The organism is Rhizobium sp. A22-96 (assembly GCF_053521805.1).
In genome coordinates this window covers 55,527-112,308 of record NZ_JBNWDQ010000006.1, presented here as the reverse complement: position 1 = coordinate 112,308, position 56,782 = coordinate 55,527, and the positions used below count along the sequence as shown (strand labels likewise).

Annotated in this window: 53 protein-coding genes and 1 riboswitch (2 of these 54 only partly in view); of the genes, 31 read left to right on the top strand and 22 right to left on the bottom strand. The window is 58.6% G+C overall.

The features are described 5' to 3' along the window. A protein-coding gene (locus ACQZ6F_RS25260) for a 2-keto-4-pentenoate hydratase (RefSeq protein ID WP_449094497.1) crosses the window boundary here: on the bottom strand, positions 1–137 show its 5' end (the start). 634 nt of this gene lie to the left of the window's left edge; the window shows 137 of its 771 coding nt (coding positions 1–137); the start codon lies at positions 135–137; the stop codon falls past the left edge of the window. A gap of 902 nt (positions 138–1,039) precedes the next feature. Here ACQZ6F_RS25260 and ACQZ6F_RS25255 point away from each other — a divergent pair. The 4 genes from ACQZ6F_RS25255 (at position 1,040) to ACQZ6F_RS25240 (ending at position 6,138) form a co-directional block, all read left to right on the top strand. Next, positions 1,040–2,380, top strand: a complete 1,341-nt coding sequence (locus tag ACQZ6F_RS25255) for an MFS transporter (protein WP_449094796.1) — start codon at positions 1,040–1,042, stop codon at positions 2,378–2,380. 104 nt (positions 2,381–2,484) lie between these two features. Then, a complete protein-coding gene (locus ACQZ6F_RS25250; protein WP_449094496.1) occupies positions 2,485–4,374 on the top strand; it encodes a bifunctional sugar phosphate isomerase/epimerase/4-hydroxyphenylpyruvate dioxygenase family protein in 1,890 nt (629 codons plus the stop codon). Positions 4,375–4,457: 83 nt separating this feature from the next. Then, positions 4,458–5,129, top strand: coding sequence for a TetR/AcrR family transcriptional regulator (locus ACQZ6F_RS25245; RefSeq protein WP_449094495.1), 672 nt, complete (start codon positions 4,458–4,460; stop codon positions 5,127–5,129). A 139-nt stretch (positions 5,130–5,268) separates the two neighbouring features. Next, complete coding sequence (locus ACQZ6F_RS25240) at positions 5,269–6,138, top strand: shikimate dehydrogenase (protein WP_449094494.1); 870 nt, start codon at positions 5,269–5,271, stop codon at positions 6,136–6,138. Between the two features lie 150 nt (positions 6,139–6,288). Here the strand turns inward: ACQZ6F_RS25240 and ACQZ6F_RS25235 are convergent, their stop codons facing one another. The 5 genes from ACQZ6F_RS25235 to bioB are packed head-to-tail and all read right to left on the bottom strand — an operon-like array spanning position 6,289 to position 11,387. Then, positions 6,289–7,347: a beta-ketoacyl-ACP synthase III gene (locus ACQZ6F_RS25235; protein ID WP_449094493.1), complete on the bottom strand. Its 1,059-nt coding sequence runs from the start codon at positions 7,345–7,347 to the stop codon at positions 6,289–6,291. Next, on the bottom strand, positions 7,344–8,624 hold the full coding sequence (locus ACQZ6F_RS25230) for an adenosylmethionine--8-amino-7-oxononanoate transaminase (RefSeq protein ID WP_449094492.1): 1,281 nt from the start codon (positions 8,622–8,624) through the stop codon (positions 7,344–7,346). Before ACQZ6F_RS25230 ends, ACQZ6F_RS25235 begins: the two co-directional genes overlap by 4 nt. Continuing rightward, on the bottom strand, positions 8,621–9,259 hold the full coding sequence (bioD, locus tag ACQZ6F_RS25225; protein ID WP_449094491.1) for a dethiobiotin synthase: 639 nt from the start codon (positions 9,257–9,259) through the stop codon (positions 8,621–8,623). Before bioD ends, ACQZ6F_RS25230 begins: the two co-directional genes overlap by 4 nt. Continuing rightward, entirely contained in the window at positions 9,256–10,401 is a 1,146-nt protein-coding gene (locus tag ACQZ6F_RS25220; RefSeq protein ID WP_449094490.1) for an 8-amino-7-oxononanoate synthase, read from the bottom strand. The genes bioD and ACQZ6F_RS25220 overlap by 4 nt, the downstream gene beginning before the upstream one ends. After that, entirely contained in the window at positions 10,398–11,387 is a 990-nt protein-coding gene (bioB, locus tag ACQZ6F_RS25215) for a biotin synthase BioB (protein WP_449094489.1), read from the bottom strand. Before bioB ends, ACQZ6F_RS25220 begins: the two co-directional genes overlap by 4 nt. A gap of 144 nt (positions 11,388–11,531) precedes the next feature. Here bioB and ACQZ6F_RS25210 point away from each other — a divergent pair, with 144 nt between their 5' ends. Then, the gene (locus tag ACQZ6F_RS25210; protein WP_449094488.1) at positions 11,532–12,248 is read left to right on the top strand and encodes a GntR family transcriptional regulator; all 717 of its coding nucleotides are present in this window, start codon (positions 11,532–11,534) and stop codon (positions 12,246–12,248) included. 46 nt (positions 12,249–12,294) lie between these two features. On the opposite strand, the gene ACQZ6F_RS25205 is transcribed toward ACQZ6F_RS25210, so the two are convergent. Then, positions 12,295–13,695: an aminotransferase-like domain-containing protein gene (locus tag ACQZ6F_RS25205; RefSeq protein ID WP_449094487.1), complete on the bottom strand. Its 1,401-nt coding sequence runs from the start codon at positions 13,693–13,695 to the stop codon at positions 12,295–12,297. A 99-nt stretch (positions 13,696–13,794) separates the two neighbouring features. On the opposite strand from ACQZ6F_RS25205, the gene ACQZ6F_RS25200 reads away from it, so the two are divergent. Genes ACQZ6F_RS25200 through ACQZ6F_RS25190 form a run of 3 tightly spaced genes read left to right on the top strand, consistent with a single transcriptional unit; the run spans position 13,795 to position 16,286 of the window. After that, complete coding sequence (locus tag ACQZ6F_RS25200; protein WP_449094486.1) at positions 13,795–15,009, top strand: Tm-1-like ATP-binding domain-containing protein; 1,215 nt, start codon at positions 13,795–13,797, stop codon at positions 15,007–15,009. Further along, the gene (locus ACQZ6F_RS25195) at positions 15,006–15,839 is read left to right on the top strand and encodes a phosphoenolpyruvate hydrolase family protein (protein WP_449094485.1); all 834 of its coding nucleotides are present in this window, start codon (positions 15,006–15,008) and stop codon (positions 15,837–15,839) included. The genes ACQZ6F_RS25200 and ACQZ6F_RS25195 overlap by 4 nt, the downstream gene beginning before the upstream one ends. A 9-nt stretch (positions 15,840–15,848) precedes the next feature. Next, complete coding sequence (locus tag ACQZ6F_RS25190) at positions 15,849–16,286, top strand: SRPBCC family protein (RefSeq protein ID WP_449094484.1); 438 nt, start codon at positions 15,849–15,851, stop codon at positions 16,284–16,286. Positions 16,287–16,443: 157 nt separating this feature from the next. Here the strand turns inward: ACQZ6F_RS25190 and ACQZ6F_RS25185 are convergent, their stop codons facing one another. Further along, positions 16,444–17,682: an NAD(P)/FAD-dependent oxidoreductase gene (locus ACQZ6F_RS25185; protein ID WP_449094483.1), complete on the bottom strand. Its 1,239-nt coding sequence runs from the start codon at positions 17,680–17,682 to the stop codon at positions 16,444–16,446. Next, a complete protein-coding gene (locus ACQZ6F_RS25180; protein ID WP_449094482.1) occupies positions 17,679–17,996 on the bottom strand; it encodes a MocE family 2Fe-2S type ferredoxin in 318 nt (105 codons plus the stop codon). The genes ACQZ6F_RS25185 and ACQZ6F_RS25180 overlap by 4 nt, the downstream gene beginning before the upstream one ends. 137 nt (positions 17,997–18,133) lie before the next feature. On the opposite strand from ACQZ6F_RS25180, the gene ACQZ6F_RS25175 reads away from it, so the two are divergent. Beyond that, the gene (locus ACQZ6F_RS25175) at positions 18,134–19,171 is read left to right on the top strand and encodes a LacI family DNA-binding transcriptional regulator (protein WP_449094481.1); all 1,038 of its coding nucleotides are present in this window, start codon (positions 18,134–18,136) and stop codon (positions 19,169–19,171) included. A 45-nt stretch (positions 19,172–19,216) separates the two neighbouring features. Here ACQZ6F_RS25175 and ACQZ6F_RS25170 read toward each other — a convergent pair whose 3' ends face one another. From ACQZ6F_RS25170 to ACQZ6F_RS25135, 8 genes are all read right to left on the bottom strand, one after another. Further along, positions 19,217–20,251, bottom strand: a complete 1,035-nt coding sequence (locus tag ACQZ6F_RS25170; protein ID WP_449094480.1) for a sterol desaturase family protein — start codon at positions 20,249–20,251, stop codon at positions 19,217–19,219. 235 nt (positions 20,252–20,486) lie between these two features. After that, the gene (ribB, locus tag ACQZ6F_RS25165; RefSeq protein WP_449094479.1) at positions 20,487–21,131 is read right to left on the bottom strand and encodes a 3,4-dihydroxy-2-butanone-4-phosphate synthase; all 645 of its coding nucleotides are present in this window, start codon (positions 21,129–21,131) and stop codon (positions 20,487–20,489) included. Between the two features lie 114 nt (positions 21,132–21,245). Beyond that, positions 21,246–21,390: riboswitch (FMN riboswitch) on the bottom strand. A gap of 98 nt (positions 21,391–21,488) precedes the next feature. Continuing rightward, on the bottom strand, positions 21,489–22,271 hold the full coding sequence (locus ACQZ6F_RS25160) for a glucose 1-dehydrogenase (RefSeq protein ID WP_174074657.1): 783 nt from the start codon (positions 22,269–22,271) through the stop codon (positions 21,489–21,491). 46 nt (positions 22,272–22,317) lie between these two features. Beyond that, on the bottom strand, positions 22,318–23,055 hold the full coding sequence (gene tpiA / locus ACQZ6F_RS25155; RefSeq protein ID WP_449094478.1) for a triose-phosphate isomerase: 738 nt from the start codon (positions 23,053–23,055) through the stop codon (positions 22,318–22,320). A 4-nt stretch (positions 23,056–23,059) separates the two neighbouring features. Further along, positions 23,060–23,848, bottom strand: coding sequence for an SDR family oxidoreductase (locus ACQZ6F_RS25150; RefSeq protein ID WP_077467322.1), 789 nt, complete (start codon positions 23,846–23,848; stop codon positions 23,060–23,062). 124 nt (positions 23,849–23,972) lie between these two features. Beyond that, positions 23,973–25,451, bottom strand: coding sequence for a sugar ABC transporter ATP-binding protein (locus ACQZ6F_RS25145; RefSeq protein WP_449094477.1), 1,479 nt, complete (start codon positions 25,449–25,451; stop codon positions 23,973–23,975). Between the two features lie 27 nt (positions 25,452–25,478). After that, positions 25,479–26,408 (bottom strand): substrate-binding domain-containing protein, encoded by a 930-nt coding sequence (locus ACQZ6F_RS25140; RefSeq protein ID WP_449094476.1) that lies wholly within the window; start codon positions 26,406–26,408, stop codon positions 25,479–25,481. Positions 26,409–26,523: 115 nt separating this feature from the next. Further along, complete coding sequence (locus ACQZ6F_RS25135) at positions 26,524–27,507, bottom strand: ABC transporter permease (protein ID WP_174074653.1); 984 nt, start codon at positions 27,505–27,507, stop codon at positions 26,524–26,526. Positions 27,508–27,721: 214 nt separating this feature from the next. On the opposite strand from ACQZ6F_RS25135, the gene ACQZ6F_RS25130 reads away from it, so the two are divergent. From ACQZ6F_RS25130 to ACQZ6F_RS25115, 4 genes are all read left to right on the top strand, one after another. Then, positions 27,722–28,534: a transketolase gene (locus tag ACQZ6F_RS25130; RefSeq protein WP_449094475.1), complete on the top strand. Its 813-nt coding sequence runs from the start codon at positions 27,722–27,724 to the stop codon at positions 28,532–28,534. Beyond that, positions 28,531–29,487, top strand: coding sequence for a transketolase family protein (locus ACQZ6F_RS25125; protein WP_449094474.1), 957 nt, complete (start codon positions 28,531–28,533; stop codon positions 29,485–29,487). The genes ACQZ6F_RS25130 and ACQZ6F_RS25125 overlap by 4 nt, the downstream gene beginning before the upstream one ends. Positions 29,488–29,552: 65 nt before the next feature. Further along, complete coding sequence (locus tag ACQZ6F_RS25120; RefSeq protein WP_449094473.1) at positions 29,553–31,019, top strand: FGGY family carbohydrate kinase; 1,467 nt, start codon at positions 29,553–29,555, stop codon at positions 31,017–31,019. A 20-nt stretch (positions 31,020–31,039) separates the two neighbouring features. Next, complete coding sequence (locus ACQZ6F_RS25115; RefSeq protein WP_077467315.1) at positions 31,040–32,002, top strand: sugar-binding transcriptional regulator; 963 nt, start codon at positions 31,040–31,042, stop codon at positions 32,000–32,002. A 133-nt stretch (positions 32,003–32,135) separates the two neighbouring features. On the opposite strand, the gene ACQZ6F_RS25110 is transcribed toward ACQZ6F_RS25115, so the two are convergent. Continuing rightward, positions 32,136–33,287: an ROK family transcriptional regulator gene (locus ACQZ6F_RS25110; protein WP_449094472.1), complete on the bottom strand. Its 1,152-nt coding sequence runs from the start codon at positions 33,285–33,287 to the stop codon at positions 32,136–32,138. Between the two features lie 238 nt (positions 33,288–33,525). Here ACQZ6F_RS25110 and ACQZ6F_RS25105 point away from each other — a divergent pair, with 238 nt between their 5' ends. Together ACQZ6F_RS25105 and ACQZ6F_RS25100 are read left to right on the top strand one after the other, a co-directional pair. Further along, a complete protein-coding gene (locus tag ACQZ6F_RS25105; protein WP_449094471.1) occupies positions 33,526–34,548 on the top strand; it encodes an AraC family transcriptional regulator in 1,023 nt (340 codons plus the stop codon). A 62-nt stretch (positions 34,549–34,610) separates the two neighbouring features. Continuing rightward, positions 34,611–35,609, top strand: coding sequence for a helix-turn-helix transcriptional regulator (locus ACQZ6F_RS25100; RefSeq protein ID WP_449094470.1), 999 nt, complete (start codon positions 34,611–34,613; stop codon positions 35,607–35,609). An 88-nt stretch (positions 35,610–35,697) separates the two neighbouring features. On the opposite strand, the gene ACQZ6F_RS25095 is transcribed toward ACQZ6F_RS25100, so the two are convergent. The 3 genes from ACQZ6F_RS25095 to ACQZ6F_RS25085 form a co-directional block, all read right to left on the bottom strand. Then, complete coding sequence (locus ACQZ6F_RS25095) at positions 35,698–36,936, bottom strand: ABC transporter substrate-binding protein (RefSeq protein ID WP_449094795.1); 1,239 nt, start codon at positions 36,934–36,936, stop codon at positions 35,698–35,700. Positions 36,937–37,006: 70 nt separating this feature from the next. Beyond that, positions 37,007–39,100, bottom strand: coding sequence for a putative bifunctional diguanylate cyclase/phosphodiesterase (locus tag ACQZ6F_RS25090; RefSeq protein WP_449094469.1), 2,094 nt, complete (start codon positions 39,098–39,100; stop codon positions 37,007–37,009). A 60-nt stretch (positions 39,101–39,160) separates the two neighbouring features. Beyond that, positions 39,161–39,379, bottom strand: coding sequence for a hypothetical protein (locus ACQZ6F_RS25085; RefSeq protein ID WP_449094468.1), 219 nt, complete (start codon positions 39,377–39,379; stop codon positions 39,161–39,163). Between the two features lie 997 nt (positions 39,380–40,376). Between ACQZ6F_RS25085 and ACQZ6F_RS25080 the strand changes: the two genes are divergently transcribed. From ACQZ6F_RS25080 to yjfF, 7 genes are all read left to right on the top strand, one after another. Next, entirely contained in the window at positions 40,377–41,756 is a 1,380-nt protein-coding gene (locus ACQZ6F_RS25080; protein WP_449094467.1) for a TadE/TadG family type IV pilus assembly protein, read from the top strand. Next, positions 41,753–42,283 (top strand): TadE/TadG family type IV pilus assembly protein, encoded by a 531-nt coding sequence (locus tag ACQZ6F_RS25075; RefSeq protein ID WP_449094466.1) that lies wholly within the window; start codon positions 41,753–41,755, stop codon positions 42,281–42,283. Before ACQZ6F_RS25080 ends, ACQZ6F_RS25075 begins: the two co-directional genes overlap by 4 nt. Before the next feature lies 1 nt (position 42,284). After that, positions 42,285–42,869 carry a TadE/TadG family type IV pilus assembly protein gene (locus ACQZ6F_RS25070; RefSeq protein ID WP_449094465.1) on the top strand — a complete coding sequence of 195 codons (585 nt, stop codon included), beginning with the start codon at positions 42,285–42,287 and terminating at the stop codon, positions 42,867–42,869. Between the two features lie 195 nt (positions 42,870–43,064). Then, the gene (gene ytfQ, locus ACQZ6F_RS25065; protein WP_077467305.1) at positions 43,065–44,027 is read left to right on the top strand and encodes a galactofuranose ABC transporter, galactofuranose-binding protein YtfQ; all 963 of its coding nucleotides are present in this window, start codon (positions 43,065–43,067) and stop codon (positions 44,025–44,027) included. Positions 44,028–44,157: 130 nt separating this feature from the next. Then, on the top strand, positions 44,158–45,681 hold the full coding sequence (gene ytfR / locus ACQZ6F_RS25060; RefSeq protein WP_449094464.1) for a galactofuranose ABC transporter, ATP-binding protein YtfR: 1,524 nt from the start codon (positions 44,158–44,160) through the stop codon (positions 45,679–45,681). Continuing rightward, positions 45,678–46,706, top strand: a complete 1,029-nt coding sequence (locus tag ACQZ6F_RS25055; RefSeq protein WP_449094463.1) for an ABC transporter permease — start codon at positions 45,678–45,680, stop codon at positions 46,704–46,706. The genes ytfR and ACQZ6F_RS25055 overlap by 4 nt, the downstream gene beginning before the upstream one ends. Beyond that, positions 46,703–47,671 (top strand): galactofuranose ABC transporter, permease protein YjfF, encoded by a 969-nt coding sequence (gene yjfF / locus ACQZ6F_RS25050; RefSeq protein ID WP_449094462.1) that lies wholly within the window; start codon positions 46,703–46,705, stop codon positions 47,669–47,671. The genes ACQZ6F_RS25055 and yjfF overlap by 4 nt, the downstream gene beginning before the upstream one ends. Before the next feature lie 119 nt (positions 47,672–47,790). Here the strand turns inward: yjfF and ACQZ6F_RS25045 are convergent, their stop codons facing one another. Beyond that, on the bottom strand, positions 47,791–48,465 hold the full coding sequence (locus tag ACQZ6F_RS25045) for a GntR family transcriptional regulator (protein ID WP_077467301.1): 675 nt from the start codon (positions 48,463–48,465) through the stop codon (positions 47,791–47,793). A gap of 92 nt (positions 48,466–48,557) precedes the next feature. Here ACQZ6F_RS25045 and ACQZ6F_RS25040 point away from each other — a divergent pair, with 92 nt between their 5' ends. The 9 genes from ACQZ6F_RS25040 to ACQZ6F_RS25000 all read left to right on the top strand — a co-directional run. Continuing rightward, positions 48,558–49,358: a 2-keto-4-pentenoate hydratase gene (locus tag ACQZ6F_RS25040; RefSeq protein WP_449094461.1), complete on the top strand. Its 801-nt coding sequence runs from the start codon at positions 48,558–48,560 to the stop codon at positions 49,356–49,358. A gap of 66 nt (positions 49,359–49,424) precedes the next feature. Beyond that, positions 49,425–50,438 carry a TRAP transporter substrate-binding protein gene (locus ACQZ6F_RS25035; RefSeq protein WP_449094460.1) on the top strand — a complete coding sequence of 338 codons (1,014 nt, stop codon included), beginning with the start codon at positions 49,425–49,427 and terminating at the stop codon, positions 50,436–50,438. After that, positions 50,435–52,321 carry a TRAP transporter large permease gene (locus ACQZ6F_RS25030; protein ID WP_449094459.1) on the top strand — a complete coding sequence of 629 codons (1,887 nt, stop codon included), beginning with the start codon at positions 50,435–50,437 and terminating at the stop codon, positions 52,319–52,321. Before ACQZ6F_RS25035 ends, ACQZ6F_RS25030 begins: the two co-directional genes overlap by 4 nt. Before the next feature lie 115 nt (positions 52,322–52,436). Further along, a complete protein-coding gene (gene kduI, locus ACQZ6F_RS25025; RefSeq protein WP_449094458.1) occupies positions 52,437–53,273 on the top strand; it encodes a 5-dehydro-4-deoxy-D-glucuronate isomerase in 837 nt (278 codons plus the stop codon). Between the two features lie 4 nt (positions 53,274–53,277). Beyond that, positions 53,278–54,033, top strand: coding sequence for a 2-dehydro-3-deoxy-D-gluconate 5-dehydrogenase KduD (kduD, locus tag ACQZ6F_RS25020; RefSeq protein WP_449094457.1), 756 nt, complete (start codon positions 53,278–53,280; stop codon positions 54,031–54,033). A gap of 43 nt (positions 54,034–54,076) precedes the next feature. Next, the gene (locus ACQZ6F_RS25015) at positions 54,077–54,760 is read left to right on the top strand and encodes an amino acid ABC transporter permease (RefSeq protein ID WP_077467296.1); all 684 of its coding nucleotides are present in this window, start codon (positions 54,077–54,079) and stop codon (positions 54,758–54,760) included. 7 nt (positions 54,761–54,767) lie between these two features. Continuing rightward, positions 54,768–55,421 (top strand): amino acid ABC transporter permease, encoded by a 654-nt coding sequence (locus tag ACQZ6F_RS25010; RefSeq protein WP_068391350.1) that lies wholly within the window; start codon positions 54,768–54,770, stop codon positions 55,419–55,421. Further along, entirely contained in the window at positions 55,405–56,133 is a 729-nt protein-coding gene (locus tag ACQZ6F_RS25005) for an amino acid ABC transporter ATP-binding protein (protein ID WP_449094456.1), read from the top strand. The genes ACQZ6F_RS25010 and ACQZ6F_RS25005 overlap by 17 nt, the downstream gene beginning before the upstream one ends. Before the next feature lie 59 nt (positions 56,134–56,192). Next, positions 56,193–56,782 carry the 5' portion of a transporter substrate-binding domain-containing protein gene (locus ACQZ6F_RS25000; RefSeq protein WP_449094455.1) on the top strand. It continues 205 nt past the right edge of the window, so the window shows 590 of its 795 coding nt (coding positions 1–590); it begins with the start codon at positions 56,193–56,195; its stop codon lies off the right edge, out of view.

Here is a 56,782-nt window from a genome sequence, read left to right as displayed (position 1 = left end):
GCGTTTTGAGCAAAGGCCTGAATATCATAGGCCTCCTGCTCGGAGCCGATCAGGTCGAGAGGCAATTCGCAAAGCTCTTCATGCCGACGACTTTTGGCAAGGATCTCGGCCGTGGTGTCCTTGAGCTCGAAGTACATCACTGAAGCTCCATATATCTTCAACAGATTCCAGATGCCGTTGAGAATGGAGATCAGCGCATAGGTATTCCATGGGCCGGCCGGTGGCGTGAGATTAAAATGTCATAGTGGTCCGGGTGCCGGAGTCACGTCTCAAGACCCGGGCACGCGAGGCTCTATTCCCGCGGTGGCGTTCATCACATTGAGCCGCGTTTATGTTTTATCTCGCGACCCGATATGCCCGTGATTGCCCTTGGCGCTTATCCGCTCCGCGCAGTTTCACTGTCAGGTAGGCCTGCAACTCGCGGCTATGCGCAAGGGACAAAACTTTGAGCGCGTCATTCCCCATGCCGAGAGGTCCGGGTCCGGTCAGTGCCGTAGCTCTGTGTCATAGTCCCGGTGGATGTAAACCCGAAGTCAAATGAATAGCCACTCGGTTGGCTATGCCGCTTTATTTCAGCAAAACGCGGACAGGGCTTTGCCTGCGAACTTCGACAGTTGCATCCGTCACGGCTGCCCGCTGCGCCATCGCATGGATTCGTGAATGTGGGTGGCGAGCGTGTATCGATTTTGTCAGGCAGTGGTCCGATTGGGCATTCGCGATGACCCGCCAAAATATTTCCAATGCGTTGGAATATTTCGCCTTTCCTCATTCATAAGGGCTCCGCGGAAGTGGCGAAAGAATTCAAATCTAAGCGATCATCGTCGATGAAGGTCGTGCCATTTCCAACCATATGAGCGTGTCACTTTACAAAACGAACTAGTTCGTACATTATTTGTTGCGAGGAGTGACGTGCACCGCCACGGTGGTGCCGGTGACTGCCAAGACGATCAAGGATGCCGTGCGGGAGGGCGTGGGTGAAAGCCGGCGCTTGCGGGTGTGGCATGTCTTCGAAACTGACATGTTCTGGGGAGGAGCAATGATGAAAACACCAGTCGAACGTAAGACACCAAAGCGGGCCGCTCTGGCGAGCTGGATTGGAAGTGCTGTCGAATATTACGATTTCTTCGTGTATGGGACGGCTGCCGCGCTGATCTTTCCAAAGATATTCTTCTCGGCGGAAGATCCGCAGACGGCGGCAATCGCCTCGTTCGCCACCTTTGGCGTTGCTTACATCATGCGCCCGCTGGGTGCCGTTATCCTGGGACACGTCGGCGACAAATTCGGCCGTAAGAGGGTGCTCACCTTCACGCTGCTTCTGATGGGATTTTCCACCTTCATCATCGGTTGCCTGCCAACCTATGGTCAGGCCGGCATTCTGGCGCCAATGCTTCTCGTTCTGGCACGTCTGCTGCAGGGTATCTCGGCCGCGGGCGAACAGGCCGGCGCCAGCTCGATGACGTTGGAGCACGCGCCCGAACACCGGCGAGCCTTTTTCACCAGCTTCACGCTGAGTGGTACGCAGGCGGGATTGATCCTTGCGACCCTGGTCTTCATACCGCTCGGCAGGCTTGACGAAGCCGCGCTCCTGTCTTGGGGCTGGCGCATTCCTTTCTTCCTGAGTTTCGTCGTCGTCATCGTCGGTTTCTGGGTTCGCCGCACGTTGGCCGAGACGCCTGCCTTCCTCGAAGAGACCAAGAAGGGCGAGGCCACCAAGCTGCCACTGGTCACCCTAATGACGAATTACTGGGCCGATGTCCTGCGCATCATCTTTGCCGCGTTGATCTCAGTCGTCAGCACGATCTTCAGCGTCTTCACCCTGTCCTATGCGGTCAATACGATGCATATCGACCGCTCCACCATGCTGACCGTGCTGGTGCTTGCCAATATCGTAGCGCTCGGCGCCATCCCGCTTTGGGCAATCCTGGCTGATCGTATCGGCCGAAAGCCGATCTTCATCTTCGGTGCCATTGGCTGCGCAATTCTGATCTGGCCTTATATCTGGGCGATTAGCCAGAATAACCTCACCCTCGTCTTCGTCTTGGGCATTCTGCTTTCGGGTGTGGTCTATAGCGCGTCCAACGGCATCTGGCCGGCGCTTTATGCCGAAATGTTCGATACTCGGGTTCGCCTCTCCGGCATGGCGGTCGGCACACAGATCGGCTTCGCACTTGGCGGTTTTGCCCCGACAATCAGTGCTGCCCTGCTGGGTACCGGGCCCATGGGGTGGGTGCCCGTCGCAGCGTTTACCTCGATCACGGCCCTGATTGCCGCCGCCTCGGCGGCAACGGCAACGGAGACCTATCGGACACCGATCGATCAGCTCGGCAGGGATGGAAGACGCATCGCTGCCGCGACGCCGCGTGCCGATCGCGCCGTCTGAATAAAAACGGATACCGGCGTTTTGCGCCGGTATCCGCTGGCCGCTGCGGGGTAGGCGATCGGCGATGAGTTTCTTGGAAATCACCAAATGAATGGGATGACACAATGAAAACCTCGATTGCGACCGTTTCGATCAGCGGTGACCTCAGGGAAAAGCTTCATGCCATCGCAAAGGCCGGCTTCGATGGCGTCGAAATCTTCGAGAACGATTTTCTTGCCTTCGATCAATCGCCGCGCGAGGTCGGCCAGATGGTCCGGGATCATGGCCTGGAGATCACGCTTTTCCAGCCGTTCCGCGATTTCGAGGGCATGCCCGAGCCACTGCGTAGCCGCACTTTCGATCGTGCCGAGCGCAAGTTCGATCTCATGCAGGAAATGGGCACGGACCTCGTGCTGGTATGCTCGAATGTCTCCTCGGCTGCTCTCGGAGGTATCGATCGCGCGGCGGCCGACTTTGCCGAACTCGGAGAACGGGCAGCAAAGCGCGGCCTGCGCGTGGGGTATGAGGCGCTCGCCTGGGGACGGCACATCCATGATCACCGCGATGCGTGGGAGATCGTCCGCCGTGCCGATCATCCGAATATTGGGCTCATCCTCGACAGCTTCCATACACTTTCGCGCAAGATCGACGTCAATTCGATCCGATCGATCCCGAAGGAGAAGATCTTCATCATTCAGCTTGCCGATGCGCCGCTGATCGACATGGATCTTCTTTATTGGAGCCGTCATTTCCGCAACATGCCGGGCGAGGGCGATCTGCCCGTGCTCGACTTCATGAATGCGGTGGCGGCGACAGGCTATGACGGCTATCTTTCGCTGGAGATTTTCAACGACCAGTTCCGTGGTGGTTCGCCGACGGCTATCGCCGTAGACGGCAAGCGCTCGCTTGTTTACCTGGGCGATCGGGTTCGGCGCGCCGAAAGCGGAAGCAAATTGACATTGGCGCCCATGCCGCCGCGCGCTGAGGTCGAGGGCGTGGCTTTCGTCGAGTTTACCGTTGATGAAGCCGAGACATCCCCACTTTTTAATCGACTGCACGCGCTGGGCTTCAGGCATGTCGGTCGCCATAAGTCCAAGCGCGTCGATGTCTTCAGGCAGGGCGGCATCAATCTGGTCGTCAATGCCGATCAGGGTGGATTTGCCGGCGCTTCCTACGCTCTGCACGGGCAATCGGCCTATGCAGTGGGTCTGTGGGTCCGCGACGCGCAGGCGGCCGTCGCGCGCGCCGTGGCACTCGGTGCCGAGCGTTTCGAACAGTCGCTCGATCCCGGCGAAATTGAAATGCCGGCCATCCGCGGTATCGGTGGCGGCATCCTGTATTTCCTCGATCGACAGAGCCCGCTCGGGCGGATCTGGGAAATCGAGTTCGACCCCGTCAACGACGACGCCGATCTGCAGCCGGTCGGCCTGACGGGCATCGACCATGTTGCGCAGACCATGAAGTACGAAGAACTGCTCACCTGGCTGCTGTTCTATACGGCGATACTCGATGCGCATAAGACGCCGATGGTCGACATCATTGATCCTGCCGGCGTCGTTCGAAGCCAGGTCGTCGAAAATGATCTAGGTACGCTGCGCATCACGCTCAACGGCGCGGAAAACCGCAATACTCTGGCTGGCCATTTCATCGCCGAGACATTCGGCTCGGGTATTCAGCATCTGGCTTTTGCGACCGAAGACATCTTTGCGACGGCTGCCGCCCTGTCTGCCAACGGTTTCGCGACATTGGTGATCTCGCCGAATTACTATGATGATCTGGAGGCGAGATTCGGCCTCGATCCGGAATTCACCGATCGGCTGAAGGCATATAATATCCTCTATGATCGCGACGATCATGGCGAATATTTCCAGCTCTATAGTCCCAGTTATGGAGAAGGGTTCTTCTTCGAGATCGTCCAGCGTAGCGGTTATCGCGGCTACGGTGCGGCGAACGCGATCTTCCGCATCGCGGCACTGAGACGGTATCTGCGACCGATTGGTCTGCCGAAGCTTTAGGCTCTCCCCATTCGCGCTGAGGCTGTGTTAAAGCTTTGATCTTCAATGGTGGGCATTGATGGACCCAGGAAGACGAGCAAGGCATGACCAAAGCGCAAGCGGCCAAGATCGAGCGCCTCACGCGGAAAAACGATCCCGACGCGACCAAGGAAAATATCCTGAAGATTGCGACGGAAGAATTTGTCGCCGCAGGCTTTTCCGGCGCGCGTGTCGATGAGATCGCTGAGCGCACCAAGACCTCCAAGCGCATGATCTACTATTATTTCGGCAGCAAGGAAGGGCTCTATCTCGCCGTTCTCGAACAGGCCTATACGAAGATCCGGACGCTAGAGAGCGAGCTCGATCTCGAAAACATGCCGCCGGTTCAGGCGATGGCGCAGCTGATTGCCAGCACCTTCGATCATGATGATCAAAATCCGGATTTCGTGCGCCTGGTCAGCATCGAGAATATTCATCGAGCCGAACATATGAAGCGTTCGGTGGTTCTGTCGGAAATGAATATCGCCGTCATCGATATCATTAGCGGCATCCTCGAACGTGGCTATGCGGACGGCAGCTTCATACGCCGGGTGGATCCTGTAGACCTGCACATGATGATCAGTGCGCAATGTTTTTTCCGGGTGTCCAATCGCCATACTTTCGGGGCAATCTTCGAACGAGATTTGTCCTCCGACGAGCTGAAAAAACGGCACAAGGCATTGATCGTCGATGCAATTCTGGCTTTCCTGAAGACTGCTCCTTCGAACACTATCTGAGAACCCAAGGCCATGTGATGATGTCGCCGAGCACTGCCGTGAGCAGGATTTCTGTACCGTTCATTGACTTTACGTACTAGTTCGTACATTTTGATCTCGAGCTGCGATATGGCTATGGTTCGCTGCTCGGGAGGATAGATTGAACACTCAGGCTGCCATCATCTCACGTCAACTTCGGGTCGGTCTCATCGGTGCTGGCATCGGCCGTTCGCTGACGCCGGCCATGCACATGCGCGAGGGTGAGAATTACGGTCTTTCATACCGCTATGATCTCATCGACCTCGAAATTCGCGGCCTTGGCGTATCGGATCTGCCGGCACTGATCGATGAGGCTGAAGCCCAGGGCTTTGCCGGCCTGAATATCACGCATCCCTGCAAGCAGGCGGCCGTCGTGCTGGTAGACGAGCTTTCGCCGGATGCCCAGACGCTGCGCTCGATCAATACGATCGTCTTTCGAGGCGGGCGCAGGATAGGGCACAATACCGATTGGTGGGGATTTGCGCAGAGCTTTCGTCGTGGCCTGTCCAGAGTTCCGCTCGACCATGTCGTGCAGCTCGGGGCCGGCGGGGCCGGTGTCGCAGTTGCTCACGCCGTGGCGCAAATGGGTGCGCGCACGATCGAAATATTCGATATCGACCCGTCGCGTGCGCAGTCGCTCGCAGATCAGCTGCAGCCAGCCCACCGCAAATGCTCATTCCTGGTCGGCAGCGACCTTGCCGCCGCCCTGGATGCTGCCGATGGTCTGGTTCATGCAACACCGACCGGCATGGCTGCGCATCCCGGTTTGCCGCTCGATGCGCGGCTCGTTAGGGATCGGCTATGGGTTGCGGAAATCGTCTATTTCCCGATCGAGACGGAACTGGTGAAGCTTGCAAGGCAAAGGGGATGCCGCGTTCTCGATGGCGGCGGAATGGCGGTTTCACAGGCGGTCAAGGCTTTCGAACTGTTCACCGGCATCCGCCCCGATGCGGAACGAATGATGCAACATTTCGCCTCGCTCCATTCATAGAGGCAGGCTTCTCGGTGAGTATCGGAATATCTCCGAGGGAGCTCGGTACATCGATTGGTGGGGCACTCATGGTGGTGGAACGCCATTGCCTCTCTTCAAGCGGGTTTTGCGTGTGCGGGGCGCTTTGCTCGTCTGAGAGCAATTGGGCATTCATGCCGGAACGGGCGGCCTTGACATCGATATCCGCGGGCCGGCCTCGCTTGTCGGCACCGGCAAGGCCTCCTGCATTCGAACGACAACCGCTCCGCCGGTCATGCCGGCGCCTGCCGCGGCAAGCAGCAGTTGCTCGCCGGCGACAAACGGTCGCTCACGATTGGCCAGCGACATTGAGAGCGGAATCGTCGCCGCCGATGAGTTTCCAAATTCGCCGATCGTGCGTACGGACTTTTCGAGCGGAACTGCCAACTCGTCACAGACTGCATCGATAATTCGGGCGTTCGCCTGATGGGGGATGAAGCGGTCGATACATTGCGAGGATATCTCGGCACGCTTCAAGGCCCGCGACGCCGATTGACTCATGATGCGGACGGCTTTCTGGAAAACCGCTTTCCCGTCCTGCATTGTCATATTCACGGAATTAGGCTCGATGCCGGGATGGAAGGGACGGACGCTGCCTCCGGACGGGATGGAAATGAGATCGTAGGCCGAGCCTTCCGAAATCAGCTCAATGCCCATGATACCTGATTGTGGATCTTCCGATGGAACGAGAAGCACGGCGCCGGCAGCATCGGCAAAGACCACGGAGCTTGCCCGCTCTTCCATATTTATGCGCCTACTCAGAATATTCGCAGCGACCACCAGAACGGGACTGTTCTGGGCTCTTATAAAGCCATCGGCAAGCACCAGCGCGTACAGGAAGCCCGAACACGCGCCTGCGAGGTCGATCGCTCCCGATGCCTGAAGACCGAGTTTGTGCGCGAGCAACGGTGCCGAAGGCGGCAGGAGATGATCAGGCGTGGATGTTGCCAGCAGCGTCAGTGCAACGGCCGCACGATCGATGCCCGCATGATCGAGCGCCATGGACCCGGCTTGCGCCGCCATGTCGGTCAGGCTTTCGCCGGGCGCGGCCCAATGGCGCGCGCGTATACCGGTCCTGCGTTCAATCCAGCCTTCCGCCAGACCCAGGCGTGCTTCAATTTCGGCGTTGTCGATGCGGCGTTTCGGAACGTAGTGACCGAGGCCTGCTATTCTGCTCGACCAGGCCCTCATGCCGAGAACCCAATAAAGTCGGCGGCCTCATCGATGGCTTCATAGGCTCGCCGCAGATCCCGTTCCCCCACGCAATAAGGGGGCATCAGATAAATGACATTGCCCAAAGGTCGTATGAGGAGATCTCTCTCGCGGAAGAAGTTTCGAAGCCTCGGGCCAACCTCGGAGAGATACCCATTCGTTCCGGTGGCAAGATCAAGCGCGGCGATCGTGCCCTGCTGGCGGACACCGGTAAAGCGTGGATCGAACCGGAATTTCGCCAACCATTCACGATGCATTGCCTCGATGGCCGCGATGCGGGCCATAACGGGTTCCTCTCGCCAGACTTCCAGATTTGCCACGGCCGCCGCGCAAGCGATGGGGTTGGCGGTATAGGAGCTGGAATGAAAAAACATGCGGCCACGGTCATCGGACAAATGTGCGTCGAATATTTCCGGCGTACAGAGCGTCACGGCGAGCGGCAGCGCGCCGCCCGTTATTCCTTTGGAAAGGCAGAGTATGTCCGGAGAAATGCCCGCCTGTTCGCAGGCGAGCAAAGTGCCTGTCCGTCCCCAACCAGTCATGACTTCGTCGGCGATTAGCAAGGTTCCATACTGTGCCGTTATCCGCCGAAACTCGGTCAAGAGATGAGGCGGATACATTTTCATCCCGCCAGCCCCCAGCACCAAGGGTTCGACGATGAAGGCGGCGACGTCTCCGCGCCGGCAGAATGCCTCAAGCTCGTCGAGTGTCTGCTGCTCCCGGCCCGCCACAGGGAATGAAATGCTTGCGACGTCGAACAGCAATGGTTCGTAGGCTGCATTGAACACCCCACGTGCTCCAATCGACATCGTACCGATGGTATCGCCGTGATAGCTGTGTTCCATGACGACAATGCGGGAGCGTGGCGTCCCCCGATTGTGAAACATTCCAAGGGCCATTTTCAGGGCGACTTCCACCGAGGTGGATCCGCTGTCTGAAAAGAAAACATGTGCCAGTCCGGGCGAGGCGAGATCAATGAGACCGCGCGCCAATGCCTCGGCGGCTTCATGGCTGTATTCAGCAAATATCAGCTGGTCGAGTTTCTCCACCGCATCGTGGATCGCCTTCGTGATGCGGGGATGGCGGTGCTCGTGGGTGATGACCCACCAAGAAGAAATGGCATCGAGAACGGAACGGCCGTCCTGGTCAAACAGGTAGGCTCCCTCGGTTCGCGCGATTTTCTTGAAGGCCGGTTCAAGCTGATGCTGGGTGAAAGGATGCCAGATCGGCGATTGCGGGCTGTAGATCGCCGTCATGCCAAGGCCTCGCGAAATCCGGAAAGATCGAATTGCTCTGCAAAGGCCCGGTGCAATGTCTCCGGCGTCAACGGATCAAGATGCGGTAGGCGGCCGAGGATGGAAACACGACCCATCTCCCCGATGATACTCATCGTATCGGGCTGGGCGTCACCGATGAAGGCCACGCCGAGGATGGGTATTTGCCGTCGCTCCAGTGCTTCAATCGAAAGCAATGTGTGGTTGATGGTGCCAAGGGCGGTCCGAGCGCACAGAATGGTCGGATAGCGCCAGCGCGCGAACACGTCGGCAAAGGTTTGTTCCCGCGTCAAAGGAACAAGCAATCCACCAGCCCCCTCGATGACGAGTGGCAATTGTGTCGCGGGGGATGTCAACAGATCAGGCGCTATCGCAACGTCATCGATCCGGGCTGACAAATGCGGTGAGGCCGGAGTATTCAGGCGCCATGCTTCGGGCAGGATACGATGCTGCGGAATCCGCCCAAGTCGGGCGATCGTTTCGCTGTCGGTTTCGCCATCCAGCCCTGATTGGACCGGCTTCCAATAGGAGGCGTTGAGGGCAGCTGTGAGCGCGGCGGAAAAGACCGTCTTGCCGATGTCCGTATCGGTGCCCGTCACAACGAGACAGTTGCTCATGAAATCTCCGTCGCAATGAGCTCGGCGAGCCGCTCGACCATGTTTGCGATGGTCGGTCGGTCGACATTGAGCGTGATGGTGATGCGCAGCCGCGCGGTCCCATGCGGAACCGTGGGCGGTCGAATAGCGCGAATATCGAAACCGTCCGCGCGCATGCGCTCGGCCAGATGCGTGGCGCGTGCGTTTTCACCGACGATAACAGGAAGAATCTGCGTGCCGCTGCCGGGCACGCCCAGACGTTCGGAAAATTGTTCGTTTGCAAAGGCGATGAGGCCATGCAGCACTCGGCGCCGTTCCGGCTCGTCAGCGAGGATGGCCAGTGCCTCGCGGACGCTCGCGGCCTGCAAGGGGGATGGTGCTGTTGCGTAGATGAAGGGGCGAGCCCGATTGATGAGGAATTCGCACAGTGTGCGGTTGGCGCCGACCAGTGCCCCGGCGGCACCCAGAGCCTTGCCGCAGGTGTGCAAGACGATGACATTATCTCGTCCTTCAAGTCCTGCAGCGTAGCCACGCCCGCCAACGCCATGAACGCCGCTTGCGTGCGCCTCATCGATGTAGAGGAAGCCGTCGTTGCGATCGGCAATTTCGATCAGATCCGAAAGCGGCGCGCGGTCACCATCCATCGAATAGATGCTTTCGACGACAATCCACGGTACGCCGGTGCCTCCTCGCTTGCGCCAGGCAAGGATGGCATCCTCGACCGCATCCGCATTATTATGCGCCACCGACACCACATCGGCCCGTCCCGTCCTCATTCCATCATGCGCACTCGCATGGATCAGGGCGTCGTGGACAATGAGATCTCCGCGTTGCGGCAGGGTTGAGAGAACAGCGAGATTGGCGGCGTAACCGCTGCCGAAGTAGAGCATTTGCTCGCACACAAAGAATGCGGCCGCTTCCTGTTCAAGCGCTTCGTGTTCGGCATGGTTGCCCCGTAGCAGGCGCGACCCGCCGGCGCCCATCGGCACGCCACGATCGAGAGCATCGACAAGGGCCGCGCGCATGCGCGGCGACGAGGTCAGCGCGAGATAGTCGTTGGAGGTGAAATCCGATCCAGTGTCGCGGCTGAGGTCCCGATGGCGGCCCTTCTGGGCGAGTTGTCGGAGTTTCACCTCATAACGCTGGCGCAAATCGACCGTCATTCATGCGCCTCCAATGTCATCGGCTCAAGCCGAAGCCGGCGCAAAAGGCTGTTGTCGCGATCATCTCCGGGGTTGGCCGTCGTCAGGAGCGTGTCGCCTATAAATATCGAATTGGCACCGGCGAAGAAACAAAGCGCCTGCATTTCGTCGCTCATCGCCGCTCGTCCGGCCGTCAGGCGGACATGCGATTGCGGCATCATCAATCTGGCAAGAGCAATGATCCGAACGAAGCCTATGGAATCGACAGGTTTGGCTTCCGCCAGGCGTGAGCCGGGAATGGGGATCAGCATGTTGATCGGCACGCTTTCCGGTGGGGTTGGCAGATTTGCCAGGGTCACCAGCATGTCGATCCGGTCATCCTCCTGTTCGCCCAGCCCCAAAATGCCGCCGCTGCAAACCTTGATGCCGGCCTCCCGGACGTGAGCCAGCGTCTCCAGCCGGTCGCCGAACGTGCGTGTCGTGACGACCTGAGGATAGAAGCGCTCGGAAGTATCGAGATTGTGATTGTAGTAATCCAACCCTGCCTCAGCAAAGGTGCGAGCCTGCTCCGGCGACAGCATTCCCAACGTCATGCAGGTCTCCAGCCCGAGCGCCTTAACCTCTTCGATCATCGAGACGATGGCTGCCTCGTCCCGTGCCTTCGGGCTGCGCCAGGCTGCCCCCATGCAATAGCGGGTCGCACCTTGCGCCTTTGCCTTGCGGGCCTCGGCGATGACTTCGGCGGTGTCTATGAGCTTTGATGCCTTCACATTAGAGGCGTGGTGGGAAGACTGGCTGCAATATCCACAATCTTCGGGACAGCCCCCTGTCTTGATGTTGAGCAGCTTGCTGAGCTGAACGTGGTTGGGGTCGAAATTCTCTCGGTGGATGGTGTGAGCCCTGAACAGCAAATCGTTGAAAGGCAGGTCGTAAAGCACGCGCGCAGTGTCGAGTGTCCAAGATTTGAGTTCGCCTTGTGGCGCGATGGCCGCTTCCTTCTCCGGCATGGCAATTCTCCCAGGGCGGCGGAACGGCAGCGCATAGTCGCCCTTGATTAATAGATAATCTATAATTATGCTGCCAAATATCAAGATATGGCCTCTAGGTAGGTCGATCAAACTGTATTATTATAGATAATCTATGAGGATCGTATGGCAGAGACAGTCGCGGAGCGCATTGCGCGCGTCATCGGGGAACGAATCGTGTCGGGAGAGTTGGCGGCGGGAACGGCGCTGCGGCAGGATAAAGTCGCCGAAGAGTTCGAGGCGAGCCATGTGCCCGCGCGCGAAGCCTTTCAGCTTTTGCGGGCTCGTGGCCTAGTCGTCAGCGAGCCACGCCGAGGTATTCGCGTTGCCCCGCTGGACGGGTGGTCAATCCAGGAAATCGTGGAGATTCGCGCATCTCTGGAGAGCCTGGCACTCAGGCTGGCCGCCCCGCGCATGAATGCCGCCAGTCACGAAAAGATCGAGGAAGCTTTGATCGCAGGCGACCAAGCGAAGAACATAACGGAGTGGGAACAGGCGAACCGCGCTTTTCACAGGGCCCTTGTCGCCCCCTGCAAAATGCCGAGGCTTTTGACCATGCTCGACGATCTCCAGCTCGCGAATTCGCGGATAATTTTTTCCGCGACCCGGACGGCAGGATGGCAGCCTGTATCGAGCAATGCTCACCGGAAGATCCTGAATGCATTGAAGGAAAGGAACATCAGCGGGGCCATCGCGATGCTGGATGCCCATATTCGCCGGTTGGAGCAGCCCGAGACGGAAAACGGCGCCGATTCAATGCAGCCCGACGTTCAAGACATCCGAACTGGACTAGCTTCTGCACGACCAAGTGGCAAACTGAGCGGCAAGGGTCGGCCAGCCTAGCATTGGGGGGCGTGGGGTGCACGCCGGCATGAACGCCGATGGCTGCTTATGCGTCCGCTGTCAGATTGCAGATCGTGTCGATGGCAAATTGCATGGTTGCGGGCGGGCGGACAAAGGGCAGGCGGATGAAGTCGCCAAAGTTTTCGTGTGCGGAATATCCCGAGCCGGGCGACAAAAACAAGCGGTGGCGCTGTGCTTCCTGGCACAGTGCCACGGTATCCACACCGGGCATGTGGATCCACATGGCAGTGCCCGCCGCCGGGCGTGCCCAATGCCATCGGCCCTGGGCGCGTTCCGCGATAAGATCCTCTGCGATCTTCAAATGGCCCACCACTTCCTGGTGACGGTAGATCCGCGCTTCCGCAATGTTTTCAAGCAAGCCGACGGCAAGATGCTGGTCGAACATGGAACAGCCGAGGTCGTCGACCGCCTTGAAGCTTGCAAGACGTTTGATGACCGAAGGGACGGAGCGAATCCAGCCGATGCGGAGCCCGCCCCAGAATAGTTTGGAAAGAGTTCCGATCGTCGCGACCATCTCAGGGTTCATCTGGCCTGCGAGTGGGTGTGGTGTCGTTCCCGCAAGGGTCGAAAGCTCATTTTGCGCGCCGTCTTCTACGAGGAAGGTGGGATAGCGCTCCAGCAGTCGCACCAGATGACGACGGCTTGCCTCATCCAGCGACCGTCCCGTCGGATTATGCGCCTCGGGAAACAGATAGAGCAGCTTTGGCCGGTTCTTCAGGGCTTTTTCGAGCTGCTCCATGTTGAGGCCATGTTGCGTGACCGCGACGGGAATGATCCTCGCATTGCGTCTGTGGAACGCCTCCAGCGAGCCGCGATAGACGGGATCTTCGACCACGACTGCGTCCGACGCATCGACCAGTGCATTGGCGAGAAGCCAAACCGCCTGCTGCGCACCGCTGGTAATCAGGATATTGTCCGGATGGGTCGGCAGGCCCAGGTCGGAATAGTAACGGGCGACAGCCCAGCGGAGCGTCGGCAGGCCGGCGGCATCATAGCCAAGGCCAGTGGCCACGCCTGCAAGATCGGCGCCGCGCAATGCCGCAAGCATTCTCGTAAGAACGGGCGATGGCGGCAGAGCGCCGCTGGTCATGTCGATATCCTGTGGCCGTGCCAAGACCTCGCCGGCAAGACGCGTATGCGCGGTGCCGGACGTGGTTGCAGATGCGATAATGCGGTGGCCGCTGCCATGGCGGCTATCCAGTATTCCAGCATCCCGAAGCGAGGCATAGGCCGCAACCACGGTTCCCCGGCTGATGGCAAGCGCCGTCGCCAGAGCGCGTTCCGATGGCAGCATGCCGCCGACGGGCAACTCCCTCGCCGCTATCAATTTCGCAAGTGCCAAGCTTAGCTGATGGCCAATCTTGCCTTCGAGGCCACGCCAATTGCCAATGAGCCGGCTGATCCTTGCCGATGAAATCTTGTTCATTTGCGGTCCACTTCTCGACAAGTGGACTTTGTCAGATCTCTCAAAATGGAGCAACTTGGTTGGCGGAGAACGGGATGGAAAAGACTGGAGGAGGAAACGATGACGATGCCGAAGACCATTTATGTGGCGGGCTCTTGCGATACCAAGGGCGACGAGCTGCGCTATGTTGCCGAACTGATCAAGGGGCAGGGGATGCCTGTTGTGTTGGTTGATCTTTCGACGGCGACACCCTCGGCCAATGTCGATATCGATGCGAGATCGGTTGCCGGTTTCCATCCCGACGGTGTCAAAGCCGTCTTCACCGGTGATCGGGGCTCCGCGGTCTCGGCGATGGGGCTGGCGTTTGAACGCTTTATCCAATCGCGCAACGATGTCGGCGGCGTCATCGGCCTTGGCGGTTCGGGGGGAACCGCGATGGTCACGCAGGCCATGCGCATCCTGCCGGTCGGCACACCGCGCGTCATGGTCTCGACTGTGGCTGCCGGCAATATCAGCGCCTATGTCGGCCCGAACGACATATCCATGGTGAATTCGATCACCGACATTGCCGGGCTCAACCGTATTTCACGAACGGTTCTGGCGAATGCCGCCAATTCGATCGCGGGAATGGTCCGCAATCGGAAGGAGCCGGAGCAGGACGACAGGCCGTCGCTGGGGCTGACCATGTTCGGCGTTACGACGCCATGCATTACCCAGGTCGTCGAGCAATTGCGCGACCGGTTCGAATGCCTGGTGTTCCATGCGACCGGCATCGGCGGTCAATCGATGGAAAAGCTTGCCGCGTCCGGCTATCTCGCCGGTGTTCTGGACATCACTACGACCGAAGTCTGCGATCTCCTGTTCGACGGCATTCTGCCGGCGACCGAGGAGCGGTTTGGCTTTCTGGCCCAGTCGAAGCTACCTTATGTCGGCTCCTGTGGTGCTCTCGACATGGTGAACTTCGCCGGGATCGACACCGTTCCCGAGAAATATCGTCACCGCAATCTCTATGTGCACAATCCGCAGATCACGCTGATGCGCACCACGGTCGACGAGAACGTGGCGATGGGCAAATGGATCGGCGAACGCCTGAACCGCAGCATTGGACCGGTGCGCTTCCTGTTGCCGCTGGGAGGGGTCTCTCTTCTGGATGCTCCCGGGCAGGCCTTCCATGATCCGCAAGCCGATGCGGCGCTGTTCGATGCCATTGAAAGCACAGTACAGCAGAGCGATGAACGCCAGGTTCTCCGTGTGCCGCACGCAATCAATTCACCGGAGTTCTGCTCCGAAGTCGTCCGACATTTCCATGAAATCAGCCAGAGGCCGTTCGTATGAAATTCAAAAGAAGCCAGTTGCTGGACAAGTTTCGCCAGCAGATCAACGCGAAGATTCCGATCATCGGCGGCGGCGCAGGCACCGGCCTTTCGGCCAAGTGCGAGGAAGCCGGCGGCATCGATCTGATCGTCATCTACAATTCCGGCCGGTATCGCATGGCTGGAAGAGGCTCACTCGCCGGTCTTCTCGCCTATGGCAATGCCAACGAGATCGTGCTGGACATGGCACGTGAAGTCCTTCCCGTGGTCAAACACACGCCGGTCCTCGCTGGAGTGAACGGCACCGATCCCTTCTGCAACTTCGATCATTTCCTTGACCAGCTGAAGGAGTTGGGCTTCGCCGGCATTCAGAATTTCCCGACCGTCGGTTTGATCGACGGCAGGTTCAGAGCCAATCTCGAAGAGACCGGCATGGGCTACGCGCTTGAGGTGGAGCTTGTAAAGCTGGCGCGCAGCAGGGACCTGCTCACCACGCCCTATGTCTTCACGGCCGAAGATGCGCGGGCGATGACCGAGGCTGGGGCCGATATCATCGTCGCGCACATGGGGCTAACGACGGGCGGAGCGATCGGCGCCGACACCGCGCTCACGCTGGAAGCATGCGTGGAGGAAGTCAATGCAATCGCCGCGGCTGCCCGCAGCGTCAATCCCGATATCATCGTCCTGTGCCATGGCGGTCCGATCGCCGAGCCGGAGGATGCACGCTACATTCTGCAGCGGTGCCCGGGCTGCCACGGGTTCTATGGTGCATCCAGCATGGAGCGTCTGCCGGTGGAAAAAGCCCTCGTCGCGCAGACGCAAGCTTTCAAGAATCTCGTCATCCAGCATTAGGAGGGGAATGTGGCCAAGGCATATGCAAGCGCGGTGATCGATGCGCCGATTGAAACCGTATGGAGGGTTGTGCGCGACTTCAACGGCCTGCCGGATTGGCATCCAGCCATTGCAAGAAGCGAAATCGAAGGCGGCCAAAGCAGCGGCGATGTCGGCTGCATCCGCTCATTTCACCTCACGGACGGTGCCCATGTGCGCGAGCAGCTGATCGCTCTCAGCGACCTCGATCATTCGCTGTCCTACAGCTTTGTGAAGCCTGCCTTTCCGGTCAAAAACTATATAGCCGGCATAAGGCTGCTTCCGATTACGGAAGGCCACCGGACCTTTGCCGAATGGTTCGCGACATTCGATGAGGAACCGGAAGATACCGGAAAATATGCCGAAATTGTTTCCACGCATGTTTTCGCGGCAGGCTGGGCCGCGCTGCAGGAGAAGTTGAAACGCTAGATATGTCGGGAAGCGCCAATAGGGCTGGTGTTAAGAGACTAACAGGCGGAGCGTCGCAGGGACGCTCCGCGCATCATGGCATGGTGCACCAGGTCCATTTTCCTGCGGCGATTTCGGATCAAGCTCCGATGCCTCAGGCAATTTCTATCCACGAAATCTAAGCTCTCGGCAGCAAGCTCTTCAGGCTCGACGCTGTGGTCAGGGCATCGATTGACGGCGTTATCTGTTTTGCAATCAGCATCTCGCTCAGTTTCATGTCCTTGGCGATCCGGTTGCCTTGGCCTATCCCGCTTGCAGCAACCAGCCTCTGTGCGTCGTCAAGATGAAAGAGGATGAAGGCAGTGTCGCCCAGGTCTCGTCGAACAACCGTCCGCCCTTCGTCGACGAGCCCGGCAATCTGCAAGGTATGATCGAATTGATCCGACCAGAAATAGGGAACGGCCTCATAGCGGCTTGCCCCGCCTGCCAAATTTGCCGCAGCGAGGATGCCTTGATCCTGTGCGTTGCGCCAGGCTTCCAGCCGAAGCCGACGTTCGCCATAGAGCGGGTGCGGAAACGAGCAGCAGTCGCCGGCAGCATAGATATTCGCGACTGACGTCTCGAGACGTTCGTTGACGGCGATCCCATTATCCACGGCAAGGCCGGCCTGGAGGGCAAGCTCGGTGCGCGGCTGTGCGCCGATCCCGACGACCAGCACATCCGCCGAAATCCCAGCGCCATCCGAGAGGAGGATTTCGACGCGCCGGTCATCGGCCTCGATCCGAAGAACCGTCGCGCCGCATCTCACAACGACGCCCTTGCGCCGATGCAATGTCTCGACCATTTCAGCGATAGCCTCGGGCACGCCACGCTTGAGAATGCGTTCCTGGGACTCGATTACCGTCACCTCGGCCCCACGGCTGCGCGCCGAGGCGGCGGCCTCCAGGCCGATGAAACCACCACCGAGGACTGCAATATGCGTACCGGCCCGGATCCAGGGGCGAAGCTCCAGCGCATCGTCTATGGTCCTTAGATAGTGGATGCGGCTGCTCGCCGGCGCATTCGGCAGGCGCCGTGGTGTCGCTCCCGTCGTCAGCAGCAGCTTTTCATAGGGCAGCGCCCGACCGTCTGACAGGATCACCTGCCTGTCGGCGGGATGGATTGCCTCGACCAATGCTTCGCCGATATGTTGAATACCTTGTTCGCCGAGCATGATGTCCGTGAGGACGGGCGGCGCCGAGGGCGTTGCCTCTGCGAGTAACAGCTGTTTCGAAAGAGGTGGCCGTTCATAGGGGAGGTGGACTTCGTCGCCGATGAGGGTGACGGGATGAGGATAGCCGTTTTCCCGCAGGCTCAGCGCCGCCCGCGCGCCGCATTCTCCCGCCCCGACGATGACAACCCCCGCACCGTCGCTCATGCTCCGATTCCGATCATGACGCGATCGCCTTCCAGCTTCACCGGATAGGTTTTCAGGTTGATGCAAACTGGTGCGCCCCGAGCTTCGCCGGTCTTGTAGCTGAAGCGGCCGTTATGCTTCGGACATTCGATGATATCGTCCATGACAAGTCCGTCGGCCAGATGGATCCTTTCATGGGTGCACAATCCGTCTGTCGCAAAGAATTCGTCGTCCGGGCTTCTGTAGATCGCAAAGGTTCGTCCGGCATGATCGAACCGGATAACGTCTTCCTGATCTATCTCCACGGCTCCACATGCATCTATCCATGTCGTCATTTCCTGCCTCCTCGCCATCGTCTTCCGGCACAGACTGTGCCCGGTTTTCCCAAACGTCTGTACAGGTCCGACCATGGGCGAATTGCCGCTTCACATTCCACGCCGATTATGATCATTTTTCCTCAAGGAGGAGCGGAATGAAGAAAACCCGTTTGGTCGATATTGCGACCGCGGCAGGCGTGGGCATTGCAACCGTCGAACGTGTTCTGAACGAACGAGGCGGGGTCAGGCCGCAAACGATCGAGAAGGTGGTGCTGGCGGCGAAGCAGTTGGGATACAAGGGGGGCATCCCGAACCTCTATCGCGGGACGATCCGTATCGAGGTGATCTTGGTAAGGCCGGAAACGCCCTTCTTCAGCAGGCTCAACCGCGCGTTCGAACGGATTGCCGCATCGCTCGACAGCTCGATCAGCCTTCATCGAACCTTCGTTGAGGAAAGTGATCCTGAAAAATTCGCAGCTTATATCGCCAGTAGCGCAATCCGGCGGCACGGACTGATTGTTGTCGCCGTTGACCATCCGAAAATCACGGAGAGCCTGCGACAGGCCCGTGCCAGCGGCGTCGAAGTCGTGCAGATCGTTTCGTATACGGGTGGCAGGGACGACGTATTCGTGGGGATCGACAATTATGCGGCCGGCCGAACCGCCGGCTTCTATATGTCGCGAATGCTTCCACAGGCGGCCGGGAGCATCGTTGCCGTCTGCCACAGCTGGGCATATCGGATTCACAAGGAGCGCGTCCGTGGTTTCTCCGATTACATCGCGACCCAGCGGAATCCTGCGCTTCAGTTTTCCGAGGTCGTGTTCGGCCACGATGACGATTTAAGATCCGCCGAGATGCTGACACAAGCTCTGCGCCGCAGGGCGGATATTGTCGGCGTCTATAATGCGGGAGGCGCCAATCTGGGGGTCGGTTCCGTGCTTCAGCGTTACCGGGAGCGAGAGAAGAAAGAAGTCGTCTGGATCGCGCATGAGCTCAACGACGAAACGCGCGGCTTTATTTCATCCGGACTGATGACGCTGGTTCTGGATCAAGCGCCGGAAACCCAGGCGAGGCGCGCGCTGGACACGGTCCTTTCGAGGATCGGGATTATCGACGTGCCGGTCAGTCAGGAGCCCGTACCGTTCCTGACCTTCACATCAGAAAATATCGGGCAGTCCGCGGCGCCGGTCTAATGGAGATGCCGGCGCGCCCGGCAATTCCGGTCGCGGCCTATGGCATCAGTCCGATGCCGCAGAGCGGTGCGCCTGCTTTTCAAGGCGGCGCCTTGCCCTCTCCATGAAACGCTTGTTCATACGATCCTCCGCCTCCTTGGACCCGTCATGGAAAGTGCCGAACCACTTGTCGAGCGGAATGACGCCATCGGCATAATTGCACTCGAAGAATTTGTGATGCAGGTAGTGGTCATAGGCATGCGTGTCGATGGCGGTTTCGTTTCCGACAATGATTTTGTCGAAACCCGCATGTCCCGGGGCCGGCGCCAGCGCAGCATGCGTGAGGTGAAAAAGGGCGTGGACTGGGTTGGAAGGTATGATCCAGTGGATCAGCACACCTGAGAAATAGAGCAGATGTTCGACCGGATGCATTGCCAGTCCTGACCATGGCCCGGGATTGACATTGTTATGATGCAGCTTGTGAACGGCATGATAAAGCGGCGGCCAGTGGATCAAGCGGTGGACGAGATAGAAGTGCAGATCGCGAAATGTCGGGATCAGCAGCATGATCAAGCCGCAGTAGATCGGGTGTTCAGCAAAATCGACATAGGGAATGATGCCGTTTGCGAAGGCCCATAAAGTCAGAACTTCGAAAGCGGTCCAAAGCGGGATGGCGCTTGCGAAAGTCCAGATCACATTGTCGATTGTCTGATTGCTGAAAAGGAATGCGGAGTTGTCCTTGGACGGCCACTTGCTGTTATATTTGAAGGTCGTTCCCTGCTTCTTTTGCATATAAAGACGCAGATGAAACGCGCCGAAGAACAGGACGACCAGGGCAGCGTTGCGGGCGAGAAGATAGGCAATCCAACCCAGCTTGAAGGTCTTCATGGTCTCCATGGATGGCGTTGCATAGAGCCACAGCAGCGTGCCGATGACGGCATAGACCGTGTTCCAAGGCATGAGATAGCCGGGATATCCGAAGAACCATTTCAGGAAGCCGATCGGCTGAGCCGGCCAGATGAAAACCGGCGGATATTTGAGGAGCTTGTTCGGCTTCCAGTCTCCGCGCTTGTCCCGCTTGCCATAGAGCGTATCGTCCATCGTGCTGCCTCCCATGTCGAAAAAATCATGCCATCACTGTGTTTCATGCCAAGGTGGCGCGACAGCAGAGATTTGATGAGAATTGATCATGCGGTGGCGTCGGGCAGGGCCTCCCATTCCGTGAGGACGGCCGAGCGGTACAATCCTTTGCTGGATTGCCTCGCTCGCCTTATATGTCTTTTTCCAACGGACGTTATGGGACATCCAGCTTTTGAGCCGACTATCCTGTCATTGGTTACGCTACGGAACTCTCCGGGGTGAAAGTGTCGCGGCGCTTGTGCGAGAGATAGGCCTGGAGGTCTTCGATCGTCACCAGAAGCAGGCCATGACGCTCCGCGAAGCGTTCGAGGTCAGGCAGACGCGCCATTGTTCCGTCGTCATTTGCGACTTCGCAGATCACGCCGGATGCTGTCCGCCCGGCAAGTCTGGCCAGATCGACGGCGGCTTCGGTATGTCCGGGCCGGCCGAGAACGCCTTCCGGGTGCGCACGCAAAGGAAAGATATGACCCGGACGCGCGAAATCGTCGGGGCGGGAGCCGGTCGTGACCAGCGCGCGGACAGTCGCAGCCCGGTCAGCCGCAGAGATTCCCGTGGTCGTTTCCGGAATGTAATCGACGGATACCGTGAAAGCGGTCTTTAAGACTTCCGTGTTGCGCGGAACCATGAGTGGGATTTCAAGCTCGTCGAGCCGTTGTCCTTCCATCGCGACACAGATCAGCCCCCGTGCGTGGTTCATCATGAATGCGATGGCCTTGGCGCTGATGGCGTCAGACGCGATCACCAGGTCGCCTTCGTTCTCGCGGTCACGGTCATCGACAACGACAACAATGTCCCCACGCGAGATCGCTTCTATTGCATCTTCTATTTTGGCAATTGCCATGTCTTCTGCCTTTCAAGGGTTAGCCACTTGCGTGGCATCCATGGCCGGTTCGCGGCCACCGTTTTCCCTTGGGCGAACAAGGATGCGAAACACCACGCGAGGTGGCGTTTGCAGCATTGCTCTCTTCCATCCGGACTATGACCGTCGGCTCCGGCATTTCACCGGATCTGCTGACCCCTCGTTTTCACGAGGGCGCTCGCGGGCTCCGAGTTGCCTCGATACCGCCGGTGGGGAATTACGCCCCGCCCTGAGAACATTCTTAAGATAGGTGATCGGCAGCCGGTATCGCAAGAGGGTGCCTGGCGTCCTGCTGCCTTTCAATCGGTTCAAAGACTGAACAGTCTGTCCATGTGGCCGCTACGACATGATCAGGCCGCCATCGACATTGATGGTCTGGCCGGTGATGTAAGCCGCATCGTTGCTTGCAAGGAAGGTAACGAGGCCCGCAACGTCCTCGCCAGATCCGGCGCGCTTCATGGGGATACCTTCGACCCATTCCTTCATGAGTTCGCCCGGACCGTAATTGCCGAGCAATTTGCCCCACGCCTGGTCGTTGTAGGCCCACATGTCGGTTTCGATGATGCCGGGGCAGAAGGCGTTCACGGTGATGCCCTCGGTGGCGACTTCCTTGGCAAGGCTCTGGGTGATGCCGACGACGCCCATCTTCGAGGCTGCGTAATGTGGCGTGTAGATAAAGCCAGCACGCGCCTGACCGGAGGCCGTGTTGATGAGGCGGCCACCGCGGCCATGCTTGCGCATCCGGGCGATGGCTTCCTGGGCGCAAAGAAAGACGCCCTTGGTGTTGACGGCCATGATCTTGTCCCACTCGCCTTCGGTCATGTCCTCGATGCGGGCGATGGTGATGACGCCGGCATTCTGGATGGAAACATCGACGGCGCCAAAGGCCTGTTCGGCGGCATCGAACAGAGACTTGACGCTAGCCTTGTCGGTAACGTCGCCAACAAAGGAGATCGCCTTTCCGCCATCGGTCGTGATCTGCTCAGCGACCGCATGGACGGCGTCCTCATTGGCCGACACTACCAGATTGGCGCCTTCGCGCGCAAAACGTCTGGCAATCGCGGCACCGATCCCTCGGCTTGCGCCGGTAATGACGACGGTCTTGTTTTCGAAGCGTTGCATGCTCTTTTCCTCTACCGGTTAGGGGTACGGTCCGGTCACCCCGATGTTAAGCGACTGCAGAAATAATGCCGGAAAATTCCGATGCCTTCAGCGATGCGCCGCCGACCAGGGCTCCGTCCACATTGGGAACGCCGAAGATCGCCGCCGCATTCGCCGCCTTGACCGAGCCGCCATAAAGGATCCGTACAAGCGTACCATCCCTCTTCAATCGTTCTTCGAGCACATGGCGGATTGCGGCATGCACCTCTTCGATCTCCGCGATCGATGGCACCAGTCCGGTGCCGATCGCCCAGACCGGTTCATAGGCAATTGCGGTATTGGTGCTCGTCGTGCAGTCGGGGATCGATCCCTCAAGCTGCGCGCGCACGACCTCGATCGCCTTGCCCTCGTCGCGCTGCTGGCGCGTCTCGCCGACGCAGATGATGCTCGTCAGCCCGGCCCTGTGGGCGGCGGCCGCCTTGGCGGCAACAGCGCAATCGGCTTCAAGATAGGACGAGCGCCGCTCCGAATGGCCGACGATGACGAAGCGCGCACCGATTTCCGCGAGCATGGCGGCGGAGATGTCTCCGGTATAGGCGCCGGCGAATTCGGCATGGCAATCCTGCGCCCCGATCGATATCGCCGAGCCCAAGGCGCGCTCGACGGCCTTTTCAACCAGCGTGAGGGGCGGGAAGACGACGATGTCGCACGTCGCCTCACCGGTTAGTCCCCTCAGCGCCTCGATCTCTGCAAGGGAGGATGCGAGACCGTTCATTTTCCAGTTTCCTGCGATCAGCTTGCGCATGGCGTCACCAGCAGCAGAAGCCGCCGTCGACGAGCAGATCCACGCCCGTGACGAAACTTGCAGCATTGGACAGGAGGAATACGGCGGGGCCGACCATCTCGTCGACACCAGCCATGCGCTGCATCGGGGTCTGCTCCTCGAAGAGCCTGGTTTGATGCACCATCTCCGGACGAGTGTTCATCGGCGTTGCGGTATAGCCGGGTGAAATCGTGTTGACCCGGATACCGCGCGCCACCCATTCCATTGCCAGCGACTTCGACATGTGGATCACGCCGGCCTTTGACGCATTGTAGTGTGCCTGGCTGAGGCCACGGTTGACGATAACGCCCGACATGGAGGCGATGTTGACGATCGATCCGCGTCCATTCTTCAGCATGGCCCGTGCCTCCGCCTGGCAGGAGAGGAAGACGCCCTTCAGGTTGATGTCCATCAGCGTCTGATATTGGTCTTCCTCCATCTCCTCGGCGGGATTGGCATTGGCAATACCGGCCGCATTGACAGCAAGCGAGAGCGCGCCGAGATCGGCTTCGGTGCGCGCGACGGCATCGGCCAGAGACGACTTGCTGGTAACGTCAGCCGCGATTTCGATCGAGCGGCGACCGGCCGCACGAATATGGCTGGCGGTATTGGCAAGACCGTCATCCGTGCGGCGATCGAGCAGCGCCACATCGGCGCCGCACTGTGCAAGGCCAATCGCGATCCTCTGTCCGATCCCGCTGCCCGCACCCGTCACGATGGCGACCTGGCCGCTGAGATCAAATAGTTTCGGTGCATTGAGAGAGATGTCGGACACCGCTCTTCCTTTCTGTCTTTGCCTGGAGCGCTTTCGCTTTTCTTCGAATAGCGAAAGCGCTCTATCTCTTTGTTTTTACGCATTTCCGGACGGAAAACTGCTGCGCACTTTTCCTGGAAATTCTCTAGATTGTCGCCAGTTCCATGACGGAGACGTCGTTGGCCTCGTCACGACTTAAAATGCCTGCCTGTTTGCCCTGTGCCAGTACGAGGATTCGGTTCGATACGCCGAGCACTTCCTCAAGGTCGGAGCTGACGACGATAACCGCGACCCCCTGTCTGGCGAGCTTGACGATGATGTCGTAGATGCCGGCGCGGGCGCCGACATCGATGCCGCGCGTTGGCTCGTCGAGTACGACGACCTTCGGATCACGCATCAGCCATTTGGCGATGACCACCTTCTGCTGGTTGCCGCCCGAAAGATCTGAGGCAAGTTGTTCCGCACGGCCCTTTACGCCGAATCTTGCCACCGCCTTTTCAGCAAAGGCGCGCTTCATGCCGGAAGTGATCCAGCGGCCGCCGAGCTTGTCGAGATTGGCGTAGATGATGTTTTCGCTGATCTTGTGCGCAACGACGAGGCCCTGGTCCTTCCGGTCCTCGGGAACCATGACGATGCCCTTGGCAATCGCGTCCGCCGGGCTGCGCAGCCTGAGCGGCTCGCCCTCCAGAGCAATCGAACCGGCGCTGATCGGATCTGCACCGGAAATCGCGCGAACGAGTTCGGTACGACCTGCACCGACAAGGCCGGCAATGCCAAGGATCTCGCCGGCGTGAACGTCAAAGCTCACACCGCGGAAGGAGTTGTCCGGCGATGTCAGGCCGGATACGCGCAGTACCGGCCGGCTCGTCGGCTCGGGAAGTGGCGGAAACATGCGATCGAGCGAACGGCCGACCATGCTTTCGACGATCGTGCGCACGGGCGTTGAGCTGTCGGCAAATTCATGGACGCGCTCTCCGTCGCGAAGCACGACGATGCGGTCGGTGATCTGCTTGATCTCCTCCATGCGGTGGGAGATGTAAATGATGCCGACACCCTCGGAGCGAAGCTTTCTGATCTGCTCGAACAGGGCCTCAGTCTCCGCACCACCGAGGGCTGCGGTGGGCTCGTCGAGAATGAGCAGCTTTGCGTTGAGCGCCAGTGCCTTCGCGATCTCGATGAGTTGCTGATTGGCGGTCGAAAGGCCGGCAACCTTCCGCGTCGCGGGAATGTGCAGGTTCAACCTCGCGAGCTGTTCCTGGGCACGGCGAACCATCTGGGCGCGGTCGACCATGCCGTTCTTCATCGGCCATCGGCCGATGAAGACATTTTCGGCGATGGATAGATGTGGCAGAAGCTGCAGTTCCTGATGGATCAGCACGACACCCTTGTCGATTGCATCGCGCGGAGCGGCCGGGGCATAAGGCTGCCCCAGCCACGTCATGGTTCCCTCGGACGGAATGCGCGAGCCCGCTATAATGCCTGAGAGCGTCGACTTGCCGGCGCCGTTTTCGCCGAGAAGTGCTACCACTTCACCGGCATGGACGTCGAGGTCCACGTTCTTCAGCACCTGGAGCGGTCCGTAGCGCTTGGATATGCCCCTCAGGGAAAGAACCGGCTGGGTCACATCTTGCCTCCTCGAGATTTCCACTGATTACGGATGGTTGGCGATAAAGCCTGCCACGTTGTCCTTGGTCGTCAGGGTCGCATCGAGAAGCTGAACTGCGGGAACCTTGTCGCCGGCAACGAGCTTGACTGCATTTTCTACTGCGTCGCGGCCCATCTTCTGCGTCTGCTGTGTCGCCGTTACATCGAAGACGCCCTTGCTCAGCGCTTCGAGAGCCGCGGTGTCACCGTCGAAGCCGGCCACGACGATCTTCTGCGAGGGGTTTGCGACTTTGATAGCCTGGGCAGCGCCAAGCGCCAGTGCATCGGCCTGGGCAAAGACGATCGAAACATCCGGATTGGCCTGCAGCATGTTCTGCATGATCTGGAAGCCTTCGTCCTGGAACCAGTTGTTGGAATATTGTTCGGCGACGACCTTGACGTCCGGATAGGCCTTCAGGGACTCCTGGCAACCCTTGGTGCGGTCGAGCTCCGGCGTGGTGCCCTTCTGGCCATGGATGATGACCATTTTGCCCTTGCCGCCGGCTTCCTTGAGGATGTAATCGCAGACCGCCTTGGCCGATTTCACGGAGTCCGTTGCCAGGAACGTATCGCCAGGTGCGCCATCCGCATTGCGGTCGACGTTGACGACCGGAATTCCCGCCTGCTTGGCAAGCTTTACCGGAACGGTCGCGGCGGCGGCGCCAGCAGGGATGTAGATCAGGGCGTCGATGTTCTGGGTGAGGAGATCCTGGACCTGGTTGATCTGCGTCGGGCCATCGCCCTTGGCATCGACCGTCACCACCTGGATGCCACGCGTCTTGGCTTCAGCTTCGACAGCCTGCTTGATTTGATTGAAGAAGTTCGCCTGCAGATTGGCGACGGCGAGCCCGAGCTTTTTCACTTCCTTGGCCTGAACCGAGCCCAGTGACAGCGACAGAACCGCCGCCGATGCCAGGAGAATACGCACAAATTTCATTTTCTTTCCTCCGTTTTTGATGGCCCCTTGGGTAACCTCCCCCTCGGGCAGTGATCCGCTCCAAACCTTATCGGAGAGGAATTTTTCGATGATCCGACCTGTGCGGACCGAAAGCTTAGGCGGCTCGGCGCCTGCGGATGGTCTCCGCGCCGACCGCAAGAACGATGACGATGCCGATGATGACCTGCTGAAGGAACGGCGAGACGTTGAGCAGGTTGAGGCCGTTGCGCAGGACGCCGATGATCAGGACTCCGATCAGCGTACCGCCAATGCCGCCGGTACCACCGGACAGGGAGGTTCCACCGATAACCACAGCCGCGATGGTATCGAGCTCGTAGCCGAAGCCGCTGGACGGCTGTGCCGAGTCCAGGCGGGCGGCAAGCACGATGCCAGCGAGGCCCGCGAGAATGGCGCTCAGCACATAGACCAGGATCGTTACGAGTTGCACGTTGAGCCCGGCAAGGCGCGCTACTTCGGGATTTCCGCCGACCGCGTAAAGCATGCGCCCCTCGGAGCGGAAGTGAAGAAACAGCCATGCAATGAGGGCGACAGCCAGCATGAGAAACACGGTGGCGGTCAGCACGCCGAAATGACGGTCGATCGCGAGCGTCATGAACCAGTCGGGAAACCCGACGATCTGCTGCCCGTCCGTAATCATGTTCGCGACACCGCGTGCGGCCGACATCATCGCTAGCGTTGCGATGAAGGCCGGGACCCTGAACAGCGTGACGACAAGACCGACAATGAGCCCGCTGGCGGCAGACGCTATCAGTCCGAGCGCGATCCCGACCCCAAGCGGCAGGCCTGCCGTATTGGCGGTCCAGCCCATCACCATCATCGATAGTGCGAGCACGGAACCGACGGAAAGATCAATCCCGCCGATCAGGATCACAAATGTCATGCCGACAGCCATGATCCCAAGGACCGTGATCTGGTCGAGAATGTTCAGGCCATTGCGGACAGAGAGAAAGGCGTCGGTGCTGAAAGACAGGAACAGGCAGAGGAGGAGCAGGCCGATCAGCGGTCCGGTCGCTCCCGACAGCTTGCTACGCCACGTTCCGGACGGTCGGCTCTGATTTTGAATGTCTATCGCCACCATCGTTCCTCCTGCAATTCTGACGCCTGATGATATATTCGTTCATCATAGAATAAATATTCACACTTGGTGGAAAATTCGTAACAAGTTGCGGAAAGGCTGTCAACAGGGTCATTCAACCGAGCTTCATCAATTGAAAGCAGATGAGGGGCTTGACTAACGTGATTGGTGTGCAAAAATATCTAATAGTGAATAAATATGCATAACGAGGATGATGATGGAAATTTCGGAGCTTGAGCGTATTGCTCGCCAGGTCCGTTTGCGCGACCTTCAAGCCGTGTATGAGGCAGGCGCCGGCCATATTGGCGGGGAAATGTCGGTCATCGACCTCCTTGCCGCATTGTATTTTCGCGTCTTGCGCGTCTGGCCGGACAAGCCGAAGAGCCCGGATCGCGATCGCTTTGTCCTGTCGAAGGGACATACCGCCTGTGCGCTCTATGTCATTCTCGCCAAGCGTGGTTTCATTGCGGAGGATGAGATTTCGACCTTCCTGAAGCCCTATTCCCGCCTGAACGGGCATCCGAATTGCAACAAGGTTCCTGGTGTCGAGACTAACACCGGGCCGTTGGGACACGGGCTTCCCGTTGCGGTTGGCATGGCGAAGGCGGCCAAGCTATCGGGCGCGAAATACCACACCTATGTCATCACCGGCGACGGCGAGATGCAGGAAGGCTCCAACTGGGAGGCCATCATGGCGGCGCATCAGTTCAAGCTGGATAATCTGACGCTGATCATCGACCACAACAGATTCCAGCAGGGGGCGTCACTGTCGGATACCAATGATCTTGCCCCGCTGCGCCCGAAGCTCGAGGCCTTCGGCTGGGAGGTCAACGAAATCAACGGCAACGACATGCACGCGATCGTGCCCGCTCTCGAGCATCGAAGCGACCGTCCCCATTGCATCGTGGCGCACACCAACAAGGGCCATGGCATCTCCTTCATGCAGGACCGTGTCGACTGGCATCACAAGGTTCCAAGCAAAGAACAGTATGAAATCGCATTGGCAGAACTGTCGGAGGCAATCCAATGAATGCGCCCGTAATCCCACCGAAGCTTTACGACTGCCGCGATGCCTTCGCCGCGACGCTCGAACGTCTGGCAGCCGAGAATGAAACCATCGTCGCCGTGTGCAACGACTCCGTCGGTTCCTCCAAGCTCAATGGCTTCAAATCAAAATTTCCCGACCGCCTGGTCAATGTCGGCATCGCCGAACAGAACATGGTGGGTGTGGGCGCCGGTCTCGCCAATGGCGGACGCTTGCCCTACGTCTGTGCCGCCGCGCCGTTTCTCACCGGCAGATCCCTAGAGCAAATCAAGGCCGACATTTCCTACTCCAATGCCAACGTCAAGCTCGTCGGAATTTCCTCAGGCCTGGCTTACGGTGAACTCGGCCCAACTCACCATTCGATCGAGGATTTCGCGTGGACGCGCGTGCTGCCGAACCTGCCGGTCATCGCTCCCTGCGACCGGATCGAGACCGCTGCTGCCGTGGAATGGGCCGCAGGCTACGATGGTCCTTGCTTCCTGCGCCTGTCGCGCGTCGGCGTTCCCGATTTGCTGCCGGAAGGGCACAGGTTCGAGATCGGCAAGGCGAACCTGCTTCGCGAAGGCTCCGATGTCACGCTGATTGCCAACGGCACGCTGACCCACCGTATCGTAAAGGCGGCGGAGATCCTGGCCGAACGCGGCATCAGGGCGCGCGTGCTGAACATGGCGACGGTTCGTCCGATCGACGAAGCCGCCATCATCGCCGCCGCCAACGAGACCGGCGCGATCGTCACGGCCGAAGAGCATTCGATCTTCGGCGGCCTTGGCTCGGCCGTGGCCGAAGTGGTGGTCGACAATGCACCTGTGCCGATGAAGCGCCTCGGCGTTCCCGGCATTTTTGCCCCAACCGGTTCCGCCGAATTCCTCCTCGACGAATTCGGCATGGCGCCGACGGCGATCGCCGATGCAGCAGTGGCGCTGCTCAAGCGCAAATGATCTGATAGCAGGTCTTCAAAGCCGGGGCGCGCATCCGCCCCGACCATTCGTTTGAGGAGAAAATGATGCGGGCTATTCTGGCGATCGACCAGGGCACGACCAATTCCAAGGCAGTGCTGGTTTCCGAGAGGGGAGAAGTCCTGGCGCGAGGCTCGGCCGCCGTCGGCATTTCCTATCCGCAGCCGGGATGGGTCGAGCAGGATCCGCGCCGCATCTATGCCTCTGTCTGCGAGGCAATCGAGGCCTGCCTGAAAGGCGCCCCCGCCGTTACCATTGAGGCCGTGGCGGTGTCCAACCAGCGTGAATCGGTGACGGTGTGGGATGCTGAGACCGGCGAAGCGCTCGGTCCTGTCTTGAGCTGGCAGTGCCGCCGCACCGCGCCGGACTGCGAGCGCCTGATCACGGAAGGCCGCCTCGACCGGGTGGAGGCGCTGACCGGGCTGCCGCTCGACCCGATGTTTCCGGGGGCGAAATTCCGCTGGCTGCTTGATCGTGTGCCGGCCGGGCGCCGTGTGCGTCTCGGCACGATCGATGCCTGGCTCATTCATTGCATGACCGGTGGTCGCCGCCATGTCTGCGATGCCTCCAATGCGGCTCGCAGCCAGTTGTTCGACCTCAAGCGCCAGGCCTGGAGCGAGGAACTCGGGAAAATCTTCGAAGTCGATATCGGCCTGCTCCCCGAGGTGCTCGACAGCTCAGCCGATTTCGGCGTGACGCGGGGGCTCCCGGGCATTGCCGACGGTACGCCGATCCGTTCCGCAATAGGCGACAGCCATGCGGCGCTCTTCGGTCACGGAGCCTTCAAGCCGGGCGACGCCAAGGTAACTTTCGGGACCGGCTCTTCCGTCATGACGACGCTTCCGCGCTTCATCGCACCGCAGAACGGCATTACCACGACGGTCGCTTGGCGGATTGCCGGCGTGCCGACCTTCGCCTTCGAAGGCAATATTCTCGTCTCGGCCGCGAGCCTTCCCTGGATGGCGGAGATTCTGGGGCTTGCGGATGTGGCTGCTCTCGTCGATCTCGCTGAAACAGCCGAACCGGGAGGGCCGGGGTTCGTGCCGGCCTTCGTCGGCCTCGGCGCTCCCTACTGGAGTTCCGATGCCCGCGCACTTTTCTCCCAGATCAACTTTGCCACGACCCGCGCCCAGATGGCTCGATCGGTCACGGATTCGATCGCCTGCCAGGTCCACGACGTGATCGCCGCCATGCGGGCTCAGAGCGGCGGCAAACTCGGTGCGCTTTATGTCGACGGCGGACCGAGCCAGAATCGCTTCCTGATGCAATGCGTATCGAACCTGATCGAGCATGCCGTCGTTCAGTGTGAAGCGCCGGAGGCATCCGCTCTCGGAGCAGCCTATCTCGCCGGACTTTCGCTCGGCATGTGGACGGATCTGGAGGTAATCGCGGCGTTACCACGCAGCACGCAAGTAATCCGCCCTGAAGGCATCGATCGGACTGGCCTTTTGAATACGTGGAATGATGCACTCGCCCGCTCGACGTTCCCTCACACACCGGTTAAATGTGAATAAAAATTCACGCTGGAACCGATATGGCCCGTTTGCACGAACTTCGCCTGATTTCGAGAGTTGCTCAGATGTATCACATCGAGAAGCGGCGACAGGCAGAGATCGCCGAGCACCTCCGTCTGTCGCAGGCAACCGTGTCACGAATGCTGAAACGGGCTGAAGCCGAAGATATCGTGCGCACCAGCGTGATCCCGCCAGCCGGAACCTATACCGAACTCGAAAGCGCGCTTCGGGAAAGATACGGCCTGCCAGAAGCCGTTGTCGTCGAGTGCACGGAAGACCGAGATGCCGCCATCATGGCCCGGATCGGCGAGGCCGCTGCCCATCTGCTCGAGGTGACGCTTGCCCCTGGCGAGATCATCGGCGTGTCGAGCTGGAGCCAGACGATCTTCAATATGGTCGAAAACATCCATCCGCAGAAAAGCGCTCAGGTCAAATATGTGGTTCAAACGCTGGGCGGGATGGGCGATCCGTCCGTTCAGACGCATGCCACTCAGCTTACCACCCGCCTTGCTCGTTTGACCGGAGCTGAGCCGAAGCTCCTGCCTGTGCAGGGCGTTACAAGTTCGCGTGAAGCCAAGCTCCTGATGCAGGCCGATCCCTTTGTTCGCGAAACCATGGACCTCTTCGGCAGCATTTCGCTTGCCATCGTCGGTATTGGCGGTGTTGAGCCGTCCGAACTGCTGACACGGTCCGGCAATATCTTCTCATCGCGCGAACTTGCCGATCTCGCAGAAGCCGGGGCTGTCGGCGACATTTCGCTACGGTTCTTCAACAAGGATGGCGGGCTGGTGAAAACCCCACTCGACGATCGCGTCATCGGTCTTCCGATCGAAGATCTGAAACGGATCGACCGGGTTATTGCATTGGCAGGCGGGGCGAAAAAAACTGCGGCGATCGCGGGAGCGCTTCGTATCGGCGTCATAGACATGCTGGTGACGGACAAGTTCACGGCGGAACGATTAATCGATTTACGCGATTCGTGAGCGGGCGATTTCGGCGCTCCCGACAGCCGCGAAGATAGCTCGGATACGCTGTCCGCTGATACTCACCGCATTAGCTCAGCCACCAGATATCACCATCGGCAAGGATCTAAATTTCCAAGCGGCGGTGGCGACGTCACAATACGGTCTCGAACAGAGGGATTAATGCCGCTCCAATTGCACCCGGAGCGTCAATCACTTCAGCCGCAGCGAGCCTGGGGACGTCGCGCAATGCGCCATGTCGCGGTAGATTGTTAATCTCGGTTCGCTTGATGAGCATTCCTGCGAGCGCGTGAGGAAGTTCGCCGCCAAGGACGATCAAGGCCGGGTCAAACACTGCGCAGATCGCATTGATGGCGCGATTGTGGGCCGGCGTGACGCGGTCGATCCACTCGGTAATAGCATCCGAGTTCAACGCAGCTTCACTTTTGAGATCCTTCAGCGTCAGGTCTGAGCGGCCTTTGGAGCGCAGATGCTGAAGCAAATTACCAAGCGCGGGGCGGTTCTCGTAGTCCTGTCGATCGAAGAGCACGGAAAATTCACCCGCATTCCCGAAACTGCCGCGAAATGGCATTCCGCCGGAAACGAGTCCGCCGCCGTAACCATGGAGATGGGCGATATAGGCGAAGTCTGCGCTCTCGCGGCCCACACCGAAGATTGCTTCGGCCAAGGCCGCCGTGCGGGCGACATTGTCTGCCCAAACGGGTAAGCCCAGTTGCTTTCCCAGCAGAGGTGCCAGGTCGATCAATGACCAGTGGGCGAGTGGTAGTGGGCAATTGAATGCGGTTTCCAGCATGCGGTGTCCGCTGACAGCAAGGCCGATGCCCAGTATGTCGTGCCGTTTTGCACCCCTGAGGGTAAGAAGATCCTCAACCGCGGTTTCGATCCGATCCATCTCAACGGAGAGGGAGGATCCTTCCTGTGGAATTTCCATCTTCTCCAGCGGCTCCCCGAACCCCATCAGGCATAGGCCGATCGACCCCACATTTATCGAGATGCCGAGTGTCAGGCACCAGTCTTTGCAAAGACTGAGCCCTGGGCTGGGTGGGCCGGGTCGACGCGTTTCCGACGACGTGAACGTTATCATTCCTCGATCACGAAGCTGCGCGACGATCCTATGCAGGGATTGTTGGGTAAGGTCGAGCGGCTCGGTCAGGTCGGAGCGCTCGATCCCGGGAGACTTCCAGATCAAACGCAACAGGTCGCGCTCATTGCGGGACGCAACCCGTTTGGGTTGCGACTCTCGCAGGAAATGGGCCGCAACATGCTCTAACGGATCATACTTCATTTACAGATCTTTTTGATTTACACTGTAAGTGTGAATTGCGCTGGCAGGTGCTTCGATTCGATCAAAGTGCGCAGCTCAATTCCCAATTACTGATCCTGCATACATGAACAAGATTGGCCAATCCAGCCGCGGCAAGGGCCTTTCGCGAATGACGGGAATGGAAGGCGTTACCAGCGTAGCGACAACTTTGAACGAGGCGGAATAGATAAAAGGGAAAGAACCGAACTGCATGATCCTATTGAGATTCGAGAACTCTGCACATGCTCCCGAGCACACGGTTGGCGGCTTTGTGCCAACCCATGAGGGCATTGATTTCGAATCCATGGTTCAAACCTTTTCTACCAACTATGGTGCGTTTGGCGCCAAACCGTTGGGGAGAGAACGGGGCTTCGGCTGGGCGGTGGAACTGCGCAGAAGCGGCGCTTTTACCGCGGTTCATTCCACCTATCAAAGCCCCTGGGAAGTTCGCACGCTCGATGAAACCCCGCAGCACCTTGCGTTCTACATTCCTCGCACCGGATCGCTTCAGTTCACTGTTGGTAAAAGAGCCGTTGAAGGTCGGGCAGGCCATCTTCTGATGGGCAACAATCATGAGATAGGCAATCGCTGTCTCCAAGGCGGTCCGCACCGCTCGGATGCTCTCTTGCTGGACTGGAAGATCATAAGGCGGATGCTTGTGTCGCTGTTGGAAGCTCCTGTCTTCGAGACGCTTGATCTTGAGCCCATTGTGGACCTTGCAACGCCTTCGGGCCAATTGATCGGTAACCTGGTCATGACGATCGTGCAGGGCATGCGTAACAACGGCCCGCTCATGTCTTCACCTCTTGCAGTCGCGGCGATGAGCGAAACGCTCGCCGATCTTGTGCTCCGGTGTGCTCCCCATCGCCTGTCGGGGCATTTGGAAAGAAAGAAGGTGTCGACGGTCGCGCCCTGGCATGTCCGGCGCGCCATCGATTACATGTACGCCAGAATTACTGAGCCCTTCACCATATCGATGGTGGCGGACGATGTCGGAGTTTCGCTGCGCGCCCTGCAAATGGGCTTCAAGGACTTCAAGGGGACGTCGCCAGGCGCCTATCTGCGCGCGATAAGGTTGAAGGCCGCCCACGACCAGCTTCGCGACCCCCTAAATCTGCAATCCGTGCGCGAGATTTGCACGAGATGGGGCTTCTTTCATCCAGGCAGGTTTGCTGTCGTCTATCGCAATGCTTTCGGAGAAAGCCCGAGCGATACACGCTCACGAGCAGCAGCCTCGCTGTAGGAACCGCGAACCCAACTACCATGATTCAACCGTCGCTGTAGAAAACATGCCACCAGGATCTCATGCCAGACGATAGCGTTCTTTCAAACTCGTTTCGCTACAGTGGCGCTTCGTTCGACAACATGATTGAAACGCTCGGCGGGGCCTTCGGCGCCTTTAGTGCCGAGCCGATGGGGCAGGCATCGGATTTTCGCTGGGGGATCGACATTGCCCTGCATGACAACGCGGTCTTGCTCAGCGGTTATCATCAGGATGAGTTCCAGTTCAAGATCGAGCCAACGCGTGACACTGCGGAGTATTTGTCCATCGTCATTCCGCGAAACGGCGGCATGGGAGTGGCCTACGGCGCGCGCATGGCGGAGGCGGGAGAGGGAAAGCTGCTGCTCTATAATAACTTCGAGCCAGACAGCGTCACCATGTACGGTCAGTCAAATTTGATAGATGAATTGCTGCTTGGCTGGTCTGTCATTTTACAGACCATTGATCAGACCTTTGAACAATCCCTTAGCGGCTCCCTGCAGCTGCTGCCCGAATTGAGCCTGACAACAGCGGTTGGCCAGACCATCGGCAACCTGGCGGCAACGATGATGAACGGCATGCGCGACAACGGCCCGTTGTTGCGGTCTCCGATCGCCATGTCTCATATTACGCAGGCACTCGCCGAGCTTGTCATACGTCTGGTTCCTCACCGGCTATCGCACTTGCTGGACCAAAAGCCGAGCTTGATAGCCCCACGGCACGTCCGTCGGGCGATCGAGTTCATGCAGGCCAATATCAGCCAACCCATCGGCATGACCGAGGTAGCGGCAGCGGCCGGAGTATCCATTCGGGCGCTTCAACTCGGCTTTCGCACCTTCAAGGACACGACGCCGCTTGCCTATCTCATGAAGCTTCGCCTGCGAGAGGCGCGACAAGACCTACTTGATCCCGAAAATAGCCAGGCCGTGAGCGAGGTCTGCCTGAAATGGGGATTTTTCCATTTCGGGCGATTTTCTGCCGTCTACAGGGCGACGTATGGAGAAAACCCTTCGGAAACGAAAAAGCGCGCCAGCAGACCTTGACCGTCAAGGCCCAGGGCAAGTGATTGCCGGTCGCGCCTCCACCCTTATGGAGTTCCAGTGACAGGTGAGCGATATCGGGTCGCCCGCCTCAGTGTTGGGTCAAGACCTCATAGAGGCGCTTTTGTGCTTCCTGAGGCGTGGTGGTTCCATTGTTGAAGAAGTCGCCGACGACGCCGATCCAGCCTTCTGACATCTGCGAGGGCATCGCCTGAGATTGAGCGCTAACCTCCCGGTTCTTCGCCTTGATCATCTCGAGACCCATTTTGCCGCAACGATCCAATCCCGCCGGATCAACATCGGTGCGAACAGGAAGCGAGCCCTTGAAGCGACTGAAGGCGACCTGGTTGTCTCGGTCAAGAACCATGCGCGCAAAGGCACGCTGCGCATCGGCTGCTCCCTCACGATTGGTGAGCGGAAAGGCAAAGGCGTCGATGACCATGAAGTAGGCTATGGCGGTTCCGGGAGCCAGGCTGCAATCGAAATCCCTATCGACCTCATAACCTCTCGCAACAAACTCGCCCTTGGCCCAATCACCCATGAACTGCATGCCCGCGTCGCCCCTGCCGACCGCGGCTGTCGCATCGGCCCAGGTCTTGTTCTTTCTTGTCTCGAGCGGTTCGACATATTGCGATAGCCTCGAGAGCATCTTCAAGGAGGCGATCATTCGTGGATCCTGCACCAGACTGGCATCACCGCCCATGAGGCGCGTATACCCATCCGGGCCAAATTCATGATAGATGATATCGTTGAAGATCAACGATATCTCCCAGCGCGTCCCTCCGAGCGCGATCGGCAGATGCCCGGATGCCTTGATCTTCTCGGATGCATCGAAAATCTCATCCCATGTGGTTGGCGTTCGGACCCCGGCATGGTCGAATATTGTCTTACTTGTCCAAAGCCAGTTTTCGGCATGAATGTTCGTCGGCGCGAAGTAGACTTTTCCCTGATAGGAGATGCGGTCGAAAACCGTGGCCGGGATGAAGTCCCGCCAATGATCGGCCATTGCGACATCATTGATGTCCTGCACGATTCCCATCTCCGGCAGTTCCCGTGACCCTTCATTGGCATTCCATTGCATCACACTCGGGGCATAGCCATTGGCGATGCGATCGCTGACGATGCGCTGAACGGCGACCTTGTTCTCAGCGGGCACATCGGCCCATTGATTGCCGCCGGCGAGCCAGGCCTTGCGAAATACATCGAGTGCCGCCGCCTCGCTTTTCGACACCCAGAAGTGAACGACGTCCACCGCCATTTTGTCTGCGGCAACTGCTCGCTCCGAAGGGCTGACCGCGGCCAGAGCTGCGGCCAATGCAACCTGCATCATCTTCTTCATTTGGGGATCTCCACCCGATCGTCATGCCTGGTAATGGCGCGCAGCGCCTCGTCGGAATTGATCAGCCAGCCGTTCGCTTCATTCGCTTTGTCGGCAGCCGTTTGACGCTTCGATCGGCCTGCAGCCGCGCCGTTGCCAATGTCGCGGGTTCGGGCCTGGCGAAGAGATAGCCTTGGCCGATATCGCAGCCGATCTTGAGGAGGAAGACGCGTTGCGCATGGGTTTCAATGCCCTCAGCTATGCACCGTTTGCCCAGATTTCCCGCCAGATCGACCATCGCCCGCACAATCTGCTCGGACCGGATATCGTTGCCGATTTCGGCGACGAAGCTACGATCGATCTTCAACTCGTCGAACGGAAAATCGCGAAGATGCACAAGCGACGCGAAGCCCGTGCCGAAATCGTCGAGGGAGACCGACATGCCGTGTTGTCGGAAACGCGTGATGGTTTCCAGTATTTGATTGGTGCCGCGGTTGAGGAAAACGTCTTCCGGTACCTCCACCGCGAAATCGTGCCATTCGAGTTGATGGGTCCGGGTGGCGTTCTCGATGAGCTCATAGCCTTCCCGTCCGACAAGGAGGACCTCTGGAAGATTGATCGCAATCGGGCCGGGCCGCAAACCGGCTGCCTTCCAGGCTTGAATGTCGGACGCGACGATATCCACGACACAGCACGTCATGCTGCGCACGAGATGCGATCCTTCCATCAGCGGCAGGAAGCGTCCGGGCGGCAGGATGCCGAGCTGGGGATGGTTCCAGCGCACCAAAGCCTCGAATCCAAGATGTTCTCCGGTTCGCAAATCGACTTTCTGCTGGTAATGGACAACGAATTCCTCGCGCGCGGGGGCGAGCGCCAGGGCCGCTGCGAGTTGGTTTTCTTCCAAACGCTGAGCAAGCGAGGCCTCATCGAAAATGACCACCGTCCCGCGTTTGACCTTTGCCGCATAAAGGGCAAGATCCGCCACCCGCATGAGGCTCGGTTCGTCTGTTGCGTGCGCGGGAGCTGCTGCGCCGCCGATGCTAGCGGATACTGGGATCAAACGACCTTCGAAATGACATTCCGAAGCGATCGCTGAGATGGCGCGGCCTGCGGCAATCTCGAGCGCCGAACCATCGCCGACGCCTGGGAGAAGAACGGCAAACTCGTCACCACCCAGCCGTCCGACCACGTCGCCGACGCGAAAGGTCCTTTGAAGGGCATCGGCAACATGCGTAAGCACCGCGTCGCCTGCCGGATGGCCGAAGTTATCGTTTATGGATTTGAAGTTGTCGAGGTCGATGAGCAGGAGCGAGAAGTTTGCCCCGGTTTTTTTCTGACTGGCAAACAACTCGGTCAGTGAATCGTTGAAAGCAGAGCGGTTGTTGAGGTTGGTGAGCGCATCCGTATGGGCAAGCCGGGTGAGTTTATTCTCAAAATCAAGCGTCTTGCGATGCTCGCTGTGGAGTTTTCTCAGAAGCGGCAGGAAAAGGATTGTCGTGGCTAGAATGAGGGTCGCTGCGATAAGGCCCAGTAACACGGCGCTTATGAGACGTGCGTGATCTATGCTGCCGTCGCTTCTGTCATGCGCGCTATCAATCAGCGCCCTGAACTGGCGCATAAGGAGACTGTCGGACGAGGCGGCAAAGTCAATCGGTCCCCAAAAGGAATAGCGTTGTCGGCGGTCTTCTGCCGTTGTCGACATCACGCGCTCGGCACGCTCCAGGAAGTCCTCGAGCCGTTGGGAGAGATCGAGCCGCAAGGTCTCCGACCCTGTGTCATGTTTATTGAGCTTCTCCAGAAGATTGGCGCTTATCTTGCCATTCAGCTCGTTCAGCTTCTTGCTCATGGTTCGAATATCGGCGATCGCGCTTCGAACATCGTCAATCATCGGCGCCACGACATAGTCGGGTGTGTTCGGGTCGATCGAAGCACGCATGACGGCTCGCGTTTCGATGGCAAGTTGTTGAAAGCGGATGAATTGGCGCCCGACAAGATAGCTGACATCCTGCTGCAGCGAATGACGTTCCAGCGCAATCTCGACTGTCTCATAAGTCGCGCTGATCAGTATCGTCATGACGATGATAGCAGCTACATAATATCGCCCGATAGATTGAATATAGTGTTCGATAGAGGGATGAATTGGCTTCCGATGAAGGTATTTATCTCTTATTTTCATAAAATACTCAATTTAAGTGAAATAGGCACTCGTAATATCGATGAGTATCTTTTGTATCTGTTATATTCGGCGGGATTGTCTGAGCTCAATGCGATCTGGATGGGCCGCAGTTGTAGGGGTCTCTATCAGTTTCTCCTGGATGCTGAGTAATTCTTCAAAAATGGCCCGAATTTGATTGCGGGCACTCTCGATTTGCTTTTGCGCAAGATCGAAGTCGATCTCATCATGGTCGGACGCATGGTGGAGATGGCTGGGAGGGAATGGAATAACATTGCTCATTGATGATCCTTTAATCTAGGCACTCAGCTTCAGCGTCACGCAGCTTTGGTTCTCTGATGCTGCGGCGTTCGAACCGCATCCTTTGTCCCGCTCATAGGCGGGATATCACTTCACAGGGAGCATGGGGCGATCGGCCGCTTTGGCGTGACGATCATTTAAACCAGCGAAATTCATTTCACAGGTGGCAAACATCCGAAGGGCCTAGGTCCCTCGCATGGTGCTTTCGGCTTACGGAAGGATCAAATCCCCTGAAGGGGATTGGAACCGTGCGAGCCAATGCCATGCTGTCACAAAGCGGTGCGAATTGCTGAGAATTAGTTAAATATTTCAAACTCTTGAGCGGAGAGGGAAATCGGATGCGCAAATCGGATATTTAGCTGCGCTAATCGGCTTGTCGCTTCAATTTGGTGACTAGAGGGTAAGTCCCGATCAATCGTTTGGCTGTCTCACCAATTATAATGCCTAATTGGAATATGCTGAGCTCTCACTTCGAGCATTACCCGTGAACACAATGACCATCAAAAATACATTTCTTGCGGCCTATCCAGGCGCAATGAGGCTTAGAACCACCCGCGATCAATGCATGCATCTCGTGAGCTAAAAGCTGCTCATAATGCCTTCCTAAAATACTATATTTCAGACAATTTAAACTAATTACGCACGTACAGTCTATATAAGGCATTGCTTATTAATATGTATGTAGTGGACTAAACGATTGAATATATGCAGTGCAATGTAGATGACTAAGTGGATCATTGCTCACTTAGAGCCGAGATACAGCCATTTGATCCGCCAATGTCACCAAGCAAGTAGTATCCTACTCCTGCATAAAGCCTCGTTCTGAGGCACTAAGCACGGCATATATCGTATCCAAAAAACGCATCATGGCCAAATTGCGCATAATTCTTGCCACATGGTCTGGCCTTCCTCGTCCCCGACGCAGGCGTAAACAACTCTTTAACCCAAAGACGGCCTGAGTTGTGCATTAGTATGATAAATGTTGGTGCGGATTTTGAAGCAAAGATATTTCATCTCACGCGATCGTTTAAGGATTCTAATCAGCGCGCTGTTTCGGAACAAAAGCGGCAACGTCGCGATTGTTGTAGCTCTATCAATGGTCCCGATGATACTCGCTGTTGGCGCCAGCCTCGATTATATCCGGGCCTACAATGTCAGACAGCGCATACAAAGTGATCTCGACGCGGCGCTGATTGCGGCAGTAAAGCAGATCGATACAGCCAAGACTGATGCTCTTAAACAGAAAGTTACTGATTGGTTCAGTTCGCAATCCGAGAGCAGTTATACAATCTCAGATATAGCAATTGATACCAGCAACCACAAGATAACGGCGATTGCGAACGGTGTTGTTCCGACAACACTCATGAAAATTGCGAATATCGACAATGTGCCGGTTAGTGTTGCAAGCTCGGTCAAAGGCCCGGCAACATCCTATTTGAACGTCTATATCGTTATCGACAAGTCACCCTCGATGCTGCTAGCTGCAACAACCGTCGGACAGCAAGCCATGTATAGTGGGATCGGATGCCAGTTTGCCTGCCATACCGGAGACGCGCACACCTCGGGAGGTGTGAATTATGCCGATAACTACGCCTATGCACATGCCAAGGGTATAAAGTTGCGGGCAGATGTTGCCGTCGATGCCGTCAACGAAGTGATCGACCTGATAGACGAGGCTGACAGCAATCACGAGCGTATCAAGGTTGGACTTTATAGTCTTGGCGACACCACAACCGAGGTTCTGGCGCCGACACTCGAGACGTCCGATGCGCGGAAGCGCCTCTCGAATGATAGCTATGGGCTGACCAGCGCGACATCCACCGACTACACGTTTTTCGACGTGGCTTTGCCGGCTCTGCAGCAGAAAGTCGGCAGTGGCGGCGATGGCAGTTCCCTCGCCAAGCCGCTCAAGCTGGTCCTGTTGCTTACGGACGGCGTCCAGTCGAAGCGCGAGTGGGTGACCGATGGCGTGACGTGGTCCGGATCTAAAATCAAGACCGCCGGACCATACTGGAACAAGGTCGCTCCCATCAATCCCGACTGGTGTGGCTATGTGAAGAACCAGTCGAACACCATGGCGGTTCTCTATACCGAATATCTGCCCATAACCACCGATTGGGGCTACAACAATACCGTTGGCTCGACGATGGCCAGTGCCAATTGGCGCAGCACCTGGGGCGGCACCATGGATAGCGGTATAGCTGCCAGCATCACACGTCGCGACTATATTCCTTATGCGCTCGCGGACTGCGCCTCGTCCAAGAGCCTGTTCATTTCCGCGTCTTCCTCGAGCGATATTGTGTCCGGCTTGTCCGCACTCTTCACGCAATATCTTGCATCCGTAAAGCTGACGCAATGATGCGCCCCAGATCATTGAGGTTCCTGCGCCATCTGTCTGCCGATCGCAAAGGAGCGGCTGCGGTCGAATTTGCGCTGCTGATATTTCCGCTGTCCCTGATAATCTTTGCCATCATAGAGGTCTCCGTGATGTTCTTCGCGGCATCCAGCCTCGATGCATCGGTGCAGAAGATATCCCGCATGATCCGTACCGGGGAGGCCGTCTCGGCCAATATGACACTCACCGATTTCAAGGCAAAAATCTGTGCGGATATGGCCCTTACCTTCAGCTGTTCGGACAATCTCCTGATCAGGGTCGATGTCATCTCCAACCTGTCTGCGGTCACCAGCGTCACTCCGATCGACAGCACGGGCAATCTCAAGGTCACGGAGGCTTTCGCCACCGGCAAGGCGAGCGATTACATGCTGGTGCAGGCATTTCTGCCGTGGAGCTCTGTCGTCAATTACTTCACCTATTCCAGTGCAAAGCTGGCGGACGGTCGCTACCTCCTGGGTGCGACTGTGCTGTTTCGCAACGAGCCCTCCTGAGATGACGATCAAACATGCCCGGCCCAAGCGCCGCATCGGAACCTTCAGCATTCGGCGCTTCGCAAGCAATCGCAATGGCGCCTCAGCGGTGGAGTTTGCGCTTCTTTTGCCAATTCTGCTGCTGCTGCTGGCGGCAACCCTGGATCTCGGACATGCATTGACCGTCAACCGCAAGCTTGATCAAATTGCTTCCACGACGGGAGATGTTATTTCGCAACAAGGCACCTGGACAAAATCCAATGTTGCCGGGCTGCTCTCCGGAATGAGCTTCATTCTGCAGCCATACGATACGACGGGGCTGACCATTACCGTGGCGGTGGAGGACGTGTCGGCAAATGGCACCGCAACGGTAAACTGGTCGGCAGCACTCAACACGTCTTCGCTTGCCGCAGGCTCGGCAAGCCCGATCACCGTGCCCGCGAGAATACAGGAAGGCGGCGTCCAGGTCGTTCTGACCCGGGTACAATATAAATTTACGACGCCGATTTCCGCATTCCTCGGAAGCTTTACCGGTGTCAGTGGCTACAGCTTCGACCGCTATTTCTTCAATCGGCCGCGTACAGCTGACACGATTACCTATAACTAGCGCGGATCGGGACTGCTTTATCGCCTCGAAAGATCGAGGTTGCGGAAAAACAGGTCGATCCGCAACGGTCTCTCAACAGGCCGCGCAAGGTTTCGGCATTCATTGTGCGGTGCATCATCGATTGCTGATTTACAAAAGTATTACTATATGATTTTTTGGCGGCGGGCCTGAGGAGATGGCCTTTGGGAGGAAATCATGAAGTTCAAGACTGCACTGATCAGTGCCACGATCCTTGCTGCCTGCATGTTCACGTCTGCGTCTGCAAAGCAGCTGGTTGTCGGTTTCTCACAAATCGGTTCGGAGTCCGGCTGGCGTGCCGCTGAAACGACCTTGACCAAGCAGGAAGCCACAAAACGCGGCATCGATCTGAAATTCGCCGATGCGCAGCAGAAGCAGGAAAACCAGATCAAGGCGATCCGTTCCTTCATCGCCCAGGGCGTCGATGCGATCCTGCTCGCGCCAGTTGTCGAGACCGGTTGGGATGCCGTGCTGAAGGAGGCCAAGGAAGCGAAGATCCCGGTCATCCTGCTCGATCGCACCATCAATGCGCCGAAGGATCTCTATCTGACCGCTGTTACTTCCGACCAGATCCATGAAGGCAAGGTTGCCGGCGACTGGCTGGTGAAGACGGTGGGCGATAAGAAGTGCAACATCGTGGAGCTGCAGGGCACCACGGGCTCTTCGCCTGCCATCGCTCGCAAGAAGGGCTTCGAAGAAGCCATCAAGGGCCATGACAACTTCAAGATCGTGCGCAGCCAGACGGGCGATTTCACCCGCTCCAAGGGCAAGGAAGTCATGGAAAGCTTCCTGAAGGCCGAAAACGGCGGCAAGAACATCTGCGCGCTCTATGCTCACAATGACGACATGGCTGTCGGCGCCATTCAGGCCATCAAGGAAGCTGGTCTGAAGCCGGGCAAGGACATCCTGACCGTTTCAGTCGATTCGGTTCCGGATCTCTTCAAGGCCATGGCGGCGGGCGAAGCGAACGCGACCGTCGAACTGACGCCGAACATGGCCGGTCCCGCCTTCGATGCGCTCGATGCCTATCTGAAGAACAAGAAGGAGCCGCCGAAGTGGATCCAGACCGAGTCCAAGCTCTACACGCAGGCTGACGATCCGCAGAAGGTCTACGAGCAGAAGAAAGACCTCGGCTACTGAGGCGACGGCCGACCGCATTCGGCAAGTATATAGCCAATGCGGTCTCTCAATATCGAATGCCGGCGCATCATCTGCATGCGCCGGCAACCGTCTTTGCATACTGGCTCAAATCCAAGGACATTCACGCCTCATGGCTCACGACGCCGAGCGACTTCTGACAGCGACAGGCTTCTGTAAATACTTCCCCGGCTCGACTGCCCTCGATCATGTCGATTTCACTCTGATGCGCGGAGAGGTTCATGCGCTGCTCGGAGAAAACGGGGCGGGAAAGTCGACGCTGATCAAATGCATGACCGGCGCCTATCGCCGCGATGGGGGTATTCTAACCCTCGATGGCACCGAGATCGATCCGCATGATACGCTCGCGGCGCAGAAGCTCGGCATCGGAACGGTCTATCAGGAGGTGAATCTCCTTCCGAACCTGAGCGTGGCGGAAAACCTCTTTCTCGGTCGGCAGCCGAGGCGCTTCGGCATGGTCAGCAGCCGTGTCATGAACGGTATGGCCAGGGATCTGCTGTCGCAATACGGCATGGATATCGATGTCGGCCGTCAGCTCGACAGGTTCTCGGTTGCCATCCAGCAGGTGATTGCGATCGCTCGCGCCGTCGATCTTTCCGGCAAAGTCCTGATCCTGGACGAGCCGACGGCGAGCCTCGACACACAGGAGGTCGCCTTGCTGTTTGGCATCATCAGACGGCTGAAACAGCGTGGCTTGGGTATAGTCTTCATCACGCATTTTCTCGAGCAGGTCTACGAGATCTGCGATCGCATCACGGTTCTGCGCAACGGCCGTCTGGTCGGCACGCGGGAAGCGGAAGGTCTTCCCAGGCAAACGCTGATCGCCATGATGCTGGGGCGCGAGCTTGCACATACCGAAAGTGCCGCAAGGCAGACCGCCAACGAAAGCGGACCGGTGAAATACCGCTTCAGCAATTTCGGCAAACGCGGCAAGATCAAGCCCTTCGACATGGAAGTGCGCGGTGGCGAGGTGGTCGGCATCGCCGGCCTGCTCGGGTCCGGGCGCACAGAGACCGCGGAAGTGCTCTTCGGCGTTGAACGATCGGATAGCGGCGAGGCGACGGTCGAAGGCAGCGCGGTCACGCTGTCCAGCCCGCGGGCCGCCATAAAGAATGGCTTCGGCTTCTGTCCGGAGGATCGAAAGACCGATGGCATCATCGGCGACCTCTCCATTCGAGAGAACATCGTCATGGCCCTGCAGGCGCGCCGCGGTTGGGCGAGGCCGCTGCCGCGCAGCGAACAGAACGCCATCGCCGACCGCTACATCAAGGCGCTGGATATCCGCACGACCGACCGTGAGAAGCCGATCAGGCTCCTGTCGGGTGGCAACCAGCAGAAAGCCATTCTGGCGCGGTGGCTGGCCACCAATCCCAGTTTCCTCATTCTCGATGAACCCACCCGCGGCATCGATGTTGGTGCACATGCGGAGATCATCCGGCTGATCGAGGATCTCTGCCGGCAGGGAATGTCGCTGGTGGTGATTTCATCCGAACTGGAAGAACTTGTGGCCTATAGCTCCCGGGTCATCGTGCTGCGCGACCGGGAGCATATCGCCGAGCTGACGGGCGAAGAGATAACCGCAGGCAACATTGTCGACGCAATCGCGACAACGCAGAAGAGCCGGGAGGAAGCATGAGTTCCCAGATCAAGGCCTCCTTGTTCCGATTAATGCCCCAGCTCATAGCTCTGGCAGCCATCCTTCTCTTGAATTTTATCATGTTCCCGCATTTCTTTCATCTGGAGGTCCAGAACGACAGATTGTATGGCAGCGCCATCGATGTCCTCAATCGCGGTGCACCGGTAGCGCTTCTTGCGATCGGCATGACCCTGGTCATCGCCACGAAGGGCATAGACCTTTCGGTCGGGGCGGTGATCGCAATTTGCGGCGCCGTGGCGGCATCGACGATCGTTACCGGAAACTCTCTGGCCTACACACTAATGCTGACCATCGGCGTCGGGATCGCATGCGGATTGTGGAACGGATTTCTGGTTGCTGTTCTTGGCATCCAGCCCATCATCGCGACGTTAGTCCTGATGGTCGCAGGCCGCGGTATCGCGCAATTGATTACTGAAGGCGTCATCCTGACGTTCAACAATGACGGCCTCATCTTCTTTGGTAGCGGATCCTTCGTGTGGCTGCCGATGCCGGTCGTTGTGTGGCTGGCGGTGGGACTTGCGGTCATCCTGCTTGTCAGGCGCACGGCGCTCGGCATGCTGGTCGAGGCCATCGGCATCAACCGCCGCGCCAGCACGCTATCCGGCATCCGGACACCGGTGCTGCTGATCGCAGTCTATGCGCTGAGCGGCCTTTGCGCCTCCATCGCCGGCATCATCGTTTCGGCCGACATCAAGGGCGCGGATGCCAACAATGCCGGCCTTTGGCTCGAGCTGGATGCAATCCTCGCCGTCGTCGTCGGCGGCAATTCTCTGCTTGGAGGGCGCTTCAGCATTGTTGGCTCGCTGATCGGCGCCATGATCATCCAGTCCGTCAATACCGGCATCCTGCTGTCCGGCTTTCCGCCGGAGTTCAATCTGGTGATCAAGGCTGTCATCGTCATCATCATCCTGGTCATCCAATCTCCTGCGCTGCAATCCCTCTCGGCATTTCTATGGCGGCGGCGTGGCGAGACGGCAATGATCCATGAGGAGCAGGCAAAGTGAATTCGAAATATCTCCCGCTGCTCGCAACCATCGTCATTTTCATCCTCGCCTATACCGGCTGCGCACTGCAGTATCCGAACATGCTGTCGACGAGGGTGGCCGGCAACCTGTTGACCGACAATGCCTTTCTGGGAATTGCCGCCGTTGGCATGACCTTCGTGATCATCTCCGGCGGCATCGACCTGTCGATCGGCTCGGTGATTGCCTTTACCGGTGTTTTCCTGGCGATCATCCTACGCGACACTTCGATCCATCCGCTGATCGCCTTCGTCCTCGTCCTGGTGATCACCACCATTTTCGGCGCCGGCATGGGTGCAATCATCCACTATCTCGCCATGCCGCCCTTCATTGTTACCCTGGCGGGCATGTTTCTGGCGCGCGGCATCGCCTTTGTCTTGTCGATCGACAGCATTCCGATCGAGCATGATTTCTATTCGCAGCTCAACGATCTCTATTGGCTGATGCCGGGCGGCGGGCGGCTGACCCTGATCGGCGGCGTCATGCTGCTGGTCTTTGCCGGTGGTATTGTTCTTGCGCATCGGACGCGCTTCGGCGCCAATGTTTATGCGTTGGGCGGTGGTGTGCAGACGGCGGAGCTTATGGGCGTCCCGGTCGGCCGCACGACGATCCAGATCTATGCCCTGTCCGGCTTCCTCGCAGGCCTGTCCGGCGTCGTTTTCTCGATTTATACATCGGCGGGATATTCGCTTGCCACGGTCGGCGTCGAGCTCGACGCCATCGCGGCGGTGGTCATCGGCGGAACGCTGTTGACGGGAGGAGCGGGGTTCGTTGGAGGAACACTCATCGGGATCCTCATACAGGGCCTGATTCAGACCTACATCACCTTCGATGGAACGCTTTCCAGCTGGTGGACGAAGATACTGATCGGCCTGTTGCTGTTCGCCTTTATCCTGATGCAGAAGGGTCTGCTGCTGCTCTCCCGTTTCAACCGGCGCTATGCCTGAAAGGCACGAGGCACGCAGGTGGGCTCCATCTCCGCGTGAAGAGCTGCGCTCCTCTACGAAAGCAATAGAACTCCGGCGCCCCTGAAGCACCGATAGTTCTTGAACCCTCGGGCTTTACCTCAAGCAAACAGCTCGGGGTGCCGCTGCTCGGCTTCGGGCAGCGCGCGCAGGATTTCGGTCAGGTGATTGCGCATTGCGGCTTCCGCGGCTTCCGGATCGCGCGCGTCGACCGCCGCAATGATCTGTTCGTGTTGAGCCACCAGCGCCTGCATGACCGAAGGTCCCTGAAGTGTCAGCTGGCAGGCGCGATCCATATGCGCTTTCAGATCACCGACGATAGTCCAGGCCATGGGGCAGTCGGCACCCTCGGCGAGTGTCACATGGAAGAGCTCATCGAAGCGCCGGAATGCTGAGTGATCGCCCTTGGCGGCGGCACGGCGTTGAGCGTCGAGGGAATCGTCGATACGCCCCCGGCTCGTGGGCGAAAAGCTTTCGCAAGCCCGACGGATCACTGCGCTTTCAATGGCCTCGCGCAGGAAACGGGCTTCCATCAGCTCGCGAACCGAAATCTTCACGACGATCGTGCCGCGCTGCGGAACCACCTCGACAAAGCGCTGGCGGCTCAGTGCGATCAGCGCTTCGCGCACCGGCTGACGGGAAACGCCGTAGCGCTCGGCGATCTCCTGCTCAGAAAGCCGCATGCCCGGCGGAAGCTCCAACGCGATGATGGCTTTCAAGAGCTCCTGGCCCAGGCGATGAGCCGCAGAACCACCTTGCCCGCGTTCAATATTCACAATCCGTCCTCCGAGCTACTTGCATTCAGTGGAATACGAGTTAATACTACCATACAACAACATACTAGTACCAGTTCGGGAGCATTCTGTCCATGTCTTCAACTGCGTCCATTGCCGAAGCCTTTCACATGGCGCGACGGAAAGCGAGGCCCCTCCCGGGATTCCCAGGAGATTTGCCAGCCGGGCTGCCCGAAGCATATGCGATACAGGAGCGGTCGATCGCGCTCTGGCCGGATGAGATTGCAGGCTGGAAGGTTGCGGCAATTCACCCCGAGCTGCGAACCGAGCTGAAATCCGACCGCATGTCGGGACCTGCCTTTTCGCGATCGGTGATCCGGGTCCAGCCGGGTGAAATCGGGGAAATACCGGTAATAGCAGGCGGTTTCATTGCCGTGGAAACGGAGATTGGCATCGTCCTTGGGGGCGATATCGCTCCACGCTCGACGCCGTGGACCAAGCCGGAATTGCTGCCCTTTATCGCCGGTATACATCTGGCAATGGAGATTGCCGGCTCGCCCCTCCCGACCATCAACGATATCGGCCCCTGGGCCATCGTTTCCGATTTCGGCAACAATTCCGGAATTGCCGTGGGCGCGGAAATCAAGGGTTGGGACAGCGGCGCCATCGACCAATTGAAAACCGCGATGCGCATCGATGGGAGAACGATCGGCGAGGGTGTTGCAGTTGGCGCAAACGGAGGCCCGCTCGATGCCTTCCTGTTTCTCGTCAACCACCTGGCCACGCGCAACCGCGGTCTAAAGAAGGGTGATGTCGTCATAGCGGGCGCCACGACGGGGGTTCACGCGATCGAAATCGGCCAGCTCGGAGAAGCCGTTTGCGACGGTTGCCCGCCGCTGGCGGTCAGGATCGCGGGGAGATCAGCATCCGACTAACGGATGCGCATTCAACTTCAAGCAATGGAGGAGGGACGCACGTCGCGTCTTGCAAGGAGGAGAACCATGAAGAATATCACAATGTCACGCCGAGCTTTCGGCGCATCGCTGGCAGGCTTGGGTGCTTTTGCCATTATCGGGCGCGCGGCGCCATCCTTTGCGGCGCCGGTCGCATTGCGGCTTTCATCGTCGCTGCCGTCCGATCCCAATTCGGCGCACTGGCTCTGGTACGACAAGTTCCAGAGCGCCTTGAAGGCCAAAGTCGGCGATGCCATCCAGATCCAGTATTTCCCGGACAACCAGCTCGGCAAGGAAGCGGATATCGTCGGCCAGGTGAAGCTCGGTATCGTCGACATGATGATATCAGGTTCTTCCATTTGGGGCACACTCGCGCCGGAAGTCGGCGTGCTGGATCTCGGTTACCTCTTCGATAATATGAGTGCCGCTGGCCCCGTCCTTGATGGTAATGCCGGCACCGTGCTCAACGGCATCTTCGCCGACAAGATCGGCGTCGAGGTCCTGAGCTGGGCCTATAGCTTCGGCGGTCGCAATATCGCCGCCCGCAAGCCGGCCAATACGCCGGAACTGCTGAAGGGCCAGAAGATCCGCGTTTTGCCCGTGGCGAATTTCGTTGCGACCCTGCAGGCGATGGGGGCAGCTCCAACGCCGATGTCGCTGGGCGAAGTCTATACGGCGCTGCAGACGGGTGTGATCGACGGCATGGAGCACGATGCCCCGACCATTCTGGCGCTGAAATGCTACGAGGTCGCCAAGCACATTTCGCTGACTCAGCATATCTGCAATCCGCAAACCATCGTCATCGGCAAGCGGGCGCTTTCGAAAATTCCGGCTGAAACGCTTCCCGCCTTCAAGGAGGCCGCCGCGGAAGCAACGGCATTCCAGCGCGGCAAGGCGAACGACATCGAGACGGCCGCTTTTGCGACGTTGAAGAAGAATGGCATCGAGACGCATGAGGTCGATCGCGCGGCATTCAAGAAGCTGGTGCAGCCACTCTGGAACGATTTTGCAACGAAGTACCCGGCAACTAAGCCGGTGCTCGACGCGATCGTCAAGGCATGAGCACCATGTTGGTCGATGCCGTCGTTCCGGGCGCGCAGGCTCCCGCCGTCAGGGGAGCGCCGTTCATCGGCGCTCTTCAGACACTCGTCGAAGTGCTCGCGGCCACATTTCTGGCGGCGGACCTTTTGGTCGTCATCGTCTCGGTGCTATGGCGCTACGCATTCAACGATACCATCCTATGGGCGGATGAGGTTGCGCGCATGCTCTTGATCGGCGTCGCCTTCTTTGGTGGCGCCGCTGCTGTCGCCAAGGGACATCACGTCGGTATCCGCATTCTCCGTGACAATCTGAGAGAAAAGAACCGCGTTGTCGTGGAGGCCGCCGGCCTCTGGGTCGAGTTCGTCGTCTCCATCGCATTCGTTGTCTTTGCGGTTCAATACTGCGAGACGGCCTGGACGCAGGTGACCTCGACGGGCCTGCCGCAGAACCTGTTCATCTATCCGTTGATCGCCGGCGGTCTGTGCATGGCGATCTTCACAGCAGCCAGGCTCTTCGCCTATTCCGCGCACGCAATTCTCGTCGCGCTGGGTGGCCTGCTGGCCATTGGAGCCGTCGTTGCGGCATGGATGTTCCTCCTGCCGGACTACGCGCCGGGCGCTCTTACATTGCTCCTTTTCGGCTTTGCCATTTGCCTCGCTTCCGGGATTCCAATCGCATTTGCTCTCTGCGTCGGCGCGCTGCTCTATATCACCGGCGACGGGTTCATCCCCTATGCCGTGTTTGCCCAGCAAGCCTATAGCGGGATCGACAACGTCGTGCTTCTCGCCGTCCCGTTCTTCGTGCTGACGGGTCTGGCCATGGAAGTGAACGGCATGTCCGTTCGCCTGATCGAACTCTTGCGGCGCGGTGTTGGAAAACGGCGGGGAGGCCTTGGCATCGTCACCGTGTTGAGCATGGTGCTTTTTTCCGGCATTTCCGGCTCGAAGCTCGCCGATGTCACGGCCGTCGGCACGGTTATGGTGCCCGCGATGCGCCGTTCCGGCAACAACCCTTCCGACGGTGTCGCTCTGCTGGCGGCGAGCGCCGTCATGGCCGAAACGATCCCGCCCTGCATCAATCTCATCATTCTCGGCTATGTCGCCAATATTTCGATCGGCGGGCTTTTCGCCGCCGGCATCTACCCCGCAATCCTGATGGCCACCGCGCTGATTGCAGGCGTCGTTATCTTCTCGCGCAAGGACGCACCCGCGATTGTCGAGAAATCGGACCGGAGCCTTGCCAGCCTTCTTGGAAGCGGCGGCATCAGCCTCGGTGTGATCATCATCATCTTCGGCGGCTATCGCTCGGGCTTTGCAACGGCCACCGAGATTGGCGCCTTTGCCGTCGCCTACGCTCTGATCGTCGGCGCGCTGGCTTTCCGTGAACTGACATGGGCGAGCACGCTGGCGCTCTTCAAACGATCGGCAACCCTCGCCGGCATGATCCTTTTCGTGGTCGCCGCCTCGCAGACGGTCGCCTTCTCGATCACCATCGCGCAGGTCCCGCATATGCTGGCTGAAATGATGATCAGCTTGACGCATGGGGCTGGCGCCTGGGCCTTCCTGATTGTCTCGATCCTGATCCTGATCGTCATGGGGGCGGCGCTGGAAGGCGCGCCGGCTTTGATCATCTTCGGGCCGCTGCTGCTGCCGGTTGCCCATAGTTTCGGGATAGAGCCGCTGCATTACGGTATCGTACTGATCGTCGCAATGGGCCTTGGCCTTTTCGCACCGCCGCTCGGCCTCGGGCTCTATACAAGCTGCGCCGTCGGCAACGTGCCGCTGGAAGCGACCGTCAAGCCGATCGCCAAGTACCTCGCGATCCTCTTCGTCTGCCTGCTGATCATCGCGTTCGTGCCCGATATCACGAATTCCCTGCCGCGTAGCCTCGGATACATCAAATAGCGAACAGGCTTGCGGCGACTATCAAAGCCGCAAGCCTGCTCGATCGGGACCTGTCCCGCTTGCCTTCAACGCTGGTCACGACGGCCGGACACCATCGAGAAAAGGAAATAACTCCATGAAAACAGACGTGAGACACGCGTCCCATCCGGAAGCTGTTCGTGGCTATGACACGGAAACGCTTCGGCGCCATTTTCTGGTTGAGACCGTCTTCGAAAGCGGCGAGATCCGGCTCACTTACTCTCACTATGACCGCATGGTCATCGGCGGCGCGGAGCCGGCCGGATCGGCATTGACGCTGACGGCGCCCGAGGCGATCGGACAGGAAACCTTCCTGGTCGAGCGTGAGCTTGGTGCACTCAACATCGGTGGTGCCGGCCGTATCACCGTCGATGGCAAGTCCTACGATCTCGAAAAATACGATTGCCTCTACGTCGGCAAGGGCGCCAGGGATGTTCGTTTCGAAAGCAGGGACGCCGGCACCTCGGCGAAATTCTACCTTGTCTCGACACCGGCGCATGCGATGCATCCGACCGTGCTTCTGAAGCGCGAGCAGGCGCGGCACCTGACGCCGGGCGAAGCAGCAACCGCCAACAAGCGCTCGATCTACCAGTTTATCCATCCCGATGTCTGCCAGTCCTGCCAGCTGACCATGGGCTTCACCATGATCGAGCCGGGCAGTGTCTGGAATACAATGCCGGCGCATACACATGACCGACGCATGGAGGCCTACCTTTATTTCGACCTCGAGGCGGATCAGCGCGTCTTCCATTTCATGGGCGAGCCGCAGGAGACGCGCCACATGCTTGTTGCCAACGAGCAGGCGATTATCTCACCTCCATGGTCGATCCATTCGGGGGCCGGCACGAAGAATTACAGTTTCATCTGGGCCATGGCTGGTGACAACAAGAGTTTCACCGATATGGACCACATCGCCATCGCCGATTTGAGGTAGCCGCATGACCAATTTCTTCGATCTTGGCGGCCGCATTGCGGTCGTTACCGGTGCCAATACGGGCATCGGCCAGGGGATTGCGGTTGCGCTTGCGGGAGCGGGAGCATCGATCGTCGCCGTCGGCCGCTCGTCGATGGAGGAGACCGAGGCACTGGTTCGGCAGGCCGGTTGCCGCTTTCACGCTATCAATGCCGATCTGTCCACAATCGAGCCCGTCAAGCGGATCGTCTCCGAGACTGTTTCAAGGTTCGGAGCCCTCGATATCCTGGTCAACAATGCCGGGATCATCCGCCGTGCCGACTCGATCGACTTCACCGAGGAGGATTGGGATGCGGTCATCGATACCAATCTGAAGACGGCATTCTTTCTATCGCAGGCCGCGGGTCGTCACATGCTCGAAAAGGGCCGAGGCAAGATCATCAACATCGCCTCGCTGCTTTCGTTCCAGGGAGGGATACGCATCCCCTCCTATACGGCCTCGAAGAGCGGGCTTGCGGGTATTACGCGGCTGCTTGCCTGCGAATGGGCTGGCAAGGGCGTCAATGTGAACGCGATTGCACCCGGCTATTTCGTGACGAACAATACCACGGCGCTGCGCGAGGATCCGGATCGCAACGCTGCGATCCTTGCCCGCATTCCCGCTGGTCGTTGGGGGACGCCGGAGGATATCGGTGCGACCGCCGTGTTCCTCGCCGCGCCCGCATCCGACTACATCCACGGAACCGTGATTCCGGTCGATGGAGGATGGCTGGCGCGCTGAGGACGGTGGGATCGGGTGGTCTCGCGCAACATTTGGAGGAGAGATGCAGTATCAATTCGATTTTGGGGCGTTACTGCCCTATTGGCTGGATTTTCTGGCGGGCGCGCTGACGACTGTCGAGATCACGCTGTTCTCGGTGATTATCGGTCTTGCGATCGGCATTGCCTGTGCGATCGCCCGTCGATCCGATGTGGCAACCCTGCGAGGTCTGGCCGGTGCTTACATCGAAACGGTGCGCAATACTCCCTTCATTGTACAGATCTTCTTCATCTTCTTCGGCCTCTCTTCCATCGGCGTTCGTCTGCCAATCGTCGCTGCCTCCGTCTTCGCGATGGTGATCAACGTCGGCGCCTATACGGCGGAAATCGTACGGGCTGGCATCGATTCCGTCCATCCGAGCCAGATCGAGGCGGCGGAATCGCTTGGCCTTTCGAAATTCCAGATCTATCGCGACATCATCCTGCTTCCGGCGATAGAGAGGGTCTACCCGGCCCTTTCCAGCCAATTCATCCTGATGATGCTCTCGACCTCGATCTGCTCGCAGATATCGGCGGAGGAACTGACGGGCGTCGCCAACAACATACAGTCGAACACGTTCCGCTCGCTGGAAACCTATGTGGTCGTTGCGGTCCTTTACATTGCCATCACCTATCTGATGCGCGCCGCCTTCTTCGGGCTCGGGCTTATCGCCTTCCCGCGCCGCCGCAAACTCGAACTCGGTTTGTGAGGTATTGATGCTCGGTGCATTTTCGACCAATCATCTCGTCTATCTGCTCGAAGGTCTCGCGTGGACCGTGGTGCTTTCGGCACTCGCCTTTCTGTTCGGCGGCATCGCCGGCTTTTTCGTCATGCTCGCGCGTATCTCGCGCTTTCGCTGGCTGCGGCGGGTGGCTCTTGTCTACATCCAGATCGTGCAGGGCATGCCGCTGCTCATCCAGATGTTTCTTCTCTATTTCGGCCTTGGCGTCTTCGGCATCTCGGTGCCGCCGCTTGTCGCCGCCTGCCTCGGCATGATGGTCTATTCGAGCTCCTATCTCGGCGAAATCTGGCGCGGCTCCGTACAGTCGATCGCCAAGACACAGTTCGAGGCTGCCGAATGCCTCGGGCTCACGCGCTGGCAGGCCCTGCGTGATGTCATCCTGCCGCAGGCTTTGAAAATCGCAACGCCGCCGACGGTCGGTTTCCTCGTGCAGCTCGTCAAGAACACATCGCTTGCTTCGGTCGTCGGCTTTCTGGAGCTGACCCGCGCTGCCCAGGTCATCAACAACTCGCTGTTCCAGCCCTTCCTGGTCTTTGGCGTCGCAGCCTTCTTTTACTTCTGCGTCTGCTATCCGCTGTCGGTCTGGAGCCGTTCGCTTGAGAGGAAACTCAATGTCGGTCGCCGTTAAGCTCACCAATGTCGTCAAGCGCTTCGGCGAGCTGGAGGTGCTGAAAGGGGTCTCCTTCGAGATCAATGCCGGCGAGGTCGTCGCGCTGATCGGCCAGTCGGGTTCCGGCAAGAGCACCGCGTTGCGCTGTATCAATCGCCTGGAGACGATCCAAGGCGGCTCGATCGATGTCTGTGGCCATCGCGTCGAAGACCCGAAACTCGATCTTCGCGCCCTGCGCCGGGATATCGGCATGGTGTTCCAGAGCTACAATCTGTTTCCCCACATGACTGTCGCTGAAAACATCATGTTGGCTTTGCGCCGCGTCAAAGGCATGCGCAAGGACCAGGCGCGCGAGGTTGCTGTACAAGTGCTCGCCAAGGTTGGGCTATCGGAAAAGATCGAAAGCTACCCGGAACAGCTCTCAGGCGGTCAGCAGCAGCGTGTGGCCATTGCTAGGTCGCTCGCCATGCAGCCAAAGGTCATGCTGTTCGACGAAGTGACGTCCGCGCTCGACCCCAAGCTCACCGGCGAGGTCTTGCGGGTGATGGAGGATCTTGCCCGCGGCGGCATGACCATGATCGTCGTGACGCATGAGATGGGCTTTGCCAAACGCGCCGCCAACCGCGTGATCTACATGCATACCGGCAAGGTCTGGGAAACCGGAGAGGCGGATATCCTCTCCAATCCCCAGACGCCCGAATTGAGGGAATTCATGGCCGCCGAGCTTTGAATTCCAGGAGGAGTACCTGCGCCCAGGCGCAGGATCGAACAACGAGAGAGGAGTTTCATATGCCGAAAAGAATGATTTCGAAGCTTGCGCTGATTGCCAGTGCCGGTCTGCTTGCGCTTGCGACCGTTGCCCATGCGGATGTGCTCGACAACATCAAGAAGGCCGGGAAAGTCCGCATCGCGGTTGCGATGGGCACTCCGGAATATTCATTTGTCGACGAAAATCTGAAGCCGACGGGATCGGACGTCGAGACCGCGCAGTTGATCGCCAAGGACCTCGGCGTTCAGCTGGAATTGGTGGAGATCACCAATGCGGCACGCGTCCCGTCCGTCCAGACCGGCAAGGCCGACATGGTCGTTTCCGCGCTTGGCATCACCGAGGAGCGGAAGAAGGCGATTGATTACTCCATTCCCTACGCCACGCTGGCGCTCGTCGTTGCGGCACCCCCGAGCATCGAGATCAAGGGCTATTCGGACCTCGTCGGCAAGCGCGTCGGGGTCACCCGGGCGACAACGAATGACCAGGACATCTCGGCAAATGCCAAGGGCGCCAATATCGTCCGCTTTGAAGATGACGCAACGCTCATCACTTCCGTCGTCTCGGGCCAGGTCGACATTCTCTCAAGCCAATCGGCTGTTATCAACGGCAT

What these genes read in the sequence shown, in the direction of transcription:
- ACQZ6F_RS25255 (WP_449094796.1), top strand. Translation starts at nt 1,040, where the DNA reads ATGAAAACACCAGTCGAACGTAAGACACCAAAGCGGGCCGCTCTGGCG.
- ACQZ6F_RS25250 (WP_449094496.1), top strand. Translation starts at nt 2,485, where the DNA reads ATGAAAACCTCGATTGCGACCGTTTCGATCAGCGGTGACCTCAGGGAA.
- ACQZ6F_RS25245 (WP_449094495.1), top strand. Translation starts at nt 4,458, where the DNA reads ATGACCAAAGCGCAAGCGGCCAAGATCGAGCGCCTCACGCGGAAAAAC.
- ACQZ6F_RS25235 (WP_449094493.1), bottom strand. Translation starts at nt 7,347, where the DNA reads ATGAGGGCCTGGTCGAGCAGAATAGCAGGCCTCGGTCACTACGTTCCG.
- ACQZ6F_RS25230 (WP_449094492.1), bottom strand. Translation starts at nt 8,624, where the DNA reads ATGACGGCGATCTACAGCCCGCAATCGCCGATCTGGCATCCTTTCACC.
- bioD (WP_449094491.1), bottom strand. Translation starts at nt 9,259, where the DNA reads ATGAGCAACTGTCTCGTTGTGACGGGCACCGATACGGACATCGGCAAG.
- ACQZ6F_RS25220 (WP_449094490.1), bottom strand. Translation starts at nt 10,401, where the DNA reads ATGACGGTCGATTTGCGCCAGCGTTATGAGGTGAAACTCCGACAACTC.
- bioB (WP_449094489.1), bottom strand. Translation starts at nt 11,387, where the DNA reads ATGCCGGAGAAGGAAGCGGCCATCGCGCCACAAGGCGAACTCAAATCT.
- ACQZ6F_RS25210 (WP_449094488.1), top strand. Translation starts at nt 11,532, where the DNA reads ATGGCAGAGACAGTCGCGGAGCGCATTGCGCGCGTCATCGGGGAACGA.
- ACQZ6F_RS25205 (WP_449094487.1), bottom strand. Translation starts at nt 13,695, where the DNA reads ATGAACAAGATTTCATCGGCAAGGATCAGCCGGCTCATTGGCAATTGG.
- ACQZ6F_RS25200 (WP_449094486.1), top strand. Translation starts at nt 13,795, where the DNA reads ATGACGATGCCGAAGACCATTTATGTGGCGGGCTCTTGCGATACCAAG.
- ACQZ6F_RS25195 (WP_449094485.1), top strand. Translation starts at nt 15,006, where the DNA reads ATGAAATTCAAAAGAAGCCAGTTGCTGGACAAGTTTCGCCAGCAGATC.
- ACQZ6F_RS25185 (WP_449094483.1), bottom strand. Translation starts at nt 17,682, where the DNA reads ATGAGCGACGGTGCGGGGGTTGTCATCGTCGGGGCGGGAGAATGCGGC.
- ACQZ6F_RS25180 (WP_449094482.1), bottom strand. Translation starts at nt 17,996, where the DNA reads ATGACGACATGGATAGATGCATGTGGAGCCGTGGAGATAGATCAGGAA.
- ACQZ6F_RS25175 (WP_449094481.1), top strand. Translation starts at nt 18,134, where the DNA reads ATGAAGAAAACCCGTTTGGTCGATATTGCGACCGCGGCAGGCGTGGGC.
- ACQZ6F_RS25170 (WP_449094480.1), bottom strand. Translation starts at nt 20,251, where the DNA reads ATGGACGATACGCTCTATGGCAAGCGGGACAAGCGCGGAGACTGGAAG.
- ribB (WP_449094479.1), bottom strand. Translation starts at nt 21,131, where the DNA reads ATGGCAATTGCCAAAATAGAAGATGCAATAGAAGCGATCTCGCGTGGG.
- ACQZ6F_RS25160 (WP_174074657.1), bottom strand. Translation starts at nt 22,271, where the DNA reads ATGCAACGCTTCGAAAACAAGACCGTCGTCATTACCGGCGCAAGCCGA.
- tpiA (WP_449094478.1), bottom strand. Translation starts at nt 23,055, where the DNA reads ATGCGCAAGCTGATCGCAGGAAACTGGAAAATGAACGGTCTCGCATCC.
- ACQZ6F_RS25140 (WP_449094476.1), bottom strand. Translation starts at nt 26,408, where the DNA reads ATGAAATTTGTGCGTATTCTCCTGGCATCGGCGGCGGTTCTGTCGCTG.
- ACQZ6F_RS25135 (WP_174074653.1), bottom strand. Translation starts at nt 27,507, where the DNA reads ATGGTGGCGATAGACATTCAAAATCAGAGCCGACCGTCCGGAACGTGG.
- ACQZ6F_RS25130 (WP_449094475.1), top strand. Translation starts at nt 27,722, where the DNA reads ATGGAAATTTCGGAGCTTGAGCGTATTGCTCGCCAGGTCCGTTTGCGC.
- ACQZ6F_RS25125 (WP_449094474.1), top strand. Translation starts at nt 28,531, where the DNA reads ATGAATGCGCCCGTAATCCCACCGAAGCTTTACGACTGCCGCGATGCC.
- ACQZ6F_RS25120 (WP_449094473.1), top strand. Translation starts at nt 29,553, where the DNA reads ATGCGGGCTATTCTGGCGATCGACCAGGGCACGACCAATTCCAAGGCA.
- ACQZ6F_RS25115 (WP_077467315.1), top strand. Translation starts at nt 31,040, where the DNA reads ATGGCCCGTTTGCACGAACTTCGCCTGATTTCGAGAGTTGCTCAGATG.
- ACQZ6F_RS25110 (WP_449094472.1), bottom strand. Translation starts at nt 33,287, where the DNA reads ATGAAGTATGATCCGTTAGAGCATGTTGCGGCCCATTTCCTGCGAGAG.
- ACQZ6F_RS25100 (WP_449094470.1), top strand. Translation starts at nt 34,611, where the DNA reads ATGCCAGACGATAGCGTTCTTTCAAACTCGTTTCGCTACAGTGGCGCT.
- ACQZ6F_RS25095 (WP_449094795.1), bottom strand. Translation starts at nt 36,936, where the DNA reads ATGATGCAGGTTGCATTGGCCGCAGCTCTGGCCGCGGTCAGCCCTTCG.
- ACQZ6F_RS25090 (WP_449094469.1), bottom strand. Translation starts at nt 39,100, where the DNA reads ATGAAAATAAGAGATAAATACCTTCATCGGAAGCCAATTCATCCCTCT.
- ACQZ6F_RS25085 (WP_449094468.1), bottom strand. Translation starts at nt 39,379, where the DNA reads ATGAGCAATGTTATTCCATTCCCTCCCAGCCATCTCCACCATGCGTCC.
- ACQZ6F_RS25080 (WP_449094467.1), top strand. Translation starts at nt 40,377, where the DNA reads ATGTTGGTGCGGATTTTGAAGCAAAGATATTTCATCTCACGCGATCGT.
- ACQZ6F_RS25075 (WP_449094466.1), top strand. Translation starts at nt 41,753, where the DNA reads ATGATGCGCCCCAGATCATTGAGGTTCCTGCGCCATCTGTCTGCCGAT.
- ACQZ6F_RS25070 (WP_449094465.1), top strand. Translation starts at nt 42,285, where the DNA reads ATGACGATCAAACATGCCCGGCCCAAGCGCCGCATCGGAACCTTCAGC.
- ytfQ (WP_077467305.1), top strand. Translation starts at nt 43,065, where the DNA reads ATGAAGTTCAAGACTGCACTGATCAGTGCCACGATCCTTGCTGCCTGC.
- ytfR (WP_449094464.1), top strand. Translation starts at nt 44,158, where the DNA reads ATGGCTCACGACGCCGAGCGACTTCTGACAGCGACAGGCTTCTGTAAA.
- ACQZ6F_RS25055 (WP_449094463.1), top strand. Translation starts at nt 45,678, where the DNA reads ATGAGTTCCCAGATCAAGGCCTCCTTGTTCCGATTAATGCCCCAGCTC.
- ACQZ6F_RS25040 (WP_449094461.1), top strand. Translation starts at nt 48,558, where the DNA reads ATGTCTTCAACTGCGTCCATTGCCGAAGCCTTTCACATGGCGCGACGG.
- ACQZ6F_RS25035 (WP_449094460.1), top strand. Translation starts at nt 49,425, where the DNA reads ATGAAGAATATCACAATGTCACGCCGAGCTTTCGGCGCATCGCTGGCA.
- ACQZ6F_RS25030 (WP_449094459.1), top strand. Translation starts at nt 50,435, where the DNA reads ATGAGCACCATGTTGGTCGATGCCGTCGTTCCGGGCGCGCAGGCTCCC.
- kduI (WP_449094458.1), top strand. Translation starts at nt 52,437, where the DNA reads ATGAAAACAGACGTGAGACACGCGTCCCATCCGGAAGCTGTTCGTGGC.
- kduD (WP_449094457.1), top strand. Translation starts at nt 53,278, where the DNA reads ATGACCAATTTCTTCGATCTTGGCGGCCGCATTGCGGTCGTTACCGGT.
- ACQZ6F_RS25015 (WP_077467296.1), top strand. Translation starts at nt 54,077, where the DNA reads ATGCAGTATCAATTCGATTTTGGGGCGTTACTGCCCTATTGGCTGGAT.
- ACQZ6F_RS25010 (WP_068391350.1), top strand. Translation starts at nt 54,768, where the DNA reads ATGCTCGGTGCATTTTCGACCAATCATCTCGTCTATCTGCTCGAAGGT.
- ACQZ6F_RS25005 (WP_449094456.1), top strand. Translation starts at nt 55,405, where the DNA reads ATGTCGGTCGCCGTTAAGCTCACCAATGTCGTCAAGCGCTTCGGCGAG.